Annotated in this window: 56 protein-coding genes and 2 pseudogenes; 13 read left to right on the top strand and 45 right to left on the bottom strand. The window is 44.1% G+C overall.

Annotated features, from left to right (window positions below):
• Positions 1 to 203: 203 nt before the first annotated feature.
• On the top strand, positions 204 to 812 hold the full coding sequence (locus GCA01S_RS12790; protein WP_042410502.1) for a transglutaminase-like domain-containing protein: 609 nt from the start codon (positions 204 to 206) through the stop codon (positions 810 to 812).
• Positions 813 to 974: 162 nt separating this feature from the next.
• Here the strand turns inward: GCA01S_RS12790 and GCA01S_RS12785 are convergent, their stop codons facing one another.
• From GCA01S_RS12785 to GCA01S_RS12765, 5 genes are all read right to left on the bottom strand, one after another.
• Entirely contained in the window at positions 975 to 1,970 is a 996-nt protein-coding gene (locus GCA01S_RS12785; RefSeq protein ID WP_042410499.1) for a FecCD family ABC transporter permease, read from the bottom strand.
• A complete protein-coding gene (locus tag GCA01S_RS12780) occupies positions 1,967 to 3,004 on the bottom strand; it encodes a FecCD family ABC transporter permease (RefSeq protein ID WP_042410497.1) in 1,038 nt (345 codons plus the stop codon). The genes GCA01S_RS12785 and GCA01S_RS12780 overlap by 4 nt, the downstream gene beginning before the upstream one ends.
• 27 nt (positions 3,005 to 3,031) lie before the next feature.
• Positions 3,032 to 4,003, bottom strand: a complete 972-nt coding sequence (locus GCA01S_RS12775; protein WP_042410496.1) for an iron-hydroxamate ABC transporter substrate-binding protein — start codon at positions 4,001 to 4,003, stop codon at positions 3,032 to 3,034.
• Between the two features lie 121 nt (positions 4,004 to 4,124).
• A complete protein-coding gene (locus tag GCA01S_RS12770) occupies positions 4,125 to 4,664 on the bottom strand; it encodes a hypothetical protein (protein ID WP_042410493.1) in 540 nt (179 codons plus the stop codon).
• 124 nt (positions 4,665 to 4,788) lie between these two features.
• On the bottom strand, positions 4,789 to 6,777 hold the full coding sequence (locus GCA01S_RS12765; RefSeq protein ID WP_042410491.1) for an acetoacetate--CoA ligase: 1,989 nt from the start codon (positions 6,775 to 6,777) through the stop codon (positions 4,789 to 4,791).
• A 278-nt stretch (positions 6,778 to 7,055) separates the two neighbouring features.
• Between GCA01S_RS12765 and GCA01S_RS12760 the strand changes: the two genes are divergently transcribed.
• From GCA01S_RS12760 to GCA01S_RS12750, 3 genes are read left to right on the top strand one after another with little or no spacing between them, the layout of a single operon-like run.
• Positions 7,056 to 7,316 carry a FeoA family protein gene (locus GCA01S_RS12760; RefSeq protein ID WP_017437584.1) on the top strand — a complete coding sequence of 87 codons (261 nt, stop codon included), beginning with the start codon at positions 7,056 to 7,058 and terminating at the stop codon, positions 7,314 to 7,316.
• Positions 7,303 to 8,037 carry a FeoB small GTPase domain-containing protein gene (locus GCA01S_RS12755; RefSeq protein ID WP_042410490.1) on the top strand — a complete coding sequence of 245 codons (735 nt, stop codon included), beginning with the start codon at positions 7,303 to 7,305 and terminating at the stop codon, positions 8,035 to 8,037. Before GCA01S_RS12760 ends, GCA01S_RS12755 begins: the two co-directional genes overlap by 14 nt.
• Positions 8,006 to 9,400 carry a nucleoside recognition domain-containing protein gene (locus tag GCA01S_RS12750; protein ID WP_017437586.1) on the top strand — a complete coding sequence of 465 codons (1,395 nt, stop codon included), beginning with the start codon at positions 8,006 to 8,008 and terminating at the stop codon, positions 9,398 to 9,400. The genes GCA01S_RS12755 and GCA01S_RS12750 overlap by 32 nt, the downstream gene beginning before the upstream one ends.
• A gap of 160 nt (positions 9,401 to 9,560) precedes the next feature.
• Here the strand turns inward: GCA01S_RS12750 and GCA01S_RS12745 are convergent, their stop codons facing one another.
• The 17 genes and pseudogenes from GCA01S_RS12745 to GCA01S_RS12670 form a co-directional block, all read right to left on the bottom strand.
• The gene (locus GCA01S_RS12745) at positions 9,561 to 10,871 is read right to left on the bottom strand and encodes a diguanylate cyclase domain-containing protein (protein WP_042410488.1); all 1,311 of its coding nucleotides are present in this window, start codon (positions 10,869 to 10,871) and stop codon (positions 9,561 to 9,563) included.
• 121 nt (positions 10,872 to 10,992) lie between these two features.
• Positions 10,993 to 11,739, bottom strand: a complete 747-nt coding sequence (locus tag GCA01S_RS12740) for a LytR/AlgR family response regulator transcription factor (RefSeq protein ID WP_042410516.1) — start codon at positions 11,737 to 11,739, stop codon at positions 10,993 to 10,995.
• 44 nt (positions 11,740 to 11,783) lie between these two features.
• Positions 11,784 to 12,101 carry an STAS domain-containing protein gene (locus GCA01S_RS12735; protein ID WP_042410487.1) on the bottom strand — a complete coding sequence of 106 codons (318 nt, stop codon included), beginning with the start codon at positions 12,099 to 12,101 and terminating at the stop codon, positions 11,784 to 11,786.
• Positions 12,102 to 12,193: 92 nt separating this feature from the next.
• Positions 12,194 to 12,454 carry a 6-carboxytetrahydropterin synthase gene (locus tag GCA01S_RS21030; RefSeq protein ID WP_244380742.1) on the bottom strand — a complete coding sequence of 87 codons (261 nt, stop codon included), beginning with the start codon at positions 12,452 to 12,454 and terminating at the stop codon, positions 12,194 to 12,196.
• A 28-nt stretch (positions 12,455 to 12,482) separates the two neighbouring features.
• Complete coding sequence (locus GCA01S_RS12730; protein WP_042410483.1) at positions 12,483 to 12,680, bottom strand: hypothetical protein; 198 nt, start codon at positions 12,678 to 12,680, stop codon at positions 12,483 to 12,485.
• 442 nt (positions 12,681 to 13,122) lie between these two features.
• A complete protein-coding gene (locus GCA01S_RS19020; protein WP_052510044.1) occupies positions 13,123 to 13,407 on the bottom strand; it encodes a sensor histidine kinase in 285 nt (94 codons plus the stop codon).
• A gap of 61 nt (positions 13,408 to 13,468) precedes the next feature.
• Positions 13,469 to 13,648: a hypothetical protein gene (locus tag GCA01S_RS12720; RefSeq protein WP_042410481.1), complete on the bottom strand. Its 180-nt coding sequence runs from the start codon at positions 13,646 to 13,648 to the stop codon at positions 13,469 to 13,471.
• Between the two features lie 170 nt (positions 13,649 to 13,818).
• Entirely contained in the window at positions 13,819 to 14,442 is a 624-nt protein-coding gene (locus GCA01S_RS12715) for a histidine phosphatase family protein (protein ID WP_042410479.1), read from the bottom strand.
• A 200-nt stretch (positions 14,443 to 14,642) separates the two neighbouring features.
• Positions 14,643 to 14,738, bottom strand: a pseudogene (locus GCA01S_RS20165) (peptidase E); the annotation flags it as partial.
• A 1-nt stretch (position 14,739) separates the two neighbouring features.
• Positions 14,740 to 15,219: a GNAT family N-acetyltransferase gene (locus GCA01S_RS12705; protein ID WP_223845393.1), complete on the bottom strand. Its 480-nt coding sequence runs from the start codon at positions 15,217 to 15,219 to the stop codon at positions 14,740 to 14,742.
• Positions 15,220 to 15,318: 99 nt separating this feature from the next.
• Positions 15,319 to 15,624: a DUF5634 family protein gene (locus tag GCA01S_RS12700; RefSeq protein ID WP_017437605.1), complete on the bottom strand. Its 306-nt coding sequence runs from the start codon at positions 15,622 to 15,624 to the stop codon at positions 15,319 to 15,321.
• Positions 15,625 to 15,639: 15 nt separating this feature from the next.
• Positions 15,640 to 16,251, bottom strand: coding sequence for a sporulation-specific diadenylate cyclase CdaS (gene cdaS / locus GCA01S_RS12695; protein ID WP_017437606.1), 612 nt, complete (start codon positions 16,249 to 16,251; stop codon positions 15,640 to 15,642).
• A gap of 95 nt (positions 16,252 to 16,346) precedes the next feature.
• Positions 16,347 to 18,359, bottom strand: a complete 2,013-nt coding sequence (locus GCA01S_RS12690; protein WP_042410474.1) for a putative bifunctional diguanylate cyclase/phosphodiesterase — start codon at positions 18,357 to 18,359, stop codon at positions 16,347 to 16,349.
• 142 nt (positions 18,360 to 18,501) lie between these two features.
• A complete protein-coding gene (locus GCA01S_RS12685; RefSeq protein ID WP_042410471.1) occupies positions 18,502 to 19,248 on the bottom strand; it encodes an IucA/IucC family C-terminal-domain containing protein in 747 nt (248 codons plus the stop codon).
• Positions 19,245 to 20,060, bottom strand: a complete 816-nt coding sequence (locus GCA01S_RS12680; protein WP_042410469.1) for an ABC transporter ATP-binding protein — start codon at positions 20,058 to 20,060, stop codon at positions 19,245 to 19,247. Before GCA01S_RS12680 ends, GCA01S_RS12685 begins: the two co-directional genes overlap by 4 nt.
• A 15-nt stretch (positions 20,061 to 20,075) precedes the next feature.
• Positions 20,076 to 21,128, bottom strand: a complete 1,053-nt coding sequence (locus GCA01S_RS12675; protein WP_042410468.1) for a FecCD family ABC transporter permease — start codon at positions 21,126 to 21,128, stop codon at positions 20,076 to 20,078.
• A complete protein-coding gene (locus GCA01S_RS12670) occupies positions 21,125 to 22,126 on the bottom strand; it encodes a FecCD family ABC transporter permease (RefSeq protein ID WP_042410465.1) in 1,002 nt (333 codons plus the stop codon). The genes GCA01S_RS12675 and GCA01S_RS12670 overlap by 4 nt, the downstream gene beginning before the upstream one ends.
• Positions 22,127 to 22,317: 191 nt before the next feature.
• Here GCA01S_RS12670 and GCA01S_RS12665 point away from each other — a divergent pair, with 191 nt between their 5' ends.
• Together GCA01S_RS12665 and GCA01S_RS12660 are read left to right on the top strand one after the other, a co-directional pair.
• The gene (locus tag GCA01S_RS12665) at positions 22,318 to 23,289 is read left to right on the top strand and encodes an ABC transporter substrate-binding protein (protein WP_042410461.1); all 972 of its coding nucleotides are present in this window, start codon (positions 22,318 to 22,320) and stop codon (positions 23,287 to 23,289) included.
• Positions 23,290 to 23,435: 146 nt separating this feature from the next.
• Positions 23,436 to 23,930 carry a PCYCGC domain-containing protein gene (locus tag GCA01S_RS12660; RefSeq protein WP_017437614.1) on the top strand — a complete coding sequence of 165 codons (495 nt, stop codon included), beginning with the start codon at positions 23,436 to 23,438 and terminating at the stop codon, positions 23,928 to 23,930.
• 37 nt (positions 23,931 to 23,967) lie between these two features.
• Here the strand turns inward: GCA01S_RS12660 and GCA01S_RS12655 are convergent, their stop codons facing one another.
• From GCA01S_RS12655 to GCA01S_RS12630, 6 genes are all read right to left on the bottom strand, one after another.
• Positions 23,968 to 24,696, bottom strand: a complete 729-nt coding sequence (locus GCA01S_RS12655) for an exonuclease domain-containing protein (RefSeq protein ID WP_042410458.1) — start codon at positions 24,694 to 24,696, stop codon at positions 23,968 to 23,970.
• Positions 24,693 to 25,739: a DUF294 nucleotidyltransferase-like domain-containing protein gene (locus GCA01S_RS12650; RefSeq protein WP_017437616.1), complete on the bottom strand. Its 1,047-nt coding sequence runs from the start codon at positions 25,737 to 25,739 to the stop codon at positions 24,693 to 24,695. Before GCA01S_RS12650 ends, GCA01S_RS12655 begins: the two co-directional genes overlap by 4 nt.
• Before the next feature lie 21 nt (positions 25,740 to 25,760).
• A complete protein-coding gene (locus tag GCA01S_RS12645) occupies positions 25,761 to 27,062 on the bottom strand; it encodes an ammonium transporter (RefSeq protein WP_017437617.1) in 1,302 nt (433 codons plus the stop codon).
• Between the two features lie 186 nt (positions 27,063 to 27,248).
• Positions 27,249 to 27,656, bottom strand: a complete 408-nt coding sequence (locus tag GCA01S_RS12640; protein WP_026078681.1) for a VWA-like domain-containing protein — start codon at positions 27,654 to 27,656, stop codon at positions 27,249 to 27,251.
• A gap of 94 nt (positions 27,657 to 27,750) precedes the next feature.
• The gene (locus GCA01S_RS12635) at positions 27,751 to 28,584 is read right to left on the bottom strand and encodes a DMT family transporter (protein ID WP_017437619.1); all 834 of its coding nucleotides are present in this window, start codon (positions 28,582 to 28,584) and stop codon (positions 27,751 to 27,753) included.
• A gap of 98 nt (positions 28,585 to 28,682) precedes the next feature.
• A complete protein-coding gene (locus GCA01S_RS12630) occupies positions 28,683 to 28,880 on the bottom strand; it encodes a YozQ family protein (protein ID WP_017437620.1) in 198 nt (65 codons plus the stop codon).
• A 152-nt stretch (positions 28,881 to 29,032) separates the two neighbouring features.
• Between GCA01S_RS12630 and GCA01S_RS21025 the strand changes: the two genes are divergently transcribed.
• Entirely contained in the window at positions 29,033 to 29,161 is a 129-nt protein-coding gene (locus tag GCA01S_RS21025; RefSeq protein ID WP_017437621.1) for a hypothetical protein, read from the top strand.
• A 27-nt stretch (positions 29,162 to 29,188) separates the two neighbouring features.
• Positions 29,189 to 29,650 carry a YndM family protein gene (locus GCA01S_RS12625; RefSeq protein WP_042410456.1) on the top strand — a complete coding sequence of 154 codons (462 nt, stop codon included), beginning with the start codon at positions 29,189 to 29,191 and terminating at the stop codon, positions 29,648 to 29,650.
• 30 nt (positions 29,651 to 29,680) lie between these two features.
• On the opposite strand, the gene GCA01S_RS12620 is transcribed toward GCA01S_RS12625, so the two are convergent.
• On the bottom strand, positions 29,681 to 30,871 hold the full coding sequence (locus GCA01S_RS12620; protein WP_017437623.1) for a toxic anion resistance protein: 1,191 nt from the start codon (positions 30,869 to 30,871) through the stop codon (positions 29,681 to 29,683).
• Complete coding sequence (locus GCA01S_RS12615) at positions 30,855 to 31,520, bottom strand: 5-bromo-4-chloroindolyl phosphate hydrolysis family protein (RefSeq protein WP_017437624.1); 666 nt, start codon at positions 31,518 to 31,520, stop codon at positions 30,855 to 30,857. The genes GCA01S_RS12620 and GCA01S_RS12615 overlap by 17 nt, the downstream gene beginning before the upstream one ends.
• Before the next feature lie 186 nt (positions 31,521 to 31,706).
• Between GCA01S_RS12615 and GCA01S_RS21020 the strand changes: the two genes are divergently transcribed.
• Both GCA01S_RS21020 and GCA01S_RS12610 read left to right on the top strand, forming a co-directional pair.
• Positions 31,707 to 31,838: a hypothetical protein gene (locus tag GCA01S_RS21020; RefSeq protein ID WP_017437625.1), complete on the top strand. Its 132-nt coding sequence runs from the start codon at positions 31,707 to 31,709 to the stop codon at positions 31,836 to 31,838.
• Positions 31,839 to 31,859: 21 nt separating this feature from the next.
• On the top strand, positions 31,860 to 32,522 hold the full coding sequence (locus GCA01S_RS12610; RefSeq protein WP_042410453.1) for an SIMPL domain-containing protein: 663 nt from the start codon (positions 31,860 to 31,862) through the stop codon (positions 32,520 to 32,522).
• 30 nt (positions 32,523 to 32,552) lie between these two features.
• Here the strand turns inward: GCA01S_RS12610 and GCA01S_RS12605 are convergent, their stop codons facing one another.
• The 5 genes from GCA01S_RS12605 to GCA01S_RS12585 all read right to left on the bottom strand — a co-directional run bounded on the left by GCA01S_RS12605 (position 32,553) and on the right by GCA01S_RS12585 (position 40,681).
• Positions 32,553 to 33,323 (bottom strand): zinc ribbon domain-containing protein, encoded by a 771-nt coding sequence (locus tag GCA01S_RS12605; RefSeq protein WP_017437627.1) that lies wholly within the window; start codon positions 33,321 to 33,323, stop codon positions 32,553 to 32,555.
• A 201-nt stretch (positions 33,324 to 33,524) separates the two neighbouring features.
• The gene (locus GCA01S_RS12600) at positions 33,525 to 34,805 is read right to left on the bottom strand and encodes an MDR family MFS transporter (RefSeq protein ID WP_042410451.1); all 1,281 of its coding nucleotides are present in this window, start codon (positions 34,803 to 34,805) and stop codon (positions 33,525 to 33,527) included.
• A 470-nt stretch (positions 34,806 to 35,275) separates the two neighbouring features.
• Positions 35,276 to 37,906, bottom strand: a complete 2,631-nt coding sequence (gene mngB / locus GCA01S_RS12595) for a mannosylglycerate hydrolase (protein WP_244380739.1) — start codon at positions 37,904 to 37,906, stop codon at positions 35,276 to 35,278.
• A gap of 4 nt (positions 37,907 to 37,910) precedes the next feature.
• Positions 37,911 to 39,821, bottom strand: coding sequence for a PTS 2-O-a-mannosyl-D-glycerate transporter subunit IIABC (gene mngA, locus GCA01S_RS12590; RefSeq protein WP_017437631.1), 1,911 nt, complete (start codon positions 39,819 to 39,821; stop codon positions 37,911 to 37,913).
• Between the two features lie 131 nt (positions 39,822 to 39,952).
• A complete protein-coding gene (locus GCA01S_RS12585; protein WP_017437632.1) occupies positions 39,953 to 40,681 on the bottom strand; it encodes a MurR/RpiR family transcriptional regulator in 729 nt (242 codons plus the stop codon).
• Positions 40,682 to 40,833: 152 nt separating this feature from the next.
• On the opposite strand from GCA01S_RS12585, the gene GCA01S_RS21245 reads away from it, so the two are divergent.
• Positions 40,834 to 41,283, top strand: a complete 450-nt coding sequence (locus tag GCA01S_RS21245) for a CBO0543 family protein (RefSeq protein WP_369492346.1) — start codon at positions 40,834 to 40,836, stop codon at positions 41,281 to 41,283.
• On the opposite strand, the gene GCA01S_RS12575 is transcribed toward GCA01S_RS21245, so the two are convergent.
• From GCA01S_RS12575 to GCA01S_RS12540, 8 genes are all read right to left on the bottom strand, one after another.
• A complete protein-coding gene (locus tag GCA01S_RS12575) occupies positions 41,261 to 42,004 on the bottom strand; it encodes an SIS domain-containing protein (protein ID WP_017437634.1) in 744 nt (247 codons plus the stop codon). The genes GCA01S_RS21245 and GCA01S_RS12575 overlap by 23 nt on opposite strands.
• Positions 42,001 to 42,729: a KDGP aldolase gene (locus GCA01S_RS12570; protein ID WP_042410448.1), complete on the bottom strand. Its 729-nt coding sequence runs from the start codon at positions 42,727 to 42,729 to the stop codon at positions 42,001 to 42,003. The genes GCA01S_RS12575 and GCA01S_RS12570 overlap by 4 nt, the downstream gene beginning before the upstream one ends.
• Positions 42,716 to 43,447 (bottom strand): creatininase family protein, encoded by a 732-nt coding sequence (locus GCA01S_RS12565; RefSeq protein ID WP_042410446.1) that lies wholly within the window; start codon positions 43,445 to 43,447, stop codon positions 42,716 to 42,718. The genes GCA01S_RS12570 and GCA01S_RS12565 overlap by 14 nt, the downstream gene beginning before the upstream one ends.
• Before the next feature lie 9 nt (positions 43,448 to 43,456).
• Entirely contained in the window at positions 43,457 to 44,449 is a 993-nt protein-coding gene (locus GCA01S_RS12560; RefSeq protein ID WP_017437637.1) for a phosphotriesterase family protein, read from the bottom strand.
• 100 nt (positions 44,450 to 44,549) lie between these two features.
• Positions 44,550 to 45,845, bottom strand: a complete 1,296-nt coding sequence (locus GCA01S_RS12555; protein WP_042410443.1) for a PTS ascorbate transporter subunit IIC — start codon at positions 45,843 to 45,845, stop codon at positions 44,550 to 44,552.
• Between the two features lie 27 nt (positions 45,846 to 45,872).
• Complete coding sequence (locus GCA01S_RS12550; protein ID WP_017437639.1) at positions 45,873 to 46,139, bottom strand: PTS sugar transporter subunit IIB; 267 nt, start codon at positions 46,137 to 46,139, stop codon at positions 45,873 to 45,875.
• Entirely contained in the window at positions 46,136 to 46,579 is a 444-nt protein-coding gene (locus GCA01S_RS12545; RefSeq protein ID WP_017437640.1) for a PTS sugar transporter subunit IIA, read from the bottom strand. Before GCA01S_RS12545 ends, GCA01S_RS12550 begins: the two co-directional genes overlap by 4 nt.
• Positions 46,580 to 46,581: 2 nt before the next feature.
• Positions 46,582 to 48,726 carry a BglG family transcription antiterminator gene (locus tag GCA01S_RS12540; protein WP_017437641.1) on the bottom strand — a complete coding sequence of 715 codons (2,145 nt, stop codon included), beginning with the start codon at positions 48,724 to 48,726 and terminating at the stop codon, positions 46,582 to 46,584.
• Between the two features lie 285 nt (positions 48,727 to 49,011).
• On the opposite strand from GCA01S_RS12540, the pseudogene GCA01S_RS19460 reads away from it, so the two are divergent.
• Positions 49,012 to 49,191: pseudogene (locus GCA01S_RS19460) on the top strand (IS3 family transposase); the annotation flags it as partial.
• Between the two features lie 20 nt (positions 49,192 to 49,211).
• Here GCA01S_RS19460 and GCA01S_RS12535 read toward each other — a convergent pair.
• Positions 49,212 to 50,654, bottom strand: a complete 1,443-nt coding sequence (locus tag GCA01S_RS12535; RefSeq protein ID WP_017437642.1) for an NAD-dependent malic enzyme — start codon at positions 50,652 to 50,654, stop codon at positions 49,212 to 49,214.
• A gap of 117 nt (positions 50,655 to 50,771) precedes the next feature.
• Complete coding sequence (locus GCA01S_RS12530; protein WP_042410439.1) at positions 50,772 to 51,422, bottom strand: DsbA family oxidoreductase; 651 nt, start codon at positions 51,420 to 51,422, stop codon at positions 50,772 to 50,774.
• Between the two features lie 259 nt (positions 51,423 to 51,681).
• Between GCA01S_RS12530 and GCA01S_RS12525 the strand changes: the two genes are divergently transcribed.
• Complete coding sequence (locus tag GCA01S_RS12525; protein WP_042410438.1) at positions 51,682 to 52,578, top strand: DMT family transporter; 897 nt, start codon at positions 51,682 to 51,684, stop codon at positions 52,576 to 52,578.
• Positions 52,579 to 52,598: the final 20 nt, after the last annotated feature.

The following is a 52,598-nucleotide window of genomic DNA, read 5'->3' as shown; positions in this document are numbered from 1 at the left end:
ACACTTATACTGAACATAATATCCTCTAATCATTATAGTATAGTTAACAAAAGATCGATGAAGCCATTAAAAACTTATACAAGCCAATATGAACTTTCAATTAACAGTCAGTATAGCTGAAGTAATCTAAGTCAATTATGATTGCATATTTATTTTAATATTTTTATAATTATGTAAAATATATTCGATATGGGGGAACTAAAATGGAACTGATTCCTGAGTCCGCTAATTTCATGGACTATCTGGAAGAATTAGATGTGATCGATTTTTCCCATCCTTTCATCCAGAAAAAAATAAATGAATTGTTTCATGAAGGGCAGTCAGAAATCGAAAAGGCTAAAATAGCGTTTGAATTTGTAAGAGATGAGATTTCGCACTCGTGGGATATACAAAGCTCAAGAGTTACATGTAAAGCTTCTGAGGTACTTTACTATAAAGAAGGAATTTGTTATGCCAAAGCGAACCTATTAGCAGCTTTATTAAGGTCTCAAGGAATCCCGACAGGTTTTTGTTATCAACGGCTCATGCTATTCGATACACCTGACAAGGGTTATTCCCTTCATGCGCTGAATGGCGTTTTTCTTAAATCTTTAAATCGTTGGATTCGTTTAGATGCCCGTGGAAACAAACCAGGAGTACAGGCGGAATTTTCTATAGATAAAGAAATATTAGCTTTTCCAGTCCAAGAAGAGTTTGACGAAAAAGATTTTCCAATCATTTATACTAAACCGAGCCCAAAAACCATTTCCGTTTTAAAGGAACACATAGATGCATTAGAAATGTATAAATATTATTTGCCTGACAATTTATAAAGATTCACCTCTTTCATATATATACTTTTTTTAATTAATAGTCGCATTAGTTCGTGAGAAATAAAAAAAGGTAAGCAAACATATTATACATGACTAATGGTGCTTACCTTTATTTTTTAAGGATTTTTAGATTTTAGATCTCGATATAATAAAAACCTGCCTTCAGCGGGCGGAACGCGCCAGTACGTATAAAAAGTACGGCGCGCCGACAATAGCAACGACAATGCCGGCGTGAATTTCCGATGGCTGCAGCACCGCGCGGCCAACCGTATCTGCCCCTAATAACAGACACGCCCCAAGTAATGCCGACGCCGGCACGACATGCGCATGATGCGCGCCAACAAGCCGCCGCGCCAGATGAGGGGCGATGAGTCCGACAAACCCGATCCCGCCGCTTACCGATACAGAAGAAGCAGCTAGGGCAACGGCGGCCGCCAGCAACTGCAGCTGCTCTTTTGCCACCGCCACCCCAAGTCCCGTGGCGATCGTTTCGCCAAACGATAGCGCGTCCAGCACACGGGCTTTGTAAGATACGAAAAGAAACAGCCCCATCACCCACGGCAACAGCGCCCACACATAGTCCCACGTCGCTCCCCAAATGCTTCCCGTCAGCCAAACCGCCGCAAATTGATACAGCTCTCTGCTCAACCGCAGCGACAGCACCGTCATGAGCGCGCTTAACCCCGCGGCGACCGCCACACCTGTCAAAACGATGCGCCCGGGAAGCAGTCCTTGCTGTCGCTCGTACGACAACGCAAACACGAGAGCGGCCGCCAGCGCGCCGCCGATAAACGCAAGAAACGGGAGAAAGAGCGCAGGCGCGTCCGCACCGGTCGGGAACAAGGAAAGATACAGCACCACCATCACTCCCGCGCCGGTGGAAATTCCTAACAGACCTGGGTCGGCAAGCGGGTTGCGCGATATCGTTTGAATGATGCATCCGGACAGCGCCAGCCCGGCGCCTGCGAATATCGCAATCAACATGCGCGGCAGACGAAACTCAAATAAAATAAGCTCCTGCTTTGCCGTTCCCATGCCAACGAGCGTTTTTACCACTTCCATCGGATTCATGCGGCTTACCCCTGTATTAAGACTGATGGCAACGATCGCAAGCAGACAAAGGAAAAGAAGCGGAATCACCATACGACGGCGGCTCATGCAAATTCCCCCTTCCGTTTGCGGGAGACATACAGGAAAAACGGTACGCCGATTAACGCAAACAGCACACCGATCGGCGTTTCATACGGCGGGTTAATCATCCGCGCGCCAATGTCCGCCCAAATCATCAATAACCCGCCAAGCACCGCGGAACACGGAATGACATAGCGATAATCGACCCCGACCAAAAAACGTGCCAAATGCGGAACAATAAGGCCGACAAAGCCGATCGGGCCGACCGCCGACACCGCTCCGCCGGCAAGCACCAGCACCACAATCGCTCCCGCTAACTTCACCATTTTCGTTTTTTGCCCTAATCCGACCGCTACTTCCTCTCCAAAACTGAGAAGCGTTATCGACCGCCCCAATAATAAGGCGAAAACTAAAGCGGAAACAAGCCATGGCGCTAGCAGTTTCAGTTGGCTCCATTTCACTCCTGCCACACCGCCGGCAAACCAAAACGCCAATTCCTGGCTTAGCTGAAAATGGATCGCGATTCCTTCGCTAAGCGAGGTAAACAAGGCGCTGACCGCGGCTCCCGCCAGCACAAGGCGAATCGGCGTCATCCCGCCTCTAGAAAGCGCGCTGACCCCATACACGAGCGCCGCGGCAACCGCGGCGCCGCAAAACGACCAAAGGATAAGCGCTTGATACGAAAGACCGGAAAAAAACGCAAAACAGACCGCCACCGCTAATGTCGAACCCGCATTGAGCCCAAGCAGCCCGGCATCAGCAAGCGGATTTCGCGTCATTCCTTGCATGATCGCACCCGCAACGGCAAAACCCGCACCGACAAGCACATCGGCAAGAGTGCGGGGCAAGCGCAAATCGCGGATCACGGCGTGGGCGGTTTGCCGCGCATCGTAATGGAAAAGCGCATTCCACACGGTCGCTAAGCCGATATCCGCCGCGCCGACTGATATCGATACAGCGATGCTAAAAAGAATGGCGCTCAGTCCAACGACCAGCACCAGCGCCGCCGCCCACGGGCGTGACGGCGATTTTCGATCTTTTTCTCGTATTCCTATTTTCATTCTCTCTCTCCTTGCTAGCAGCGCATCCTATTTTTGTTTAGCGGAAAGAAGCGTATCGACGACAAGATCGAGCTGATGTTCAAGTGAAATCGCATCCGAAAACCAAATGTCTTCGATCTTCATTTCATAAACATGATGGTTTTTAACCGCGTTTAAGTTTTTCCAAATCGCACTGTTTTTCAGCTCTTTTTCCGCCTGTTCGGTTCCGTCCATTTTATATACCGTCCAAAACATATGATCAGCGGCATAGTCAGGCAATGCTTCTAGCGAAATCAATTTCCATTGCGGGCCTTGAATCACTTCTTGCTTAATTTTTTCTGGTGGTGTCAGCTGCAGAGCATTGTAAATAATTTGACCGGCGTGGCCAAAATTGTCGCCGATGACATAAAAATCTTTTCCTTGCAGTTTATAAATACCAACGGTTTCATTTTTACCAATGACACCTTTAATTTTTTCACGGGCGGCTGCCGCTTTCTCCTCAAATTGTTGAATCCATTGCTCCGCTTCCTTTTGCTTGCCGAGAAGCTCGCCAAATACGCGCATTTCTTCCTGAATGTCTTTATAATGGCCGAATGGAATGAAAACAGTTGGAGCGATTTTCGATAGCTGTTTGTATTGGTCTTCTAAATATACAATAATCAAATCAGGCTTTAATTCTGCGACTTTTTCTAGGGAAATCGGGTTACCGACGTTTTCAATCTCTTTTGCTTGTTCTTTTATGTACGGGTTCTCCATGACTGCCTGCGTGACGCCGACTGGTTTTACCCCGAGCGCCAGCGCGTTTCCTAAAAATTCATACGGCATCACCACCCGCTTTGGATGAACGGGAATTTCTACTTTTTTGCCGTTCGCCATCGTAAATGTCTTCATTGCTTTCTCTTCTGTTTTTGCCTGCTTTTCCGTGGCCGCATTATTTTTCTCGTTTCCGCAGGCGGCTGTGAATACAAGAATAAGAACCACCATTATCATCCATGCTATATTTCTTTTTTTCTTCCACATCTTCTTGATCCCCCTCTAAACGATAATGAAAACCACAACTAATAGAAATGATAATCATTTTCATTAAATTTGTCAATAAAAAAATGGGGAAGCTAACCCTTATAGGAACTAGCTTCCCCATCTAATTAAAATGGATATGTTCTCTTCTTTGTTTGATTTCTTTTTTCCTGGCCACCGTAATCGCAAGGGCGACATCTTCGCCAAAATCGTCAAAAAGCTGCTTTGCCTCAGCGAGCAAAGATACATGGCGTTGAAAACCAATCATGCAAATGCCGTATTCGCTTTCCTCATCTTTAATTGGGACACTAAACCATGTCGTGATATCATTCCTTCTTAATAAATCAATTAATGGGCACGTGTCGTTGCCTTCCATCTCCTGAAACGTTACACTTCCTTCAAACAATCGGGGCGAGCAGCTGGCAATCTCAATAGGAGGATATGTCGTTCCGTATAGAAAGTCGCCCTGATACAATGTAGGGACTACATCATTTCCTTCTTTTAATACAATGGCAATTAAATCGCATTCGAGCTCCGCCCGAAACGAATTGACCAAGTATTGCAACGCTTCTCCTTCCGTATCAAACTTCACTAATTTTCTCGCCGTCGTCCGCAAATGGTTTTCAATTTTTTTCATTAGCTTTTGCCGCTTGCTTGGCTCCATGCCCCGTTTCTCCTTTATTTGTAATCAAATCTCATCGTCGACATGCATTGAGGTTGTTATTAAGCGGCGGCACTTAATAACAACCTCTCGTTTATCCTCCCCATGAAGGAGGAGATCTGATCCGTCAGCTCGTATGCGCCTTCGTTTCGATCGTCTTTGCCAGCTCAATGAAGAAGTCAAGCGCCTCCGGATTCGCCATCGATCCTGGATTGACCGCTTTTTCGAGCGGGAAGCCGAGAAGCAGTTTGCGGATTGGGATTTCCATTTTCTTTCCGTTTAATGTTTTTGGAATTTGCTTCACTTCGTAAATTTCATCCGGGACAAAGCGCGGCGACACGTTTTGCCGGATGGCTTGCTTGATTTTCTCTTTTAACGCCTCATCGAGCACCGCTCCCGGCTTCAATACGACAAAAAGCGGCATAAACGAGGTTCTGCCCATCATTTCCAAATCGATGATCAGGCTTTCGAGCACTTCGTCGACCGCTTCCACGGCGCGGTAAATCTCGCTTGTGCCCATGCGGACGCCAGCACGGTTAATGGTGGAATCAGAGCGTCCGTAAATGACGCAGCCGCCTTCCTCATCGATTTTAATCCAGTCGCCATGCTTCCAAACCCCTGGATACGTATCGAAATAGCTGCTGATATAGCGCTCATGATTGCTGTCGTTCCAGAAAAACAGCGGCATCGACGGCATCGGTTCGGTAATCACGAGCTCCCCGACTTCATTAATTAATGGCTTGCCATTTTCATCAAATGCCTGCACATTTACTCCTAACGCGCGGCAGGAAATGATGCCGGCGCGAACCGGCAAAATCGGCGAGCCGCCGACAAAAGCGGTGCATACATCCGTCCCCCCGCTGCAGGAGGCTAAATTAATATCTTCCTTGACGTTTTCGTATACCCAGGCAAATCCTTCGACAGTGAGTGGAGACCCGGTAGAAAGAACCGTCTGCAAATGGGACAAGTCGTACGATTCTTTCGGCTTCAGTCCAAGTTTCATGCATATGTTGATAAACGCTGCGCTCGTGCCAAAATGGGTAATCTTCGCTTTTTCGGCCAGATCCCATAATACGTTTCCGTCCGGATAGGTTGGACTGCCGTCATAAAGCACCACTGTTGTCCCGGCCAGCAAGCCGCCGATGAGAAAATTCCACATCATCCATCCCGTTGTCGTAAACCAGAAAAACGTGCTCTCCTTTGTCATATTTTCCGCAATCATGAACATCTTTAAATGCTCCAGCAAAATGCCGCCATGCCCTTGGACAATTGGTTTTGGCAGTCCGGTTGTGCCTGAAGAGTATAAAATCCAGAGCGGATGGTCAAACGGCACATATTCGTAGAAAAGCTCTCCTTTTTCCTGAATAATATCCTCCCATAATAACACGGAATCATCCGGCGCTTGCACCTGTTCGCGCCAATACGGAAGCAAAATCGTCTTTTTCAGCGATGGCAGTTTTTCGCGTAATTCATGGACAATCGGCATCTTATCAAATTCTTTGCCGTTATATTGGCAGCCGTCGATCGCAAACAGCACGGTCGGCTCGATTTGCTGGAAGCGGTCAATGACGCTGCCCGCGCCAAAATCCGGCGAACAGCACGACCAAATTGCGCCAATGCTGGCGCACGCCAAAAAGGCGATTACCGTTTCCGGAATGTTCGGCATATACCCAACAACGCGGTCTCCCGGCTTGACGCCGATTTTTTTGAGAGCGTTTGCCACAGCCGCCGTTTTTTCCTTTAATTCCTGCCAAGATACTTCCCGATAAGGGATGCGCTCCGAACGGAAAATAAGCGCCGGGCGGTCATCGCGTACATGTCGGAATACATGCTCCGCATAATTTAACGTTGCCCCCGGGAACCATTTTGCGCCAGGCATTTTGTGTTCTTCCAGCACACATTGATATGGAGTCGCTGATTTGACGCCGCAATATTCCCACACCGTTTCCCAAAAGTCTTCTAGCTGCTCGACTGACCATGTCCATAATTGCCGATATGTTTCAAAAGAAAGCCCCTTTTTTTCTTTGAGCCAGTCCATATAACGTTGAATGTTGGATTTCTCTATTTGCTCTTTTGTCGGTTTCCAAAGCACTGTTCCTTCCGTAATCGCTTTCATGATGATCTGCGTTTCAAAACGCAGACGTCACCACCTTTCCTTAGACTTTTGGCGTTTATGATACAGAATTATTAGACTATTTATATAATACCATCTCTTCTTACTATTGAGAATATAATTTGTGAATGATAAGAAACTTATCTACATAGGGAAATTCGTCATAAAACGGCGAAACAAAATGATTGACAAAAATTCAAGGCAGGAATAAGATAAAATAAAAGTTGGTCTAGGTAAAAAAAATAATACAAAGGAAACTTATTAACGGGAGGGAAATTATTGTGGTACGAGCAAAAATTTCTCGCTTATCCGACTCTGAACCGGGAGAACGTTTCCGCATTGCGAAACTGGATATAAATGATGACATCATGAAGCGAAGATTGCTAGATTTAGGATTTGTGCCCGGCTGTGAAGTCGCAGTGCTGCAAAAAAGCCCGCTGGGAGACCCGACCGCATATCGTGTATGCAATACGACGATTGCGTTGCGGAAAGAAGAAAGTGACCATATTTATGGGGAGAGAATATATGATGGCAATGAATGAATATACCATTGCGCTTGCCGGAAATCCAAACACCGGAAAAAGCACATTGTTTAATGTTCTGACTGGATTGCGCCAGCATACCGGAAATTGGCCAGGAAAAACGGTCGTTCATGCGGAAGGATTTTTTACGTACAATAACAACCGCTACAGAATGATCGATTTGCCCGGAACTTATTCGCTTTATTCAAATTCAGCGGATGAAGAAGTGGCGCGGGATTTTATTATTTTTGAAAAACCCGATATTACGATAGTAGTACTCGATGCTACCGCTTTGGAACGGAATTTAAATCTCGCCTTGCAAGTGTTGGAGATGACAAGCAACGTCATCGTCTGTGTGAACTTAATGGACGAAGCCAAAAAGAAAGGGATCCGCATCGATACCAAGAAACTAGCGGCAACATTAGGAGTGCCGGTCATCCCGATTTCCGCGCGCAATAAAGAAGGAATCGACACGTTATTAAAGACAATCGATTCCATGGTGCTCGGAAAAATCAAAACAAACCCGATTACCGTCCGGTACAGTCCAGAAATTGAACAATGTATTGAAAAGCTCATTCCACGAGTGAAAGAAGTCATTGGCGATGCGTACCCTGCCCGCTGGGTCGCGCTTCGATTGCTTGACGGAGATATGTCTTTGCTTCGCGCTTTCCAGCAGCAACCACTTCCATCTGTAAAGGAGGTGTCTATATATGCATGCCACGGTCCCGCAAAATCGATTTGAAGAGCTGATGAACGAAGCGCGAGCGCTAACGCCTGCGGATACGCGCGAACAAATCGTAGCGGCGATTTTTCGCACCTCCCAAGCAATCTGCAATGAAACGGTTACCTATACAAATCAAGCAAAACAATATGAAACGGAGAAGTTAGACCGCATTTTTACTTCAAAATTATGGGGATTTCCAATCATGCTCGTGATGCTGGCCGTCGTCATCTATATCACCGTTGCCGGCGCGAATATTCCGTCGAGTATGTTAGCAAGCTTTTTCGGTTGGGTGGAAGGCTATTTAACGCTGTTCTTTCAAGCGATCCATGCGCCTGACTGGCTATACGGACTGCTTGTGTTAGGCTTATACCGGGGCACAGCCTGGGTGGTGAGTGTCATGCTGCCGCCGATGGCGATCTTCTTTCCAATTTTCGCGCTGCTTGAAAATTACGGCTATCTGCCGCGTGTCGCTTTCAATATGGACCGCTTGTTTAAAAAGGCAGGCGCACATGGAAAACAATCGCTCACGATGGCAATGGGATTCGGCTGCAACGCCGCTGCCGTTATGTCGACTCGCATCATCGAATCGCCGCGCGAGCGAATGCTGGCGATTTTAACGAACAATTTCGTCCCTTGCAACGGACGCTGGCCGACATTGATCCTACTATCTTCTCTATTTATGGCGGCAAGCTACACAGGCGGATGGAAAACATTCGTCACCGCTAGTGTTGTCGTCGCAATGGTGCTGTTTGGCATCGTCGTTACGCTGACGGTTTCATGGGTGCTGTCAAAAACGGCATTGCGCGGCATCCCGACCCATTACACATTAGAACTGCCGCCGTACCGGCGCCCGAAAATATGGGATACCATTCTTCGTGCTACATTGGACAAATCCATTTATGTGCTAAAACGAGCCATTGTGGTTGCCGCTCCGGCTGGGGTCATCACATGGGTGCTCGGAAATATTCATATCGGCGACACGACGATTCTCGCTTATTTGGCAAACTGGCTCGATCCTTTTGCCAAAGCGCTTGGACTTGATGGCTATATTTTAATGGCGTTTATTTTAGGGCTGCCTGCGAATGAAATCGTCCTGCCGATTTTATTAATGGGCTATTTATCCACCGGTTCCTTGACGGAAGTCGATGGCCTCCGCTCGCTCAAACAAATTTTCGTCGACCACGGCTGGACGTGGCTGACCGCGCTCAATATGATGCTGTTTTCCTTGCTTCATTATCCGTGCGGCACCACGCTCGTTAATATTTATAAAGAGACCAAAAGCAAAAAATGGACGTTTGTTGCGTTTGCCCTTCCGACAAGCATCGCTATTGCTGTCACATTTTTCACAGCGCAACTTGCCAAATGGTTTGGCATTGTATGAAAAATCCCCGTTTCCTTGTTTTTAGGGAACGGGGGTTTTAGCGTGTTGCTGTCATTCCAGTTGATTTGCCCATCGTTCTGTCAAAAATGACGGTAAAAACGGCCGGGTTATCTTCCCGCCATTTCCCTCGTGGGGCAGCATATTCCGCAAAGCCAAAAAATCATTGTATATAAAATCTATAACTATTTCTTTCTATTTTCGCTTCATAAAGGGCTTGATCGGCGCGCCGGATTAATTCTTTCGGGGTAGTGCCGTCAGCCGGATAAACCGCAATCCCAATGCTTATGGTAACTTTAATTTCGTGCTCTTTAATTTTATAAGGTTCCTGAATGTTTTTATATAACCTCCTGACTAGCTTTTCAATATCCGCCCGTTTTTTTATATCTTTGAACAGCACTAAAAACTCATCTCCGCCAATGCGGCAAGGAACGGCATTCGTGCCAATATTCTCCTTTAATCTTTTGGCGAAGCGTTTTAGAAGCTGGTCGCCAATATCGTGGCCGAGCGTATCATTCACATCCTTAAAATGATCCATATCTAAATACATAACGGCCAGTCCTTTTTTTGTCTGCTTCGCTTCTTCTATGGATTGGCTAACAATATCTAGAAATAATCTTCTATTTGGCAAACCTGTCAAAGGATCATGAAACGCTAAAAATTCCAGTTGCCTTTCATAATTAATTCTTTCCGTGACATCGCGAAAAATCCCTTGAATCGCCGGTTCTCCCCCATACTCAATGGAAGACAGCAAAACTTCTGAATAAATCATTTTTCCATCAAGCCTGAGGAGCTCTTCTATAAAAGGGGACTGAACGCCTAACGCTTTCTGCCAATGTTGCCTCATTTTCTTCGGCGCTTGTGCTTTATTATACAAAAATTTCCATATAAAATTCCCAACAATATCTTTTTTCTGTTTTGCCCCAAGCAATTTTACCGCTGCTATATTTACGTAAATAATTCTCCCCTCGCGATTAAATACGATAATCGCTTCCAGCAAAAATTCTACCAGTTTCCGATAGCGTTCTTCGCTCGCCTTTAGCCGCTGCTTCATTTTTTGCAGTTCGTGTTCCCTCTTTTTTCGTTCTGTTATATCCCTCATAACCGCAACAATGATGCGGCATGGTTCATTTTCAGCACAGACGGGGGTAAGGACCGTCTCACATACGATCGTGCCGTCAGGAGTTGTAATCATATCTTCGTAAACGACAACACTTTTCGTTTCCGCAGCCTGTTGATATTTTGGCTTTATACTTGATACTTGTTCGGGAGATAAAACATCTTCGAGGCGTTTTCCGTAAATCGTTTCACCTCCCCCTACTGCTTTGCATGCCGCTTCGTTGGCCAGTATATAACGAAAGGAATCCCCATCGACTTCCGTGACAAAAATCATATCCCTTATGGCATTAAATACGTTGCTTAAAATATCTAAACGGCGAAACGACTCATCTGATAACGATTGATTTTGATTCATATTTTCCTCCGTAATAATTATTAATGATAAACTCAAAAAAACGATCCGTGGACAACTTTTCTGCCGGAACCAACGAAGCCCTGCCTGCGCTTGCTATTTCCAGCCCGTGCAACGAGTAACATTAAAGATGAAATTCATGAATATGAAGGATTTTCTTTTGCACTTCATGGATTTTTAATTTAGAGATATAGGCAACTTTATGGCTATTGATAAAATGGGCTAAATACGTTTCCCCCGCCGGTTCAATTTTCACTATTTTTTTCAAATTTACGATATACGAACGATGGGTTTTAAAAAAATAATCATCTAATTTATTTTCCATTTTGTTCAATGGCTCTGTTGTTTCATATCGTTCGTTTGCAGTATGAATGACCGTTTTTCTGCTTTCTTTTTCTACAAACAAAATGTCTTCCATTGGGAGAAAAAGAATGGAATTGTGCGATTTGATGCCGAGTCTTTTGTTTTTCGTTTTTATGGATAAATGGTCTTGTCTAGACAACTCGATGAGTTTGCGGGCTTTTTCTAGTGCGTGAAAAAGGCGCGTTCGTTCGATGGGCTTCACAATATAATCTGTCGCAGCAATCTCAAAGGCCTTTACTGCAAATTCATCATATCCGGTTGTAAAAATAACCTGCAGGGCAGGAAGCGATTGTTTGCATATTTTCACCGCTTCCATCCCATCTAAATCAGGCATCTTTATGTCCACTAAGGCAATATCAGGTTTTTCCTCCAACACGAGCCGTACAAATTCTTCTCCGCTTATTGCTTCTCCAACGACTTTATATTGCGGCAAAAAACGGATGAAGTGGCGTAAGAGGATTCTTGAAGATGCATCGTCATCCGCAACAACAATTTTCAGAATATCCATTTGTTGATTCTTCCTTTCATCCAGTTCCCCCTCCCACTCCATCATTATTTGGTTTTAACAAATATTTCTTCCCCTAATATTTCTTTCAATTGAATAATGTCAAATACTTCCTCCACTTCTGGCTGCATATCGGAAATCATCACTTGTTTGTTTTCGCGCTTCAATGTATCTACTAAATGAATGAGCAAACCAATCCCAGTAGAATCTACAAAAGGGACTTCTGCCAGGTTTATTCGAATGACTTCAAAGGCTCTTAACTCCTGCAAAATTTCTTCCATTATTTCCGTCACTTCAATATCCAAATCCCCTTTAAAGTAAACGATGACGCTCTGTCCATCTTGAGCCAGTTCATATAAGAACATATTGCATCCCCTCAATTTCTAATCAAAAATAATTTGTTCTTTTTCATCTAATGCAACTTCAACGTAGCGATGTTCTTCTTGAAAAGTATATGTTACCTTACCAATTTGAATAATGGTTCCCTCTCTAGCGAGTTCGAGTTTGATCGTTTGATCGAATGGAACGATAATGCGGGTTGGAACCCCAGCCTCAGAGCCGGCCTCTTTAATGACCTAACCTCTAAGCAGTAATTATGGCCGTGGCCGTACAGATTATTGCATTTTCCAAACAGCTTTTTATTTTCTTCGTCTGTTAAATGATGGCTGTGCAGCCGGTGTGCACTGCTAAAATGATATTTCCTTGTTAGCTGGACCAACTCCCCTTCCTCCTTGACCGAATAAAGGTTACCATTCTCTTGCAACTTTATTTTGTGAAATTTGAAACAAATGTTCTATATTGTGTATGCTGCCGCCGTTTACTATACGGATCAACGACTCATAGCCAAATATCTTCCAATTCGATAAATCCCAAAGCGGCCGATAAACGTGTTCAAATTGCCGTTTCTCTATTAACTCTTTAATAGAAGTATTGCAAGTATTCATTATTCTCCCCCAATTAGATTCTAGCAGCTCTATTACATTAAAATATGCCATATTGCCTATTGGTACATATTGTCCATGTAGTACAACCTAATATAATTTTTCCAAAATATGTCTATCATTATAGTCGCATACAAGACAAAAATCCCGTCTGATTAGAACATCAAAAAGGCATATTAGGTATTTTTTTCGACTTTTTACAACTTTTCTCGACATAAAATTACAAAAAAGAGAATTGTTCCTATTATATAAGGAATCAATTCTCTTTAAATTATCCATATTCTTCAACGTAAATTTTTTCTCCCTATTTTCGATAATCTCTCTTCGTTCAAATCAATGCTGTTTGACCGGCTGCCAACATGACGATCTCCCTTCATAACCGGAAGACTAACCCAAAAATCGCTTCCTTCCCCTAATTTGCTTTCTACTCCAATTGTCCCTCCCATCAATGAACAAGCTGCTTGACAAATACTAACCCGATGCCGGTACCGTCGACTTCCGTCCCTTCTACTCGATAAAACGGCTCAAAAATTTTTTCCCGCTCCTCTTCGGGAATGCCTAACCCGCTGTCTTTTACATGTATATTTATTTTTCCTCCCTCATTGCTTCCCGCAATAATCACGTTTCCATTGTCGCGATTGTACCTTACAGCGTTATCCAACAGATTTAATAAAATTTGTCTGAATCTCATCGGATCTGTATACAAACAGCCATGTTCATCAAGACGCACCTGATTCTCTATTTTTATCTTTCTTTTGCTGGCTAAGGGCGCGATTAGCTTAATGCTTTCGTTAATGCATAAGCCAAATCCCTAAACCGATTGTCACTGCCCCTGTTAATATCCAACCTATTCTTTCTCTTTCGTTTTGCATAGCTCTCAACGATGCATGAAGAAATAGATAAGAAGAAACAACGGCAATGACAATGAAAAGGATTACTACCCTGAGATCATGGCATCCTGTAACTTCCATAATTTCCTCCTTATGATCATTTGATAAAGGACACCATAATCATATTAGAATTTATACAAGTAAACAATTTATACATTTTCACATAAGTTCCATCATAGAAGCTTATGCATTATCTTCCACCTACGCCCTATTTAGAATTCGGAGACTTCTTAAGAAATGGTTGCATCCATTTATCTCCTTATTACTTCTTTCAAATGCGCCACGTCTCCTTCGGCAACCACTTCAAACGTTCCGCGGTCCGCCCGTACGATTGTGATGCTCGCTCCATGCATATATGGACCATCCCAAAGCTCTCGCAGCGAAGCATTTTTGAAACGAGCAAGAAGCGTTTTTAACACGACGCCGTGCGTTACAACCAAAATGTTTCCCTCCTGATGGCGCTTAACGATCTTCTCGATAGCGGCAAACGCCCGATTTTGGACATCGATGAACCGCTCGCCGCGCCGCGGTGTGTATAAATGCGGATGATTCCAAAAGTGATCAAACGCAATAGGATCCAATTCTTTAATTTCCTCATGGGTCTTTCCTTCCCAATCGCCAAGGTGAATCTCCCGAAGCTGTTCCGCTGTATAAATCGGAATCAGCCGCTCGCCTCGAATCAACTGGGCGGTTTCGAGCGCGCGTCCGCTCGTGCTGGTGTAAATCGCGGTCAAATCGACCGCTTCTAGCCGTTTTCCAAGCCGCATCGCGTCTTGCCGCCCCTTTTCCGTGAGCGGCGAGTCTTGCCACCCTTGCATCCGCTTTTCAACGTTCCACTCGGTTTCTCCGTGTCTTGTTAAATATAACGTTACCATTCTCATTCCCCCGTTCCTGTTGTTTCCTATTGTTCCACCGCCAGTTCAATTTTTGTTTTTTTCACTATCAGATACTCACTCATACTAGTTCTCCTTCTCCTAAATACATCGTTTCCATTCGATTTCTTCCACTCCTTGTTCGTTTTGCGCAAGCGGTACGCTTTCGCATTGGTTCGAGAGCTGGCAGCTACATTGTTTGGCTTTCTTTTTTCTTGTCTCAAAATATACAAATCTAACAGCGGATTTTCCGGCTTCATGGAAAATCCGCCGCCTCCAAGCGCGATGATTTTCCTCATATCAGCTCAGCCACTTTACGAGCTTGGTCATCCAAATCCCTTCTGGCATCCTTATTTGTTCGATTTCGCGGAAACCGTGGCGTTCATATAGGCGAAGCGCCGGCATATTCGTACTTCCTGTCATCACGATGATTTCGTTCGCATCTTGTTCTTTATCGCATACAAATTCGATCAAGGCGCTTGCGATCCCTTGCCGAAAAAAGTCGGGATCCACCATCAAGCGGCAAATGTGCACGGTCTCTTTTGTCCGCTCATAGGAAATCGCTCCTGCCAGTTGTCCCTGCTTCATATATCCAAAAAACCGTTCCCCGCACCGCTGTAACGTTGCGGCTGTATCTTGCAATGGCGGAAGGTCCGCAAATCCCATCAGCCGCGCCTCGACAGCGTAAGAGCGCAATTGAAGGCGCAGCACTGCTTCCACCCATTCTCTTGCCGCTATGTCTATCTCCTGAATCATGCGTTTCTTTCCTTTCTGTTTCATCATGCGCTATCCATTTTTACTTCTCGATGATCGTTTCGTTTTCCTTTTTTCTTCACAAAAAAAGAAGACGATCTCGGCATGAAGCATAAACCGTCTTCTTTATCGTCTATTCGTAATTTCGTCCATCGCTTCTTGCAGAAATTGATACCCTTTTTGTTCCCGCCCATCTTTCCGAATCGTCCATTCTTGTTTTTCCAGCGCCAGCTCACCGCGTTCATTTTTGACAAATGGCATATGAAGAACAATCATTTCATCATCTTTATTGATTGTATAGCCGATGTAATACTTGTTCCCTTCGCCTTCTTCTTCGAAAATTCCGACTTGATCCAAGTGATAAACATCCATCAACGGCTGCAGCGTGTCAATAAACTCATTGATAATCACGCTTCTTGGCGCAAATTCCATTTTTCTCCCTCCTCCTCATGGACGCAATACGTGTAATTGTCCGTTAATGGCAAACGAAATGGTACCGGTTTCTTCGGAGACGACGATCACCAGCGCATCACTTCGCTCCGTTAATCCAATCGCTGCGCGATGGCGGGTGCCTAATTTTTTCTTCGTCGTCACACGCTCCGCAAGCGGTAGAATATTGCCTGCGGAGACAATTTCGTCGTAACGGATGAGCGTCCCTCCGTCATGCAGCGGATTGCCTGGATAAAAAATCGTTTCTAGCAGCATATGGGACACTTTCGCGCCGACCGGAATACCGTGATGCAATAAACCATCGAGCGGGTCGTTCCGCTCAATGACAATAAGCGCGCCATGACGGCGTTCCGCTAAATGCTTCGCGGCAAGAGATAAGTCAGTATAATGCGGTGTATATGCGGATAGATATGATTTCAAATAAAACGAAGCCGCCGTCGTTTGCACATCTAAAATGCGTTTTTGCAACGCTTCTAACCGCGACAATATGCAACAGTCTTCCGTTGCTAACGTGTGGCGGATCGCCTCGACCTCTGCCGTGATCTCATATAAAGAGCGAAGAATTTGCTCCTTCATCGGTTGGTCAAGCGGTAATGACTCCTGAAACATGAAATTCCCCCATCACTATTGGTTACTTATTAGTGTGTGGCATTTCCGGAAAAAAACAAATGGAAATAAAAAGAAATCCCTTCTAATAGTAGGCATTAGAAGGGATCATCACGTTCACACACCGATCGGTTGTATTCTTCGAGCCATTGTTGCAGTTTTTCTGCCTCCAATGACTTGCTAAAGTAAAACCCTTGCGCAAAATCGCAGTGCATTTGCTCTAACAACGCTACTTGCGGATAAGTTTCCACTCCTTCCGCCAACACCTGAATGTCTAGGCTTTTGGCCAAATGGATAATCGTATCGACAATCGTCGCGTCTTTCGAGTTTTCTGCGATTCCTTGAATAAAGCTGCGGTCAATTTTTAGCAATGACACTGGCAGGTTGCGAATATATGCTAGTGAAGAAAAGCCGGTACCAAAATCATCGATAGCGACTTGAATCCCTATCTTTTCTAATTCTGTTAAAATATTCTTACCCGTTTCAATATTTTCCATTAAACCGCTCTCGGTTACTTCCAAAATTAAATGTTCCGGGGCAAAATTTGTCGCATGTAAAATATGTTTCACATGATGAATCAATTCCGGCCGATTTAACAAAAACGGTGATAAGTTGACCGCCAGCTTCAATCCTGGACATTTCATCTGCCATTCTTTTACTTGCCGGCAGGCATGCTCTAGCACCCATAACGTAATTTCAAAAATAAACCCGCTCGCTTCCGCCAGCGGAATAAACTCCAGCGGCGGAATCTCACCAAGAGACGGGTGGCGCCAGCGCAGCAGTGTTTCCACTCCCATTGCCGCGCCGCTGCCAAGCTTGATCTTCGGCTGGTAACATAAATAAAATTGCTCGCACATAATCGCAAACGGCAAATCTTGCTCAATCACCGCCTTCCGATTTTCGGTCGGGCGATAAAATGCATAACCATTTCTTCCCTGCTCTTTGACGTTGTACAGCGCCTGGTCCGCATATTTCATCACTTGTTCGATGCGATCGCTGTCTTTTGGGAAAAACGCGATTCCCATCGACAGCGTCGACTGAATGAGCTGTTTTTCGTAGTAAAATGGCTGATGAAACGCGGTCACCAGTTTATCAGCAAGTTTGGCCATTTCCTCTTTTGTCACATTAGGAAGCAACAAGACAAATTCGTCCCCGCCAATGCGGGCAAAAAAGTCTTCGGCTCTGAGCACGCTTTGCACGCGCTTTACCGCTTCTTGCAAAAAGTAATCGCCCGCCTGGTGGGAAAAATGATCATTGATCCATTTAAACTTGTCAAAATCCAAATAGCACAAGGCAAATGCGGTTTGGCTTTCGACCAGCTGTTTTATGTACCGTTCAAAATGGCTGCGGTTCGCAATTCCCGTCAATGAATCAAAATAAGCGAGCTGGCGCAGTTTTTCTTCGTATCGCTTCCGTTCGCCGATATTTTTGATCGTTACAATGACATAATCAAGCTCATTTTGTTCATTCACAATCGCTTTCCCATGAGCTTCCATCCATATCCAATTTCCTCTCCGGTCGCGCTTGCGAAACTCGGCGATTTGCGCCTTATATGTATGATACAGCTCATCGAACTTTTGCCTAATGATCGGCAAATCATCAGGATGGATAAACTGAAAAATATCTTCATATGAACAAGGATAACTTGCCATTTCTTCTTTCTTCCATAAAGAAGGTATGTATATGAGCTCACGCTGATTAGAAAAAATGAGAATATAATCGGTAGAATGCTCCACAACTAGTTGCAGGCGTTGCTGCGTTTCTTCCAACATCTGTTTGAGTTTCTTTTCTTTCGTCACATCGCGGCATACACATAAAAACGCATCGACTTCCCCCTGTTCGTTGACAATGGGCGAAAATGAAGCGCGAACTAGGATTATATCGTCAGCAGAGGTTCTGATCGTCCATTCAATATGATCAATTGATTCGCCGTTTTTGACTGCTTGCAGCAACGGTATTTCCGCCATCAATGCCAGTGCTTGATCATCATATTCATTGGCGCTAAACAGCGCCTGAAACACAGGGTTCCTATATAACATATCCCCTTCAGTGCTAAAAATGGCCACTGCTTCGGCAAAATGGTGGAAATAAGCAGCATACTTACTGGTCATACAACAATTACCTCGCCATAATCATTTTTCAGCAAAGCTGCCTTCTATACTTTCATTTTCACGAAAATATCGATAAAAATCAACAAATTTCGCGAAAAATTTTGGTAAAAAAAAGAAACGGCACCGTAAAATAGGTGCTGTTTCAACTCGTTTTCGGATAACGCTCGCGGAGGATGCACGGGCATGTCTGGCAGTGCATTCCTTCTTCTGTTTGGTAGTAAAGGCAGCATGTGGTCCGCTGCTTCACACCCGCATTTCCTTTCCAAAACCGTTTTAACGGATTTTGTCGAAAAGTGCCGAATAACGCTCCATCAGCGTCGTGAACAAGGAAATGAAAGTCGTTGTAAAGTTGTTCGCGAATGTAGGCAAGCGAATCATCTTTGCCTAACGTCTCATACAACCAATAAATATAAATAGCAATATTTTCCCATAATATATGGACAGATATTTTCGTTATGCTTCGTAGCTTTTCTATTAATGGAGAGAAATGTCCAGCAAATAACTGGCGTACCGTCTCTTCTCGCCATTGGTCGCGGCAGCCTGTGCATATTTCTGCCTTGAGCTCTTCAAAGCGAAAAGTCGGCAGCCACATATCATCATTATCATCCGTTTCCATCCAAATCCGCTCTGGTGACAGCACAAGCCGTTTATTCCAAACGGACATCGCATATAACGACATCGCTGCAAGAAAGCTATAGCGTTTGATCAACATGGATGCCGCCACCACTTTATTGGCGGCACCTAGCTTTTGACGAACTTTTTCTAAATAATCGACAAGAACATTCTCCTTATGCAACTGATCAATGCGAATCGATAGCGGCGAGTTTATCCGCACCACTGAAAGCCGATACGTTTCTAATACCTTTATTTCCTCCGTGGAAAGAATCATGATGAAACGCCTTCTTTCTGCAAAATACATCTTCCTTTTCCATACGGAATGCAAAGCGGAGTGCCAAATAATGGATCATATGTCACTTGACAATCCATTTGAAATACGTCTTTCACCAGTTGGCAGGAAATGATTTCTTCCGGTTTTCCTTGCGCATATATTTTTTTATCGCGAATCGCAACAATATGATGCGCATAGCGGCACGCCAAGTTGAGGTCATGAAGCACCATGACAATCGTGCGCTTTTCTTTCTCGTTTAGTTCAAACAATAAATCAAGAATTTCAATCTGGTGCGTCATATCCAAGTAGGTTGTCGGTTCGTCCAATAAAATAATGTCCGTATCTTGCGCTAATGTCATCGCGATCCAAGCGCGCTGCCGCTGTCCTCCTGAGAGCGAATCGACCGGACGCTCCGCCAATTCTGTCATTCTCGTCGCCTCGAGCGCACGCCGCACCGCTTGCTCGTCTTCGTCACTCCATTGCTTCAGCCATGTCTGATACGGATACCGCCCCTGTTTAACAAGCTGCAGTACCGTCAATCCTTCCGGTGCCGTCGGCGATTGCGGTAAAATCGCCAGTTTTTTCGCCACCTCTTTTGTCGGCAATTTTGCGATTTCTTTTCCTTCTAGTAAAACCAAACCGCCTTTCGGCTTCAAAAGCCGCGCCAAAGCGCGAAGCAGCGTCGATTTCCCGCAGCCGTTCCCCCCGATAAATACGGTAATTTCTCCTTTTGGAATCATTAAATCCAGCTCATCAATAATAATCGTATTTCCATATGATAATGTTAGCTCTTTTGCTTGTAAGGCGTTCATATTCTTCCACCCCTTTTATGCATATCGGCTTTTATATAATAGGTAAATAAAATACGGCGCCCCAACTGCCGCTGTAAATACCCCGGCTGGAATTTCCATTGGGGCAAACAGCATGCGTCCGGCAAGGTCAGCCGCCATCACGAAAATAGCTCCTAATAACGCGGATGCAGGAAGAAGTGCGCCAAACGAAGAACCGACAAGCCTTCTTGCCATATGCGGCGCCATCAACCCGACAAAGCCAATGCCTCCCGCAAAAGCGACCGCTCCTCCGGTTAAGGCAGTGCTTAATAAAAGAAGGAAAAAACGTTGCTTTTGCAAGGAAACTCCCGCTCCGATTGCCAATTCATCGCCTAATTCTTGAATGTTCATCTTCCGTGCTGATAGCCAGCTAGCCGCAAGCAAAATCAAAGCCCATGGCGCAAGCAGTGTGACATGCTTCCACGAAGCGCCGTAGACGCTTCCAGTAATCCAAACGTTCGCCTGGCTCGCCCGGTAAATCGGGCCGGTAATCATTAATAACGTTGTGAGCGCCTGCATCAGTGCGGATATTGCAATCCCTATTAATACAAGCCTCAGCGGTGCCATGCCGTTTTTCCAAGCCAGCATATACACGAGCAAGGCAGTTACCGTCGCACCGACAAACGCGCCGAGCGGCAGCCAATGGATGCTGATGGTTAAGGAATTATTTTTGTCGCTAAACAACGTCAAAAACGTGACGACCGCTGCAGCGGCCCCGCCCGTAATGCCGAGCACGTCCGGCGAGGCGAGCGGATTGCGGATCATTCCTTGCAAAATCGCCCCTGCTACGGCAAGAGACATCCCCGCTAACAATGCGACAAGAATGCGCGGCAAGCGAAACGTATAAATCACGATTTCGTTCATGTCCGAACCATTTCCAAACAGCGTTTTCGCCACTTCCAACGGGGAAATATACATTTCGCCGCTGCCCGCACTGACAAGAAATATGACCACGCTAACAGCTAATAAAATCAAACTAATGGTTATCGCTTTTTTATCGACCAAAAACGAGATCGATTTCCCGACTCGCAGCGATGCATACTTCTTCATTTTGCTAAAATCCCCCTACGGGCAATATAAATAAAAAACGGAACACCAAGAAACGCTGTCACAATTCCGACCGGAACTTCGCGCGGCATTAAAATATAGCGCGCCCCAATATCAGCCGCAATCAATAAAATCGCTCCGATCAAGGCACAATACGGCAAGACCCAGCGATGGTCCACGCCAACTAGCGCACGCGCAATATGTGGAACGATGATGCCGATAAATCCAATCGGTCCGGCAACGGCGACCGAACTGCCGGCAAGTAATACGACAAGAAGCGCTACTCCTACTTTCACCGCATTCGTGCGCTGCCCTAAACCTTTCGCCACATCATCACCCATCATTAAAATGTTCACTTTTTGCGCGAGCAGCAGTGATCCAATCCAGCCAACGATAAAGTATGGAAGAACGGCTATTAACATTTCCAGCTTCCGTCCGGCTATCGAACCGGCTAGCCAAAATAACACTTCTTCCAGCGCCTTTTCATTTGCGGCTAACATTCCTTGTGTTAACGAAGCAAACAAGGCGGCGACCGCCGTGCCGGCAAGCGTTAATTTCAAGGGGGTTGCTCCGTCTTTTCCGACTGCGCTAATGATAAACACGATTGCCGCTGCCAGCGCAGCACCGCTAAAAGCTAGCCATGTAAATATTTGCAGCGAATGTACTTGGAAAAAGGTCACAAATAGAACAATAAAAAAGCCAGCCCCCGCATTAATGCCAAAAATCCCCGGAGAAGCAAGCGGGTTTTTCGTCAACGCCTGCATGAGCGCCCCCGCCATCGCTAAACTTGCCCCCACCGCTGCGGCAATCAACGCCCGCGGCAGGCGGACCGTTTCAATAATGATATGGGCATTCGAACCGTTATTGTTCGTGAACGCCTCTATCGCATTTTTCCAATTTGTATCGGTATAGCCGTAAATGATGCTCATCCAAATGGTTGTCATGAACAACAAGCATAGGATAAACAAACCAATCGATCTCTTCCGGTTTGTAGCTAACATCGTAAATCTCCCTTATATATCTATCTCTATCGATAAGTCTATTTGATAATGACTCTCAATGTCAATGGTTTTTTATTTTATTTTCAACCATTTCTCATCATTTTTTCATTTTCTATTGACAATGATTATCGTCTTCATTTATCATTTCTCTTGTAAATGAAAATCATTATCAAAATTAAGGGGGATACATAATGTTCAAATCTAAATTCTCTTTTCTCCTCGCCGCTGCTCTCTCTCTTCTTGTCATTCTCGCTGGCTGCAGTAAAAACGAGGAGGCAGAGCCAAAAAACAATGGAAATGAAAAACAAAAAGAAATAAGCTATACCGTTGAACACGCCATGGACACCACAGAAATAAAAGGAACTCCAAAACGCGTCGTCATTTTAACGAATGAAGGAACGGAAGCGCTATTAGCGTTAGGTGTTAAACCGGTCGGCGCCGTCAAATCATGGACGGGTGACCCTTGGTACGATCACATTAAAGATAAAATGAAGGGCGTCAAGGAGCTGGGAACGGAAGCAGAACCAAGCCTAGAAGCGATCGCCGCATTAAAACCGGATCTAATTATCGGCAATAAACTGCGCCATGAAAAAATTTACGAGCAGCTATCCAAAATCGCTCCTACTGTTTTTTCGGAAACGCTCCGTGGCAACTGGAAAGACAATTTTATGCTCTATGCCAAAGCAGTAAATAAAGAAGAAAAAGGAAAAGAAGTCATCGCCGAATATGACAAGCGTATTGAAGAATTAAAAGCAAAATTAGGCGACAAATTGAAGATGAAAGTATCCATCGTTCGCTTTATGCCAGGAGATGTCCGCATTTATCATAAAGACTCGTTCTCCGGCGTCATTTTAGACCAGCTAGGATTTGCCCGTCCGGAATCGCAAAATGTCAATGACTTTGCGGAAACGGGTGTAACGAAAGAACGCATCCCAGCGATGGACGGCGATATCCTCTTCTACTTCACCTATGAAACAGGAGACGGAGAAGCAAACAAACTAGAAAAAGAATGGATTAACGACCCGCTCTTTAAAAGCTTAAACGTTGCAAAACAAGGAAAAGTATACAAAGTAAGCGACACGATTTGGAACACGGCAGGCGGTGTGCTCGCTGCCCATTTAATGCTTGATGACATCGAAAAATATTTCGTGCAACAACCATAAACGGAAAAAAGCTGCCCTCTTCTGCAGGGCAGCTTTTTTATGCAGGCACCTGCAATCGATAGCGCTGTCGATGGAAAAAAGTTGTCGCTTCTACGATACTATGTTAAATTCAAAGTACAAACCTATATGGAAAGGATGACGATGGCATGAAGCGAACCGCCATCATGGCAGCATGTCTGCTTTCATTTGGCATCATCATGGGCGCTTGTTCCGATGACAAAACAAGCGAAGCGAAGCATGACCATTCCATGACATATACAACCAATTCCGGCGATATCCGCGAAACGACGAAATCGATCGACCATCTTCCAACCTTTCTAAGCAATTTTGAAGAAGATATGGCCGTCCTGTATCAGCAAGCCGCCAAGCATAAAGACTTGCTCGAACATATTCCTTGCTACTGCGGCTGCGGTGAAGCGGCCGGACATAAAAATAACTACGATTGTTTCGTTTATGAGACGCGAAAAAACGGCTCCGTTGTTTGGGATGACCATGCGACCAAATGCGGCGTCTGCCTCGATATTGCCGCTGAATCCATCGCCGCCTATGAACATGGAAAATCCATCAAGGAAATTCGCCAAATGATTGATGAAAAATATAAAGAAGGCTACGCGGAACCGACACCAACGAAATCATTATAATGGAAAGGCTATCTCCCTCTTGCCGGAGATAGCCTTTTTACCGCATACTTAACGCCGCATACAAATCACGCAACGTTTCAATGTTGCGTTGCTTTAATTCCTCCAATAACACCTTCCATAGCTTTGCCATCGCCTCAACATCGCCGTCAGCCGTATGCCGCTTTTGGCATAAAATTTCGTAATATTGCAGCGCTTCATCGAACGTAGGGCACGAACAGCGCAAAATCATTTCCACCATCGGCTGCATATCGAAAAAGTGCGCGGCCCATTTGGTCCGATAATACTTCCAGAGAAAGTGGCGGAGAAACGATAAATCATGGCCAATGTGATAGCCGATCATTACTCCGCCATGAATAAACGATAAAAATGAACGGAGCGCCTCCCGCAGGCGCGGGGCATGCAGGACGTCTTTCGCCTGAATTCCCGTCAATGCGGAAATATGCGGCGGAATCGCTTTTTCCGGACAAACGAGCGTAAAATATCTCTCTTTTACGATTCCGTTTAACGTTTTCGCCGCCGCCATCGCCAAAATTTCGTCGCCCTGCTGCGGAGAAAACCCCGTCGTTTCCATGTCAATAATTACAAAGGGCACTTCCGCTAAAGGAATAGTTATATCGATTTGCTGCTTTTCTTTCCGCAGCGATCGCAGCCACATTTCCTGATGCAGCGAATGCTCCCCGTCTAGGAAGGCAGACAATGCTTCGCGCGGTATTTCCAGCGACAGCAAGCGAAGCGCCCGCTGCCAAAAACGATGCCGCTCCCTCACCTAATACCACCTGCCCGCCGCAGGACAAGCCGCTGCAGCTTTTTTGCGGTCTTCATCGCTTTTTTCAGCCGTGTTCGTTCGTTTGTTTCCAGTGCGCGCCATAATACATAGTCCCGCTCGTTTGCCGCTTCCGTTGCATACTTTATCCGAATATAGTAATACGTCAAGAGCGCATCCCTCACTTCCTCCGCCAACGGCAGCGGAAGCAGCTTCTTGTTTGTGATCTCGCGCCACCGTTCCCATGTCGTCGCCGCGGAAATATTGGCAGCACACGCCAGCCACTTTAGCGCGTTGACGATTTGCACATACCCGCTATGTTTCATATGAATCGCTCCACTGTGGGGTCCCCACCGTTCCATTTGCACGTTGCCTATCCAGCCTAAAGGGACGCTAGGAAACATCACATGCTCCCCCATTTGCCGCAATAGCTGCGCCTTCTCGTTCGTCGAACGAAACAGCGTCCGCCTGCTGTCGGCAACCAGCTCGCTATCCCCATAAATCGGCCGCATATCCATGGCGATAAACAAAAAGCGGATATCATTAGGAAGACAGCCGCTTATATACATCTTGATCTGTTGCTTCCAATCGCAAAGCGACTGCCCCCACCGTTTGTTTGTCGCCATTACGTAGCCGGAACAATACGGGTAGCCAATTTCGTGCAAATAATTCGTTCCTACAGCGGCCATATGGCGGATGAATTCATAACATTGTTGCTCTTCCTGCTCCGCGCAGGCAAACAAAATACCATGATCTTGGTCCGTCCATACCGTCGGCTCCCGCCTCCCGATGCTTCCCATCGCATACCAGCACCAGCTGCGCGGACGGACGCCGGCTATCGCGCGCAATGTTTCCTGTTCGGCCAAGCAAAATACCCGCCTCATCATCGCATCATGCGCATCAGCGACGATTTCAGAAATCGCCTCAAGTTCCTCCCAGCGCAGCTGATAACGCAACCGTCTGGCGAGCTCATCATGATACAGTCGGAGCTCCCCGATCGTTTGCGCCTCTTCCAATTGCTTCACCCATTCATATAACGATTCCATGATCGTTCACCTTAAACAAGATTACTGCTGCACCATCGGCTTTGGCTGGTAGGCAGGATCCAACTGCTCCGGATAACCGTATGAACCGTGTTCGCTAATATCCAATCCGGAAATTTCCTGTTCTGCCGTCACGCGCAATCCAATCGTTTTCTTTAATACAAACAAGACGACAAAGGAGACGATCGCTACATAAACCGATGCGCCGAGCACGCCGGCCGTCTGCACGATCAATTGATGAAATCCGCCGCCATACACAAGGCCCGCTTTGCCGATCCCGGTTATTTCGACTAATCGCGGCGAAGCGAAAAATCCAGTCGAAATCGTACCAATGATGCCGGCAATGCCGTGCACGGAAAACGCGTAAATCGGGTCATCGATCCCTTTTCGCTCAAAATAAATCGACGTCCAAAATGTCAATGAGCCGGCAGCCGCGCCGATTACTACCGCCGCCCATGGCTCCACGAAAGCGCACGCCGCTGTAATCGCTACAAGCGCGGCAAGCACCCCGTTGACCATCGCTGGAATATCCGCTTTTCCAACCATGATTTTCGCCGTGACAAGGGCGGCAACCGCTCCCGCCGCAGCCGCTAAATTCGTCGTTAACGCCACATAACCGAAAAAGCCATCGCCTACCGCCATCGTGCTCCCCGCATTAAACCCAAACCAGCCGATCCATAAAATCAATCCGCCGATGACGGTATACACTTGGTTGTGTCCCGGAATGACGTTCGGCGTTTTATCTTTATTGAACTTGCCGATGCGCGGTCCAAGCAAAACCGTCGCGACCAACGCGGCGATCGCCCCTTGCAAATGAACGACCGTAGAGCCGGCAAAATCTTGCATGCCTATTTCGCCAAGCCATCCGCCGCCCCATACCCAATGGCCAATGACCGGATATATGGCGATCGTAAAAATCGTTCCAAACAGAAAATAGACCGATAACTTGGCGCGCTCGGCAAATCCTCCCCAGGCAATCGCGAGCGACACCCCGGCAAAACCGAGCTGAAACAAAAATTTCAACGCTAGCGGAACATTCGCCCATGACAACGAAGCAAACGTCTTTTCATCCCCTTTTAAAAACCATCCATCCGTTCCCATTAGGCGATTTCCCTCTCCAAACGCAATCGCGAAGCCAAATGCCCAAAACGCCAGCGAGGCGATCGCAAAGCTGAGAATCTGTTTTCCGGCGACATGACCCGAATTTTTCATTCTCGTCGACCCCGCTTCTAAAAGCGCGAACCCAGCCTGCATTCCGATTACCAGCACCGCGCTCACCATTACCCATAATGCGTCAAGACCCGCAGCTAGCATTTTGCCATCCATTCACTTCTCCCCCTTAATGTAATTTTTCATAACTTTATATGTAATAATATATAACAAATAAAACCAAATTTCAATATTAACTTCTTTTTGTAACCGGTTACTTAATAGATTTTGTTATGTTTTATAACATTGATTTTATCAAAATCGCAAAGAAAAAACGGAATGCCTTAAGGCATTCCGTACATTTTACGCGACGCGAATCGGCTTTCCGAACGGCACGCGCGGCATATAGTCGTCCGGTACAAGCCAAAATACTTCATAGTCGACTTGCAATTCTTCATAAAAATAGCCAGTGACATCGGTGATGTAAAAAAGCGTATCGATTTTTTGCTCCGCTGCCCATTCCAACACTTCTGTATACGATGATTTTCCATGTTTAAAATACTTAATGGTGGCAACACCGACCGGAGATACGTCGCGAATTTTAAAATCCGCTTGCACGAGCAGCGTATCCGGCCGTACTTTTTCAAACAGCTTGACAATGTTTTGAATGAGCACGGGACGTGATGGGCGGGTGGACGTATCAATCGCCAAGGCAATGGAATGATCTTTTCGTTCTTTTAGTAATGCCAAAATTGCTCGTTGCCATTTCACAATCATCAGCCCCCCTAATATAGTATGGCAATGTACAGTACTAGTATGAACGGGAAGGAAGCTGAGTACGAACTGTTTTTCTTTCCTCTTTCTCCTACAATTTTGTCAAAATTAATCCGCATAAGGCAGTCGCAATGCCGATAAGCTGGTACGCTTTTAGTCTTTCCTTGAATAAGTAACAACCTAAAAAAACGACAATGAGGCAGTTTAAGCTGACAACAGGAAAAACGATGGATGCAACGCCTGTCGTAAGCGCATAAAAATAGCAGCTAAAGCCGATGACGCTGAAAAAAGCCACCGTCGCGCCTACCCGAAACTCCCGTTTATGGACAATCGTTTTGCGGCAGCTCCAATATAAATACAGCCCGCCGCCGCCATACATCGCCGTCAGCAAGTCGAGCGAACCGATGCCGATGACCGAACACCACTTCATTAAAATTCCTACTATTCCAAACGAAACGATCGCCATGGCGATATGAAACAGCCAAGGTATGTATTCATGATTTCCTTTCTCCACTTTCGGAGTATATTGAATGATCGCAGCGGAACATAACATACATAAAATGCCGATCCAGTGTAAAAGCGGAATATGTTCGCCAAATATCATCCCCGCTGCCAGCACCGGAAAAATCGCATTTACTGCCACCAGCGGAGCCGTCAAACTGGCCGGCCCTTTCTCAAACGCCCCCGACATTTGCATGTTTCCCGTCGCATTGCAAATCCCGATCAACGCTCCGAGCATCATCGATGTCGCGCTTGGATGGAGCGATTTTGTCATCCATCCATACAGCGCCATAATGCCAAACGCCACCATATAAAAATAAAACTGGATATGTTGTTTCGACATCGAATGGCGCGTGCTCCATTTAAACAGCGTATTGTTAATGCCGAAACAAACCGCGGTCATCACAGCAGCAGCCAACCACACGTCTGTCCCTCTCCCTGTTGAATAAATTGTACAATCTCTATTATAAATCGAAAAAACGTAAAAACGTCAAGGCTTTTTCCCGCCTTGACGCTCCGCTGTTACTGTTTTCGTTCTCGGGAAAGAGGGATGTCTTTTCCCTCCACGTTATCGATGACGGCTTCCACTGTCCCTTCCGCATATACATCGCTTACCTGCTCATGCGTTTGTGCCAACGCGGAAGCGGAAAAAGACGACGCTTCCTCATCGGATGGCTCGTACTGTCTTCCCGCAATTTGCAGTTGTTCGTTCTTTTCCATGGATCAGATTCCTCCTTGTTCATTTCCGCTCACTATTAATGTGGAACAACAAGGCAAAATAAAAAGAGGAAGTTTATGGGTATTGCATGCATACATTCGCATCAAAACGGCAAACTAATGGTAAACCATTCATGGAAGAGAGGATGAACATCATGAAACAAGCAAAGCAAAACAACAACGTCGAACAACAGCAAAAAAAACAACAACCGGAAAAAGATACCGAAAAACAGCCTGGATATGGAGACAAAAAATTGGAAGGACCAAATTTCCCGGCCGAATAATGTTCGGTTAAAGGATGGCGTTTAAAAATGAAACATTTAATCGCACTTGTATTAAAGTACGTGCTGCTGGCTACGGTCTTTTTTGCGATCGTCCCGTTATTTTTGCGCGTCTCCTCGGCGGAACTGTTATGGTTCAGCCTGTGGATGACCATCGTTGCTTATGCGCTCGGCGATTTGTACCTTCTCCCGCGCTTTGGGAATCTATCAGCGGCGATTGCGGACTTTGGCCTCGCTTTTGTCGGCGTCTGGATCGGCATCGGTGCTTTTTACGATGGCAACGGTACTGCGGTTTTAAACGCTACGTTCTTTTCCGCGCTGCTTGTCGCGCTTGGCGAAGTGTTGTTCCATGCTTATGTTCATCGCTTCATCCTTCACGGCCAAGAAGAAGAAAAAGTGCCTTTGCTAGGGCGTGAATGGCAAACGGAGATGGCGGAAGAATTCGACGTCCGCCGTGAAGCAGATCATGATGACCAAAAACAGAAAAGCTGACCTCATCTAGATGAGAGGTCAGCTTTTTCTTTATCGATCGTTGCGTTTCAATGACAATAACGTCTGTTTCAGCTGTTCTTCCATCGTCACGAGCTCCCGTTCGACCTGCTGCCGTTTGCGGCGGCCTTCTTCCTGAATTTTCAACGTTTCCTCTAAGGTAGCCACCAAATTTTCCTGCGTTTTTTTCAACGTTTCAATATCAATAAGCCCGCGCTCATTTTCCTTTGCGACTTCTATGCTGTTTGTTTTCAGCATTTCCGAATTGCGAAGCAGCAAGTTATTCGTCGTTTCCGCCACTTGCTTTTGCGCCTCAACCGCTTTTTGCTGGCGGAATAAGGTCAAGGCGATCACGACTTGGTTTTTCCATAGCGGGATCGCCGTTAAAATCGACGATTGAATGCGTTCGACAAGCGTTTGGTTCATATGCTGAATCATACGGATTTGCGGAGCTGTTTGAATCGTTACTTGCCGGCTTAATTTTAAATCATGGATCCGCTTTTCCAAACGATCGGCAAACTGCAGCAAATCGTTGACTTCCTGCATTTCCATTTGGTTTCCTGACCGTTCTGCCTGGGCGCGTTTTTCCGGAATCACTTTTGTCCGCAACTCTTCCAATTTATATTCCGCCGCGGCGATATAAATATTTAGCGCATCAAAGTATTCTTTATTTTTCTCATACAGCGTCTCTAGCATCATAATGTCGCGAAACAGCATCTGCCGATGTTTCTCGAGCTGATCAGCGATTTTATCAATTTCGACGCCGATTTTTTGGTACTTGGCGACAAGTCCTTGCAGCGATTTCGACACCGTGCCAAATAGCCGCGAAAGCAGCCCTTTTTTCGCCGGAAGCAAATCATCCGGATTTACCTCTTTAATTTTCGTCATCAAATCGCTGATCACTTCGCCAACGGGACCCACATCTTTTGTCTGCACATGATGAAGAATCGTATGAGAAAACTTGGACAGCTCCGCTTGCGCCGCCACCCCGTATTGGATGATTGCCTGCTGATTGCGCGGATCGATTTGTTTCGCCAGCTGAAGCGCTTTATCGCGATGTTCCGGCTTTAACGTATCAAGAAGCTTTGTCGGCTGCGGTTGCTCCACAGCAGTTTCGTGTTGCTCGCTCGGCAAGGAAAACGGGTTTTCCAAGAGCGAGTCAAGCGAGCTTGTCCACTCTGGATATTGCAGATCGCCACCTGGCGTCTTATCGGACGGTTTCATAGTCGTTCTCCTTTCTCCACTGCATCGTTTCCGAAAGCTTTTGCTGCTCTAGCGATTGCTCGAGCATTTTCGCCTCGACTTGTAAATCAAACACGTCATTTGAAAGTATTTCCAGAAGCCGTTTTTCTGCCGTCCCCGCCAGTTCATCGAGAAGCCGTTCCGTTTTCCAAAGCACTTCTTTCATCTCCTGGCTGCGCACAGGCTGATTGGTTAAATACACATATTTTTCGATCATTGTCGCCGCCATTGGCAATTCATTTAAGAAAAACGGCTGGGCGATGCGAAATTGATGCGGATGTTGCTCCACCGCACGAATCATTTTGTCGACGATCATGCACATACGCGAAATTTTTTGCCACATCACCAGCGAGCGGAGGCGGTAACGGGCGCGACGCATTTGTTTCCACTGTTTCCGCGCTTCATGGAGCTGGGAGCGAATATACGCTTTTTCCTCTTTAAACATCTCTTGCGCCGTAATGCGATGATCTCGTTTTTTCATCACCATGGATGTAACGAACATCGCTCCCATTCCCGATAAAAAGGAAGGAAGGACGTGAAAATCGGCGAGAAAAAACACGATGATGGCCACCACAACTCCTATATTCCATGAAACAAACCAGCGCCATAACGTCTTCAACAGCTGTTTCATCGTTCATCCCTTTCTCCCTACACTTTATTACTTCCATTATAACATGTCCTCTTTCTTTCATACGTATAAATGACGATTTTGTTTCATCTCCATCTTGACTTTTTGTCTCGATGGAAGGCACTAAGCATAGGACAACGCCGCGGACGAATATGCTTTAACAAAAGGATTGGCAAAGGAGAGAAACGGATGAAACAGATTGATTGGCAAATGGTATATTTTGTCGGAGTGACATTATTAAAAGAATATTGGTGCTATATTGGGCTGCCGCGTGTCTACTACTGGCGCATCCATGATCATGATGACCGCAAGGCGGCATAACCGGGGAGGGAGAGAAAGGACATGCAAGAATGGTATATGCCGATGCAGCGAAACAAACTAATGGCGCAAACGATTACCGTGACAGGGCGGGGAACGGTCACGGCAAAGCCCGATACGGTCATCATCACCCTTGGAGTGCGAACCGAACACGCCAACGTCCAAGAAGCGCTCGCGGAAAATGCGAAACGCGCCAATGCCGTTATCCATGCGCTAAAAGCAATCGGGGTCAGTGATGAGGACATCGACACCGCCTCGTTTTCTATTTATCCGAAATATAATTACTCTAATGGAACAAACACCTTGACCGGCTATGAAGTCGAGCATATTTTCGACATCATCGTCAAAGACACAAAAAAAGTCGGCAACATTTACGACACCACCGTCACCAGCGGCGCAAACATCGCCCGTCATATCCAATTCCGCCTTGCCAACGAACAACCTTATTACCAGCAGGCGCTGATGCTGGCGGTGAAAAACGCCAAAGAAAAAGCGATCGTCATCGCCCGCACCCTCGGCCTGCCAATGCAAGACATCCCCCTTCAAATCAAAGAAGAAAGCAGAGCTGCCTCTTTTCCGCCGGCACCTTATTCGATGACCACGCTAGCGGAATCATCAACCGCTCCGCCGATTCAGACGCAAGATATCACCATCACCGCCACCGTTCAGGCAGTCTTTTCCTACTAAAAAAAGATCCTTCCATTTGCTGAAGGATCTTTATTCTTTCGCTAAATCCACTTCATACACACGCGCACCGCCGAATAAATGCACTTGTTTTGTTTCTTTTTTTCGTTTTTCCCCATCTGTCTTTACGACCGTAACCGTATATACCCCAGGCAAATACGGACCGACTTTTTTCACAAATGGATCTTTTGTTGGTTCCCCTTCTACTTTCTCGCCGTTAATCATAATTTCATCATCCGGCTCGTTCAAACGAATGTTCATAGAGTATAAGGTTGGTTCAAACACATAGCGGTCCCCGAACACTTTGATGGTGAAAATGGGCGGTTTCGACGTTAATCCTTTTATATATACATGCTTCATGTCGTTCTGTCTGTCAAAATCACGTTCGAGCGTTTCATATGCATTTGGATGCGCGTCTAAGTATGAAAACAACGGCGCAAGCGTCTTTTCATTGACCGGGATCGTCTCGTCCGGCACACGAAGATACGTTTGCAGCGCGGCAACATCTTTATCTTTGAGCGCATCCTCAAGGCGCATCACAGCGATTTCCCTGCTGGCAGCGTTTTTCAACATGCTGTATCCTTTCCATAAAAGCGCGCCAATGATCCACACCGCTGCTACGACCAAAGCCGTACGTAAGAAGATGCGATAGTACTTTTTCCGCCGCTCCCGCATAAAAAGACGCGCTTGCTTCCGCTGTTCATAGCGCGCCAACGCCGCCGCACCGCTTCCCACATCTTTTATTTCTCTTTCTTGGTGATTGTCCCCCTGTATCGTTTTCTCTAAAGACACACGCTGTTCCACCGAACTTCCCCTCTCCTGTCTGTATTCTAGTTCATCTTTATGCCAGAATCAGGGAATCTATGTTACAGAAACAACAGTGTGCTTTTATTATAAAACGGAGGTGGGAAGAGGGGGTAATGGTTTGCACATCACGATGCAGTTTAATCCTATCTTTTTCCCTCAATGTCGTTCCAATAAGACTTTTCTCCGGCTTTCATCGCCTTATGAAGAAGCCGAAGCGACCATCTTCGTCCGCTTCTTTTCAAACTGTTGAAACACAAACATATATAAAACCGCGCTGATAAAGGAAAGCACACTCAGTAGGAAAAACGTCCATTGATAGCCAAGCCATATCGTTGCCGTGATCGAAAGCGGGGCAATCATCCGCCCGATCGTAAAGCGCAGGCTCGCAGCCGCAAAATATTGCCCGCGCATTTCTTCAGGAGCCAATTTAGAAATAAATGTTTGCTGAATTCCTGCTGTCATCAATTCACCAAACGTAAACAACGCCATCACAAAAATAAGCCCCCAAATCGATGTGGTTTGGCCGAATAGAAAAATTGCCACTCCATAAACAATGGAAGAGCCAATAAAAGCCGTGCGCTCATGATAGCGCGACATCCATTTCGTCACCAGTACCGTAAACAGCGCGACAAGAAAGCCGTTTTCAGAGATAAGAAGGCCAAACGCTTTCTCTCCGCTAAGGGTAAACGACCAATCGCCAAATGAAAATAGTGTTTGTCTCCCCACACTATCTTTCGTATACACAGGAATCAATAAATCCAACTGCATAAACGTTTGCCCGGCAAGAATGCCGGCAATGATAAACAATAGGAATATTCGGTCGCGTACAATCACACTATATTGCTGGACTTGTTGCCGTAAAAACTCATGCCACTTCCCGTGTGCCACCCCTGCATTTCCCTGTACCGGAACTGTTTCGCGGAGCCATTTGGAAAGGAGCATAGCGAGCAGCAAACACGAAAACGCTGTAGCGAGCAATAGTTCAAAGCGATAGTTTTCGTAAAAAATTCCGCCAATCATCGGACCGATCACCACCGCAATGTTGATGGACGTATAAAACACGGCAAATACGCTGCTTCGGTCCTTTTCCGGAACGACATCCGCCACCATCGCCTGGCTTGCTGGCCAATAAAATGATCCGCAAATTCCTGCGATCGTAAAACAAATAAAACCAACCAGCGGCGAAGTAAACCATGGCGAACTTGCAAGCGCAAAAAAGAAAAACGCTGCCCCTTGCCCATAGGCCGACAGCACCATCATTCGTTTACGTCCAAATGCATCCGCACAGTATCCTCCCATTAAATTAGCAATCACGGAAAAAAGCTGCGAGATGATTAACAACATTCCCGCCTTATCTTTCCCGAACGATTCAGTAAAATAAATGGACATAAACGGAAAAAACATCCAAAAAGTAATATTGATGAGCGCCTCACCAAATAGGCGCACTTTCAAATTCCGATCCCAGTCGCGTATCCTCATAAATAACCTCCGTTTATTTCTTTGTATACTGCAAAAACTATTATTGCAATTCCTCGGAAATTATACCATTATTTTACCTTTTTGTCTTTTTAGAAAAATATTTTCCCAATAAAAAACAGCCCCGCCACACTCGGGACTATTTTTTCAAGAAATCGTTTGCTCTGCTGATGTACTTTCTGCTAAACTGCCATCCGTCCAATACGCCAACAGAGAGAGGCGAAATGTCGAAAACCATTCATCAAACTTTTTGCAGAAGTTTTCTCCTTGCAACGGATCTGGTCTCCAGCCGGCATGGTTAAAGCGGCTGAAAATATTCTTTTCAAATTAGTGTTTTCTAAATACAAGCGTTTCCCCTTGACCAACGAATTCAGGAATAGGGAAAGATGGGTCAGATGATTCCTTATAAGGCAAAAAAGAATGCGGCCCAAAAGCCGAAACCAGCTATTGAACCGCCTTTTATATCGTTTAGATTATATAATCAAAACAGTTTGCACTTGATTTTGTTTTACTGTTACTTCAAACCGGCCGCGTGAATCATACGCAATGGCGTCGATCGGCTTTTCATTTAAATTGGTGCGGTGAATATGGGAGAGTGCATGATTCCACTGAAATTGCGCCATTTTCTCCCCTTGTGCAGGATTATAAAAACGAATGATAATGCCGCTGTTATCTTCACTTCGCTTTACTGTACTTAAAACGATGTCCGAATCCGTTTGCGCAAATAGGCTGTAATGATATGGCACATGGAAATCAACCGGATTTAATTTCATCGCATCATACGGCATTTTATTATACGTATACAATGGTGTTAAAAATTGCTTAGCGATTTTTGCCACGTTCGCCTGTTCGGTCGTTCCTTTATGCGTTGTCAGTGCGATATGCACACGATTTGTTCCGATCATTTGTGAATCAGGAGTTTCCAGCTTAATTCCCGAAGGACGCCCCGGCCTTCTGACTAGCTCTTCTTTTCCAAGATATCCTACGCTTCGGAACAGCGTCACCGCAATCGTGTCATAGTGTTCTCCAACAATTTCATATTCCCTTGTGCTGTTGGTTAATACGGCTACGCCGCCATCCTCGTTGGATAACCCGACATAGGTTAACATTGGATAAATGGCATCCGGCCGCTCATCCCATTGCTCTTTCTCCCATACTTCTATGGCTGGATCGACGACCGGTCTTTTGATCGTGCCAAATTGGTTATCCGCGATAGAATGGGTCGATGGAATTCCGGTTGGAACGTACACTCTTACTCTATGATCTTTCGCCGCATTCTCTACTTCTATTTGAATATCAATACGCGGCTGGTTCATCGGAATCGTCAAATGGATCGCAACATCGATAAAGCTGTCGCAGCGTTTTGCCTTGCGGCTCTCGATGTCCGCCGGCACCGGCAGGCGGTATTCGATATCAGCGTAGGCGAAATATTGATTTTGTCTTAACGAGTACTTTGCTTTTACATCTTTGCTATGCACGACGAAATCGTCTAATAAAGGAGAATAATCGTATTCATCGCCGTCATCCGCCATATCTTCTATTAACAACACGTCGCTGAAGGTTCGATGTAATTGTTTATCATAAATATTCAGCGTGCCGTTTTCGTTTACCGTGATCGTATAAAAATTCGTATCAATTTGCGGCACTGATTCAGGATGTTTCTCTATCATGATGTGATCTGTTTCTTGAACGAAATACGCTTTATATCCCATTGCCGGAATGCGGTCTTGAAACTGAATGGTATAGCGGACAAACGGATCATAGTTTCCGTAATGGACAATTTGGCGATCAATTAAGCCCGGATCCACTATTTTTTTATCCACTACTTCAAAATAAATTTCTTTTCCCGTTTCATCGACTAGCGTAAAGTTCTTCCATTTTGTCGTAATTTCTGCTTGAATTGGCTCATTTCTTTCATAAGGAAGCAAATTGTATACCACCAGCTTGTCAATTGATCGATCGGATGGCATCGCATCGGCGATTTTTCTCATATAGAAGGAAATCAAACGATCTGTCTTCTCCTCCGCGATGAAAAATCTCGCCATAATTTCGCGGTGGACTTTATCGGAACAGCAGCACCCGATGCTATCGTGCGCATGGTTTTTCATCATTTCCTTCCAAATGAGTTCGATCAATTGATGATGATAAGGAAATCCTAGCGTCGATGCGATCGCTGCCAACGGCTCTAAAATATTGGTTATCTTATTTTCTATTCTTGCGTTTGCTGCTTTAATATCCATACGTGTCGAGTAAATGCTGCGGTGTACGCGCATATATTTGCCATCTAAAAATTCTCCTTTAATTGTTGCGAGGCCTTCCTGTTTTTCTAGCTCCTCAAAAACATGCTCATAGCGGCTTAAGAAAAATTTTCTTTCCGGATACAACTTGCACAGCTGTTCGATAACTTCGAAAATATTTTTTTGAATCGGCATTTGGTCGTGCCCGTTTGGAATAATAATATGGTCGGTTGTCGCTCTCTTATCTAATACGGAAAAATATTTATCCATCCGTTCCTTTAATGTTGCTTCATCAGTCGGGAGATACTTCCCGATGGCATAGCCTAATGGAAATACTTGCACAAGCACTTTGGAGCCGTCGTCACTCATCCAATAAAACTCTGTCCGGTCTGTGCCGTGTCGTTCGGAAATTCCCCGCCAGAAGATGGCCCGATGAATGCCAAAGCCGTTGAGTATTTGCGGGAGCTGGGCAGACTGCCCAAACGAATCCGGAAGATAGCCGATTTTCATCGGCTCACCGAACTCTTGGCAATCTTTCAATCCATATAACAAGTTACGGACAATCGATTCTCCGCCGACGACCATTTCATCCGTCTGCGTATACCAAGGACCGATGATTAGCTTTCCTTGCTGGACTAAACTGCGGATTCGTTCCTTATATTCCGGTTTTACCGCAAGATAATCTTCTAAAACCACTGTCTGCCCATCCAAGACGTAATACGGATAATCTGGATTCGTTTCGAGCATCTCTAATATTTCTTCCATATTATTGACAAGCAGAATGCGCGACTCCTCTGTGGAAAAGTACCATTCGCGGTCCCAATGCATGTGAGGGACAATGTGAACATATTGTTTCAATCTATCCACCTCTCTAACTTAACCCTTGTTGCTTCTTTAATTTATGAATACGAGTAACCACTAAAAGTATCATGGAAATAAATGCGCCGATAAGCGCTGCGCCTAGCCAAATCATTCCGGCTTTCCATAAAGGTGCACCTTGCAGCACAAACAAGGAGAAAATTCCTGCTCCCGGAACGTTTAGACCGATATGAGACGCGGTTACGATCGCTCCTGTAATAGCAGAACCAATGCAAAGGGATGGGATCACCCGGATAGGATCGTTAATCATAAACGGAATGGCACCTTCGGTAATACCGGCCAAACCAAGAATCCAAGTTGATTTACCAACTTCGCGCTCGTACTCTTCAAAATAACGTTTAAATAACAATGTGGCTGCTGTTACGGAGAAAGCAGAAACCATTTTTACCGAGGCAAAAGCGGCGTACGGAATAAAATTGCCGCTGGCCATCGCACCGATGCAGAACGTATAGGCGGCCTTATTGACAGGCCCCCCTAAATCGAAGGAAACCATGATTCCTAAAATCGCGCCAAGAATAATGGCATTGCTTCCTGAAAGATTGTCTAGCCAATGCAGCAATAAATTGTTTAACCCCGCAACCGGTTTTCCAATCACAAACAGCATCAATATTCCAACAACAAGTGAGCCTACAACTGGATACACCCAAAAGCTGATAAATCCGGAAAACGCTCCTTTCGGCGGCAACTGTTTCTTCAACAGTTTCATAAAGTAACCTGCCAAAAATCCGCCGAGCATTCCTCCCAAAAATCCACTGTTAATCATACTTGCGGCAATCCCTGCGGCAAAACCTGGACCTAATGCCGGTTTATCGGCGATAGCGTAAGCCATGTACGCAGATAAGACAGGGATCATCAGCGTTCCAAGCATATTTCCGCCTAATTTCCGAAGCATCCATAACCATGAATTTTCTGTATCATACAACTGTTGCAAATGGAACGCCTGTGCTACCAAAACGGTAAAAGCTAAAATCATTCCTCCCGCCACAATGATCGGGATAATGTGAGAAATACCTGTTAAAATAGAATTTTTTACCTCGGTTTTCCATGATACAGTTTCCGATTGACGTTCTCTTTTTTGCGGCTTGTATTCTGTTTTCTCCTTCGTTTTTGCTGCTTCTAGCGCCTTTTGAATCACTTCTTTTGCATCTTTTAACGGTGCAGCCACCGTCGTGCGGTAGATTGGAAGATGGGAGAACCTCTCCTCATTTTTTACCGCTACATCCGCGGCGAAAATGGCTGCATCTGCTTTTTGCAGCTGTTCATCCGTGTGGCGGTCTTCAATGCCATTTGCTCCCTGCTTTTCAACATAAACAGTAACACCAAGTTCTTGCCCCGCTTTTTGCAATGCCTCGGCTGCCATATACGTGTGGGCAATGCCTGCCGGACACGCCGTCACCGCAACGATGGTTTGGGCAGATGGCACCATTTCGTTCTCGTTTTTCTCCTCTACATCATCTAACGCATCATATAGTTCTTCGGCGCTTGCACAATTTTGTAACCGCTTTCGATATTCGGCATGAGAAAGCCTTTTTGCCAGCTCCGCAAGCAGCTCAATGTGGGTCGATCCCGCTTCTTCTTCTGGAATCGCTAACAAAAAGACAAGACTGACTTTATTGTGTTCAACGATGCTCTCCCAGTTTTCAATTGGCTTCTTCAACTTGGCAACAGCAAAGGAAGCGGATTTCACTGCACGCGACTTTCCGTGTGGAATCGCCAGTCCTGCTTCCAGTCCGGTTGGAGATAACGCTTCGCGTTTTAATACATCTTGGTAAAACTCTTCTGCAGAATGTAATTTCCCTTCCTGCGCTAACTTCTCAGTCAAATACCAAATTACTTCTTCCTTTGTCGATAACGCTACACCGACATCAATTAAATGAACATTCGTCAACTTCCTCAGTTCCATTCCCTTCACACCCTTTCCTAATCCCCCTTATCGGCTTTTATTATAAAATAAAAAAAATAAGAAGACGGAAATCTTCTTACTTTTTCACAACATTGCCTACGGAAACCATACTGTTTGTGTATTTATACACATCATCCATACATTTGCCAATAACGTTCGCTTATTTTTCTTAACATAATCAATAATGAAGTTCGATCCGTAATATCATACTTATTCAAAAACTGTTTAGGAGCCCAACAATAAAGACGCAGATCGGCCAAATTGGCAAGCGAATTTTCGCTTAAATGCGTCATGCTGATGATAAAAACTCCTCTTTGTTTCGCAATTGTCACCGCTTCCAGCACTTGTTTTGTTTCTCCGGATAAACTAATAACAAAAAGAAGATCTTTCTGGTCGCAGCGGTCCGCACTATAAATCATGTCATGCCGCTGTGTAAAAAATTCCGCCTGTTTGCCGACACATCGTAAATTTTTTGCCATCATTTCACAAAAATATGCCGAGTCTCCTATTCCGTAGAATAAAACTCGCTTAGATTCATGCATTTTCCGCACTGCCACATCTATCGTATCGATGTCCATCATCTCATATGTTTTCAATATATGTAACGGCACTTCCGTCATCTGCACCATTTCCGCCTGATTTTCTAATACTAACGCCGCTTTTAATTCTGAAAACCCTTTATATCCTAGTTTTTTTGCCAAGCGGACAATCGTATTAGGGACCGTATACAAATTTTCTGCTAATTTCTGAATGGACATGTTAGTGACTTCGTGACGGTGTTGCAAAATATACTCGACAATTTGATCTTCTGTATCATTTAGCTTATCGGCATAAAATTGCACTTTTTCTTCAAACTTCATTATCCTTATCCCCCATTGCCATAATCTCTCCATTAACGTATTTAACAACAATATAGGCAATATATGCAAAGAAAAATTAGAGATGGTTCCCTCATCACACAGCAAATGTCTAGAGATTACTTTTAAGCAAATCTCAAAGCGGCCAATATTCAATATTCCATAGCAAATTCCAGCTCTTCCCTCCTATTTTCACGTCGGAAGCGATCCAAACTTCTTTTCATAGTGACTTAACATTAACAACGGAAATCTTCACCTTAATCGGCCTTCCGCTCTTTGTCACTTTTTTTCTTTATGTAATGGCAAGGTTTCATCCATGGCAACGAGGAGGTTTTCTCATCACAATGGGCCTGCTAATGACATGGATCGAAAAACAGGCAGAGACAATAGGATGGTTTGTCCACAGCTTCGAATGGAAGCATATATATTCATTTGTTGGGTATTCGCTGTTTATAGCGATGGTCTGGAGGTTTTATCGCTGGATGTGGTTTGCTCTAGAAGCAATGGATATTAAAAAGGATTGCCGCATCTTCAACGGCAATCCTTTGCTAAGGAAAAAACGAGACATTTTAAACTATACTGTTAACTTGCCCCTACTAAAATAGGAATTCTTTCTTTGTATTTTGCAATTAATCTGTTGTTATGTTCATCCGCTCCTTCCATATTACCACTTAAAAAGATCGGTGGTTCCAAACCGTTTTCCGCCATTAAGACAATAGTTTCAGCAAAGATAGCATTTAAAATCGCGCTTCCTACAACAGTAGAGGTAGGAGAAAACGGAACGGAAACACTTTCGTGGGATAAAATTGCGTCACCTTTCACGGAATAATTATTAATAACAAGATCCACTACCTCGTATAACAACTTACCACTTTTATGCCGTGAGGGCTGGCACTTTGAATATTCCAAGGATGTAATGGCTATCGTATAAGCCCCCTTCTCTTTAGCCGTCAGCGCAACATCAATCGGAACTGGGTTACGCCCCGATGTGGACAAAACAAAAAACACGTCTTCAGGACGGATATCCTCAGAATCTATAAAATTCTTTGCGAAATCATTCATTCTCTCCAACATGGACGAACGGACCGCCCCCTCATGAAGCATAAGGGGTTCAAAAAATATTGGTTTAATTGGTACAAGTCCTCCAGCACGGTAAAAAACTTCTTCCGTTAAAATGTGGGAGTGACCACATCCGAACAGTTGAATAATTCCACCTTTCTGAACGGCTTCACTTACTACATAAGCAGCTTTTTTTAGATTGTCCTTTTCATGTTTTAAAACGAGTCCCAAACGTTCGTTGACCTTTTGAAAATAACGTTCGATCACGAGCTGATCACTCCTTTTAGTTGTAGAAAAATTTCTTTGACCCTACTTGGATTCGATTCTCCCTTGCCTTGTAATACATCTCCAAATACGTGCGGCATAAATAATTCAATATTTATTTTTCTTATCTCTTTGTATAAAACAGGAAGATGGTGAACTTTAATACCGCCCGCTGGCTCAATGGCTCTTATTCCTCTTTTGGCTGCTTCTTTGGCAATGAAAAGAAGTTCTTCTAGGTGATCGAGCCCTTTCATTGGCATGACTTTTATGGATTCAACCCCGCAGGCAGCAGCCAATTCTAATAATGGCTCTACTTTTATCTTTTTTCCTGTTGGTATTTTTACAAAACCAACCTCCCCAGATGGAGAGATAAGAGCAGTAATAATAGGAAAATATTGCTTTGCTGCTAAAAACCCCTTGGCAAAAAGGGCTCTTTCCAATGGCTGATTGATATGTTCCGGATTGCTCCTAACAGCTATATCAACAACTCGTTTCCATTCATCAAACTTTCCTCCACCACCAAGACCGATACTGACAACTGGCGATGATTGTTTAATACTTTTCACCGTCTCAACGGCTTCCTCAATTGTAGCAAAATCCGCTGCTGCAATCCCTGGTACACAAAAGCCATCTGATGCTTCCAAAAGATCGGCAGCGTTTTTTCCGTCCTTCGCTAAAACATTGAGCAGCAGCTGATCTTGAAACCGCTTTATATTAAATAGCCTCATTTTGTGCTCTCCTTAACATATATGCCATTTTGTTCAAAGCTGTTTCTACAATTATTTTTCCTTTTTCTTTTGTTGCTTTCGTTGCATCCCCTAACACCGCTGTTTGAGTAAATGTTTTCCATGGCGTTGGACTCACGTCCGCTTCCTCATCTATATTCGGAATATCACAAATGGCTCTACTCATGTCTACATATTCTTCAGCTAAATAAAGCATAATCGATGTTTCAATTTCACAAGCATGAAAATAGACGGAATGAATCGTCTCCGTTTCCCGTATTTCATTGACAACTTTGTTCATACCGGGATAGAAAAAATAAAAGATTTTAAAATCAGGAAATTGATCATATAATATTCTTGCTGCTTCTTTTAACGCTATTTGATTGCCAAGATGACCGTTGACCATCGCCCAAATCCGAAATCCTTGTTTATATAAACTCGTTCCAATTTCGACCAATAAACGAATCAACGTCTCATTGGAAATAGATATACTACCAGGAAAATCGCGTAAACTCCATACCTGTCCGTATGAAATGGCAGGGAGGACAAATCCTGCAACCTTTTCTGCCAACCGACAGGCAAGACGTTCTGCCAAAATGGTATCGGTACATAACGGAAGATGTGGGCCATGGGCTTCTACTGCACCTATAGGCATGATAACAATGCTTGATTTCGTAATTTTGTTACCTATCTCGAATGAATTTTCTAAAGCGAAGTTCATCGATTTCACCTACTTTTTAAATGTAAAGCAACGGGAAGGGTTTTCTACAAAAAATAGATAAATTAGTTTTTCACCGTCAAAGCCTGCACGATTAGCTTCATCGACAAATCTTGGAACCCATTTAGAAATGATATACTCTAAACCAAGTCCGTAATCATAATGTTTATAATATGATTTTCTTGCCGTATCTCCACTCACTAGTATTTGTTTTTCGTATCCTTTGCGGACAAGTTCTAAAATGCAATGGATTCTTGTACTTTCCGGAGCATACTTTATCTTTCCAATACCATCAAAACAGAGATAAGCACCAGTTTTAGCTATTTGTTCATGGTAATAAGGATCGGGATTTCGGTCCATATGACCGAAGCTTACATTAGACAAATCAACCCCTTCGCTTCGCAAAATTTCGATTTGTTCGAGGGCCATCGTACCTGCTTCCGTATGGGAATGAATCGGTGCTTTTGTTGCGTGATGTGCTCTGGCGACGGCACGTATTGTTTTTTCTTCTAAAGGAGTGATTCGGTTGTAACCTGTTCCGAATTTCACTTGTCCACCTTTATAAGATGTTCCTTCAAGCCCTTCCTCTACTTCTTGGATGACAAATTCCGCCAGTTCATTTACAGTTGCTGTTTCAATCCACTCATAGTAGGTAGCATAAGGACCGACTACTTTTTGTATTTTTTCTTCCAGTTTAGCTCCCCATAAAAAGCTTTTATTAAAACCTGCTGTCCCAATAATGTGGATTTTCGCTTTTTTTGCAATATCTGCAACAGCTTCTACATCTCTTCCATAATCTACTGCAGTAGCATCCACAAGCGCATTACCGCCATGTTTAGCAAAGTCTAAAACGTCTTTCAATGATTTTTCCTTATCATCCAGCAATAAATCGTCTTCTCCTTTTTCTTGCCAATATGGCGGGCGACAAACAATGTGCTCATGAGAATAAGTAAATCCTAACTGCTCAGGATGAATATCTCCATGCAATGTACGAATAAAACTCATTTTTAAACACCTCCAGCACAAATCACCCTGTTACAGCAGATAAAACTAGATTCTATCACTTTGAACGTAGTTTTGCTCAGCCCACCTTCCTTAACAAAATCTAGAAGAATAATTGGGCAAGTATTTTAATAATAGGCCCGAGAATAAACATATCCGAGTCAGCTGCCCACATAGCGGTGTCAGGAATTGTACTCGATATTAAAAATTTCACCATAATATACTGTCCCCATGCCACCACTGTTGCGGTCATAAATCCGCCTAACAAAGCTCCTCTCACACCACCTGTCGCATTGCCAAACACTCCCGCTGTCGCAGCATGGAAGAATAGAACAATCATCGTTGGTACAAATACGTAACCAACAGTACTTCCGATAATAACAAGCCAAATTAATGCCCCTATGAACGCACCTAAAAATCCTAATATTACCGCGTTTGGAGCATAAGGAAAAACAATCGGACAATCGAGAGCTGGCTTCGCTCCTGGCACAAGCTTGGTTGCAATACCGTTAAAAGCTGGAACAATTTCGCCAATAAACATCCGAACTCCCATTAGTACAACAGCAATCCCTGCGGCAAACGTAAAGGATTGGACAATCGAATAGATAATAAAGTTTTGACTTCCTGCTTTCTTTATTAATTCCTCTGCTCCTGAAGTTCCTTTTAGAGAAACAATAATTGCACCTACTAAAAATAACGTTCCCATCGTTAGTGCAGTAATGACATTAGAATCTCTTAAAAACTCCAATCCTTTTGGAAGTTTGATCTTTTCTGAATCATTCTCTTTGTTCCCAAGTACTTTACCGGACAGTGCTCCCATCAACGCAACAGATGCAGAGGTATGCCCTAAAGCAATATTATCGTTTCCCGTAATTTTCCGCATAAATGGTTGTGTAAGCGCTGGCTGTAATGTCCAATAAAGACCCATAATAATAGATAGAAAGATAACAAGTTTCCAAAATGACACATCTCCGACGGTATGAATAACAATACCGGCAAAGACGGTCGTTGTCCAAAACATCATATGTCCAGTCAGATAAATGTATTTAAATTTGGTCAATCTGGCTAGGAAAACGTTAATTAAAAACCCTATTGTCATAGCTAAAGTTACCGCACTACCGTATTTCGCGTTAAATCCTTCCTGCCCTATAAACTTACCTAAAGATTCCGACTTTAAATTAAATACTTCTTTCCACATAGGTTCAAAAACGGTCAAAGAATCTACTATAACGCCAGCACCAGCACCAATAATTAGGAATCCGATGATCGCCTTAAATGTGCCGCTGATAATTTGATTGGTTTTTTTCTTCTGCAACAGTAAACCAATAAATACAATGAAACCGAGCAATATAGACGGCGTTCCAAACACATTGTCAGCAATCCACTTAATGATTTCCATTGGCCATCTCTCCTAATATGAAGATTATTATTTTAAATTCTCCACTAAGGCATTTTTAATTTCCACTCGATCAAAATAGTTATTCACAATAATGATTTTCGCGTTTACACCAGCTAAAGAATCAGCCAATTCCCTGTTGGTCACGATAAAATCCGCATCCATGCTTGATGCACTAGAAACATCTGTATGTTCTACATCTGCCGCAATTCCTAGTTCAGACAAAACTTGTTCCACATTCATTCTTAAAATTAAACTCGTCCCCTGTCCGAGGCCACAAACACATAACAACTTCATGCTTCCACTCCTCTAATAAAAATTTCAATTTCCTCATATGTCTTTGCATTGATCATCTTTTCAATTGCCTCTTTATTTCCTAACAATACCATTAACTTTCTTAAAATTTCCAAGTGTTCATTATTATTAGAAGCTCCAAGAGCTAACACAAGCTTGACAGGATCGTTTGGTTTATTTCCGAATTCGATCGGTTCTGCTAACTGTACAAGCGATACTGACGCTTCTTTTACTCCATCTTCCGGTCTTGCATGCGGCAAAGCTACTTGCGGTGCTAAAACAAAATATGGTCCATTATTTTTATACGATTCCACCATCGCCTCTATATAAGAATGATCGACATGATTTTGATCAGCAAGTAATTGTCCCGCTCTCCTAATAGCTTCTTCAGGTGTATTAGCTTTTACATTCAATGCTACTAGGTTTGGTTCTAAAAACTTCATGACTAATCTCCTTTTTGCTTTTTGTTATCCTCGCTAATTTTCTTTTTTAAATACGACCATATTTCTACAGGCGTATCACATCGAATTAACTCTTCGACAAATTCAGATGACTGAAAGCACTCTGACAATGTTGATAATGCATGAAGATGAATTTCTGGATCTACTGATGCCAAAACAAAGATTAATTGAACATCATGTTCTTTTTTTTTCGAAAAAGAAACCGGCTCTTTTAGCACCAACAAACTAATTCCTGGCTTTTTTACCCCTTCGTCCGGCTTTCCATGAGGAAGTGCCACTTTCGGCGCGATGATAATATATGGTCCCAAGTTTTTAATATGATTGATCATCGCAACAACATATTGCCTCGTTATTCTACCGGTTCGTAAAAGCGGTTTAGAGGCGAGCTCTATTGCATGCTCCCAACTTTCCACTTTCGCCGCAATTTGAATATATTCTAGTGAAAGTAGATCAAGTAAACCCGGTTTTCTCGTCCAATTTTTTGGAATAAAAGGTTTATAAAAGTATTCCTTTAATGCGGTCAAAAGTGCTTGTTCATCTTTTATATCAGCGTATTGTTTAACGATTCCTAAAATCGCTTCCGGGGAGTATTTTGTGTTCTGTGATGCGCTTTCTCCAAATAAAGCATGAACCTTTTTCAATAGCGTTTCTTTTTCTTGATCTGTTAAAATCGGATTAACAACAAATACAGGGTGCTTTTTCTTAGAAACTGGAACAGTCGAGACAGCAAAATCAATGTCATGAAAATCCCTTTGCTCGTAATCCCTTACAGAAATGGTCTCCACAAAGTCAACGGTTGAAAATAATCCTTCCAACTGTTTTCGTAAAATAGTTGAAGTACCGATGCCGCTTGCGCAAATAAGAATGGCGCGTTTCCGCTCTTTTGGCTCAATTCCTTCTTTACGCAACCATCCTCCAAAATGTATAGCAATTAACGCTATCTCCTCATCACTAACTTTCTTGCCGATAGCGGTTTCAAAATGATGAATCACCTTTTTTGTAATTAAGAAAAGATCTTTATATTTTGTCTTAATTAACTCAATCATCGGATTTTCCACTTGTAAGCCATATTTAATCCTGTAATAAGCAGGCTTTAAATGTAAAAGCAAGTTTTCTTCTACTGCTTTCCTGTTCGGAAACGTAATACATGTGAAGGCTTGAAATTCTGTAACCATTTTTTGCACAATATTTTGTAGATTCTTATAATCATCATGACTTTGCAGATAATTTCCAGAATATTGGACTTTGCTACTTAATAAATGAGTAGCTAAATAATAAACTTCATCATCCGGAATAGAAGTTTGAAAGATGGATTCCAACTTGCTTCTTGCTGTTTGTGCTGCTTTAAATTCTTTCGTTTGTTGGATCACTTCTTTTTCCACCGGATCAAAGTCAATTTTTTTACCTTGAACGATTCGCTTTCCAAATAGCCAAAAGCGTAGAGCTAAGTGGTACAAAACATCATCCGCAAATTGTATATTTAAATGCTTTTCACATTCATTTAAGACATCGAGTATACTTCTTAACTCACTTAAAACTATAGTTGACTCATCCTCATCATGGATCAACAGACGTTTTAAATTAGCCAAAACCGTTTGCCAATCTTGCTGGTGTGGGACAACAAGGGATAAGTAATATACGATCGCTCTTCGTTTATCTTCTTCCTTGCCCTTTATTACATAGCCAGTGTAGCGGGTAAAACAAAGGGTTAATTGGAAACTATTCAACTGTACACGTAATTTCTTTAAATCTTTAATGGTGGTATTTCTACTCACTTTTGTTTTTTCTGATAAATCCTTCAGGAAAAGAGGTGGTTCCTCTACTAATAAATGGATTGCAAGCCATGCTATCCTTTCTTTCTCGGAATATGCGTAATTCCATACCTCTAAATTTTTTAATTTTTCGGGAATAGCTTGTTTCGTCCGTTCTGTTACATAAAAGCCTGAAGTCCGAACATATTTCACCCCATCAAGATGATTGCTCTTTAACCAATAGTTAATCTTTTCTATATCGTAATAAACCGTTCGTCTGGATATATTAAACCTTTTGATCAACTCCTTTACTGATAAATAACCATCGCGCCTTACCAACTCATGTAGTATCGCAGTACTGCGTTCATCAAGCGACATTGTCAGACCCCCCTGCACAATTGTGCAAAATCGGATTGGTCCTAAAAATATTTAACAATTGCTTAATTTCATTTTATTAGAAAGCGCTCTCACTTATAAGACCAAATTCCCCACACTATGTTTGTGCAAAACTGTACGAAAAGTACCCTAATCCCATTGTCATCATTCTGTAAAAAAACTCTTCCGCAATGAAGGAAGAGTAATAATGGGTTTAATGTTAATTTTTGATATTAGGCGGATTTTCTAATAATAAATGCTTCCTGCACCAAATACGAATAAAGTTACAAGACTGCGAAGTTGTACTTCGCGGACCTAAAAACGATGGAACAGGTTTATCAGATGATTGAAGAGTATATTCATTTTTACAACCACAGTTGCTTTCAAGAAAAATGGAACGGCCTTTCCTCGATGGAATATCGAGAAAAGGCCGCGAATGGATATACTCCTCTTTTATTGTGCAATTGAGAGAGCAATGTGCACTTATTTTATTTTTGCTCCCCTGTATATCCCCCTAAAGGAATATTATCTTTTCGCGCCACGCCGGTCCGGTACGCCGCTTCGATGACCGCTTGCCGCACCCGTTCGACTACTTTGCTGTTAAATACGCTTGGAATGATATAAGTTTCATTGAGTTCGTCTTCCGTGACGACGGAAGCGATCGCTTTTGCGGCGGCAAGCTTCATTTCTTCGTTGATTTCTTTGGCGCGGCAATCAAGCGCACCGCGGAAAATGCCAGGGAAGCATAGCACGTTGTTAATTTGGTTCGGATAATCCGAGCGCCCTGTCGCCATCACGCGGACATACGGTTCGGCGAGTTCTGGATCGATTTCCGGCACTGGGTTGGCCATGGCAAACACAATTGGGTCGCGCGCCATTTTTTTCACGTCTTCCACCTTCAAAATGCCTGGAGCAGAAACACCGATAAACACGTCCGCACCGGCGATGACATCGGACAAGCTTCCTTTTTCGTTGTCCGGGTTAGTGATTTGCGCATATTCCTGCCAATACGGATTATCATATTTTTCGTCGCGATGGATGGCGCCGTGACGGTCGACACCGACGATATTGCGCACGCCAGCCGCCAGCAAGATTTTCGTACAGGCAATTCCAGCGGCGCCGATTCCTGTCAATACGACTTTAATATCTTCTAATTTTTTGTCGACGATTTTGAGCGCGTTTAACAAACCGGCAAGCAGCACCACCGCTGTACCATGCTGGTCATCATGAAACACTGGGATATCAAGCTCTTCTTTTAACCGTTTTTCAATTTCAAAGCAGCGCGGTGCGGAAATGTCCTCGAGGTTAATGCCGCCAAACGCTGGCGCAATCGCTTTGACAATTTGAATGATTTCTTCCGTATCTTTCGTATCCAAACAAATTGGAAACGCATCAACCCCGGCAAACTGTTTAAACAGCATCGCTTTTCCTTCCATCACCGGCATCGCCGCGTAAGGGCCGATATCGCCTAACCCCAATACCGCCGTGCCGTCCGAAACGACCGCGACGGTATTGCGCTTAATCGTCAGCGAATACGCTTTTCTCGGGTCTTCTGCAATCGCCGTGCACACCCGCGCCACTCCCGGCGTATAAACCCGCGATAAGTCATCGCGCGTTTTGACCGGGATTTTTGATTTCGTTTCAATTTTTCCGCCGATATGCATTAAAAACGTCCGGTCCGACACGTTAATAATTTTGACACCTTGAATTTTTTTAAGCGCTTCAATAATAAGATCACATTGTTTTGTATCCAACGCACTGACGGTAATGTCGCGTACGGTATGTACTTTGCTTGAGGAAATGACGTCAATCCCAACGATGTCTCCGCCCGCTTTTCCGATCGCAGCGGCGATATCGCTAAACGGAACACGGTCCTTTTCAAATTGAAGACGAATCGTAATGTTCATCGTTGCGCCACTTGGTAATGCCATCACAATCTACCTTTCTTTTACATTTTTATCCATCTCAAAATCTTCTACGGTACACATGTTATCTCATTAAAGGAAAAAAGACAACCCTTATTCTTATTAGGATAAAAAAATGGAAATTTACTCACAGCCGTCGATTCCGCAAGCCATCCCTTCTCCAAAATCACGAAATGATTGTTTTCTCATTTCTTCTTTAATGATTTTTTCTAACGTTTCTTTCGAACGTACTCCGGTAAGAACCGTATCCCCGATGACAAACGTCGGAACAGCGGTGATGTTCGCTTCTTCATATGCATGCTTCAACGCACGCTGATGTGCTTCTTTATATTTCCGAGTCACAAGCGCCTCACGAAACTCTTTCTCGTCCAAGCCTACTTCCCCAGCCAGCCTTGTTAACACATCGATATCGCCAATGTCCTGTTCTTCTTGAAAAAAAGCAGTAAACATACGGTGGTTGTATTCATTGGCTTTCCCTTTTTCTTTTGCGTACTGATACCCCTCAAAAGCAAGGTGAGTGTACGGCTGCGGCGAAACTCTCGGCAGTACGATCGGAATTCCCATTTGTTCCGCCATGGGATATACATACTGCTTCCACGTTTTTTGCAAATAGTCGCCTTCCGGGCGCAGCGTTTCGTTTGGGTATGGACGCAGTTCAAACGGCATCCACTCAATTTGCACATCTTTTCCCGCAGTTGCTTCTTGTAACGGTTTTTCCGCTAAAAAACAGAATGGACATACATAATCCGAATAAACTTTTATCGTTAATGTCATCGTCATCACTTCCTTTTATTTCATCTACTAAAGTACCGATTGCATTTATCTTATCACATCTGTTTTGTATTATTATATAAAAAAGCTCACATTACACACTTCTAAATCTTTTTTACCATTAATTCAGAAAAAAACAACCCAACTAGATATGCGTGCAGAAAAGAAAGAAACAGAATAAAGAAGCAACAAGAAGGATATTCAACACATTGTGAAGTAGATTTATAAGAGATATCAAGAGAGGAGACAGGAGCGAAGTTAGATGAGAGAAAAAATCTTTTTAGTGTTAGCTAACTTATTTTGGGCAGGTAATTACCTATTTGGAAAATATGTCGTCGCAGAAATCGGCCCTTTATGGCTTACGTTCATCCGCTGGATCGTTGCTTTTTTATTTCTTCTTCCCATCTCCTATTTTTTGGAACGACCGCGCTACGGAGAAATCATGAAGCAATTTTGGCTGCCATTAAGCATCACTGGTATTTTGGGCATTATTGGTTATAACTTGCTTCTTTACGGAGCATTGGAATATACATCACCGATGAATGCAGCGATTGTGAACGCATTGAACCCAGCCATTATCGTGATTTTGTCGTATTTTCTTTTAAAAGAACGTATGGCGTTTGTCAATGTGATCGGTTTTATTATTTCGCTAGCCGGCGTATTGTTTATTTTAACCAACGGACATCTACAGTGGATTTTCCAAACGAGCTATAACCACGGCGATTTGATGATGCTGCTGGCAGGCGTCGTGTGGGCGCTTTATTCGATCATCGGGAAAAAATTAGCCGTCCCTCCCATTACCGCGACTACTTGTTCTGTGTTTTACAGCATCCTTTTGTTGTTTCCGTTTCTGTTCTTGCAGCCGTTTCCGCTCGCCGAGTTAAGTGGAAAAGAATGGATTGGCATCAGCTATATTTGTTTGTTTCCATCCGTTTTTTCGTTTTTGTTTTGGAACCTGTCTGTAAAAAAGGTTGGACCAAGCTACGCAGGCATTTATTTAAACTTAATAGCGGTATTTACCGCAATGATCACGTTTTTGCTAGGAGGAAAAATTTCCGCGTCACAACTGATTGGCGGGGCTTTCGTGTTGATAGGAGTTTATTTGGCAACCAACGTTCGAAAAACGGAAGCATCTCTGGCAAAAGACACGAGCGTGTAAATAAAGATCCCCTCAAGCCG

The organism is Parageobacillus caldoxylosilyticus NBRC 107762 (genome assembly GCF_000632715.1).
GTDB lineage: Bacteria > Bacillota > Bacilli > Bacillales > Anoxybacillaceae > Saccharococcus > Saccharococcus caldoxylosilyticus.
The sequence above is the reverse complement of the archived record's forward strand: the minus strand, read 5'-3'. Positions and strand labels throughout refer to the sequence as shown.

What these genes read in the sequence shown, in the direction of transcription:
- GCA01S_RS12790 (WP_042410502.1), top strand. Translation starts at nt 204, where the DNA reads ATGGAACTGATTCCTGAGTCCGCTAATTTCATGGACTATCTGGAAGAA.
- GCA01S_RS12785 (WP_042410499.1), bottom strand. Translation starts at nt 1,970, where the DNA reads ATGAGCCGCCGTCGTATGGTGATTCCGCTTCTTTTCCTTTGTCTGCTT.
- GCA01S_RS12780 (WP_042410497.1), bottom strand. Translation starts at nt 3,004, where the DNA reads ATGAAAATAGGAATACGAGAAAAAGATCGAAAATCGCCGTCACGCCCG.
- GCA01S_RS12775 (WP_042410496.1), bottom strand. Translation starts at nt 4,003, where the DNA reads ATGTGGAAGAAAAAAAGAAATATAGCATGGATGATAATGGTGGTTCTT.
- GCA01S_RS12770 (WP_042410493.1), bottom strand. Translation starts at nt 4,664, where the DNA reads ATGGAGCCAAGCAAGCGGCAAAAGCTAATGAAAAAAATTGAAAACCAT.
- GCA01S_RS12765 (WP_042410491.1), bottom strand. Translation starts at nt 6,777, where the DNA reads ATGAAAGCGATTACGGAAGGAACAGTGCTTTGGAAACCGACAAAAGAG.
- GCA01S_RS12755 (WP_042410490.1), top strand. Translation starts at nt 7,303, where the DNA reads ATGGCAATGAATGAATATACCATTGCGCTTGCCGGAAATCCAAACACC.
- GCA01S_RS12750 (WP_017437586.1), top strand. Translation starts at nt 8,006, where the DNA reads ATGCATGCCACGGTCCCGCAAAATCGATTTGAAGAGCTGATGAACGAA.
- GCA01S_RS12745 (WP_042410488.1), bottom strand. Translation starts at nt 10,871, where the DNA reads ATGAATCAAAATCAATCGTTATCAGATGAGTCGTTTCGCCGTTTAGAT.
- GCA01S_RS12740 (WP_042410516.1), bottom strand. Translation starts at nt 11,739, where the DNA reads ATGGATATTCTGAAAATTGTTGTTGCGGATGACGATGCATCTTCAAGA.
- GCA01S_RS12735 (WP_042410487.1), bottom strand. Translation starts at nt 12,101, where the DNA reads ATGTTCTTATATGAACTGGCTCAAGATGGACAGAGCGTCATCGTTTAC.
- GCA01S_RS12730 (WP_042410483.1), bottom strand. Translation starts at nt 12,680, where the DNA reads ATGAATACTTGCAATACTTCTATTAAAGAGTTAATAGAGAAACGGCAA.
- GCA01S_RS12720 (WP_042410481.1), bottom strand. Translation starts at nt 13,648, where the DNA reads ATGGAAGTTACAGGATGCCATGATCTCAGGGTAGTAATCCTTTTCATT.
- GCA01S_RS12715 (WP_042410479.1), bottom strand. Translation starts at nt 14,442, where the DNA reads ATGGTAACGTTATATTTAACAAGACACGGAGAAACCGAGTGGAACGTT.
- GCA01S_RS12705 (WP_223845393.1), bottom strand. Translation starts at nt 15,219, where the DNA reads ATGAAACAGAAAGGAAAGAAACGCATGATTCAGGAGATAGACATAGCG.
- GCA01S_RS12700 (WP_017437605.1), bottom strand. Translation starts at nt 15,624, where the DNA reads ATGGAATTTGCGCCAAGAAGCGTGATTATCAATGAGTTTATTGACACG.
- cdaS (WP_017437606.1), bottom strand. Translation starts at nt 16,251, where the DNA reads ATGTTTCAGGAGTCATTACCGCTTGACCAACCGATGAAGGAGCAAATT.
- GCA01S_RS12690 (WP_042410474.1), bottom strand. Translation starts at nt 18,359, where the DNA reads ATGACCAGTAAGTATGCTGCTTATTTCCACCATTTTGCCGAAGCAGTG.
- GCA01S_RS12685 (WP_042410471.1), bottom strand. Translation starts at nt 19,248, where the DNA reads ATGATTCTTTCCACGGAGGAAATAAAGGTATTAGAAACGTATCGGCTT.
- GCA01S_RS12680 (WP_042410469.1), bottom strand. Translation starts at nt 20,060, where the DNA reads ATGAACGCCTTACAAGCAAAAGAGCTAACATTATCATATGGAAATACG.
- GCA01S_RS12675 (WP_042410468.1), bottom strand. Translation starts at nt 21,128, where the DNA reads ATGAAGAAGTATGCATCGCTGCGAGTCGGGAAATCGATCTCGTTTTTG.
- GCA01S_RS12670 (WP_042410465.1), bottom strand. Translation starts at nt 22,126, where the DNA reads ATGTTAGCTACAAACCGGAAGAGATCGATTGGTTTGTTTATCCTATGC.
- GCA01S_RS12665 (WP_042410461.1), top strand. Translation starts at nt 22,318, where the DNA reads ATGTTCAAATCTAAATTCTCTTTTCTCCTCGCCGCTGCTCTCTCTCTT.
- GCA01S_RS12660 (WP_017437614.1), top strand. Translation starts at nt 23,436, where the DNA reads ATGAAGCGAACCGCCATCATGGCAGCATGTCTGCTTTCATTTGGCATC.
- GCA01S_RS12650 (WP_017437616.1), bottom strand. Translation starts at nt 25,739, where the DNA reads ATGGAATCGTTATATGAATGGGTGAAGCAATTGGAAGAGGCGCAAACG.
- GCA01S_RS12645 (WP_017437617.1), bottom strand. Translation starts at nt 27,062, where the DNA reads ATGGATGGCAAAATGCTAGCTGCGGGTCTTGACGCATTATGGGTAATG.
- GCA01S_RS12630 (WP_017437620.1), bottom strand. Translation starts at nt 28,880, where the DNA reads ATGGAAAAGAACGAACAACTGCAAATTGCGGGAAGACAGTACGAGCCA.
- GCA01S_RS21025 (WP_017437621.1), top strand. Translation starts at nt 29,033, where the DNA reads ATGAAACAAGCAAAGCAAAACAACAACGTCGAACAACAGCAAAAAAAA.
- GCA01S_RS12625 (WP_042410456.1), top strand. Translation starts at nt 29,189, where the DNA reads ATGAAACATTTAATCGCACTTGTATTAAAGTACGTGCTGCTGGCTACG.
- GCA01S_RS12620 (WP_017437623.1), bottom strand. Translation starts at nt 30,871, where the DNA reads ATGAAACCGTCCGATAAGACGCCAGGTGGCGATCTGCAATATCCAGAG.
- GCA01S_RS12615 (WP_017437624.1), bottom strand. Translation starts at nt 31,520, where the DNA reads ATGAAACAGCTGTTGAAGACGTTATGGCGCTGGTTTGTTTCATGGAAT.
- GCA01S_RS21020 (WP_017437625.1), top strand. Translation starts at nt 31,707, where the DNA reads ATGAAACAGATTGATTGGCAAATGGTATATTTTGTCGGAGTGACATTA.
- GCA01S_RS12610 (WP_042410453.1), top strand. Translation starts at nt 31,860, where the DNA reads ATGCAAGAATGGTATATGCCGATGCAGCGAAACAAACTAATGGCGCAA.
- GCA01S_RS12600 (WP_042410451.1), bottom strand. Translation starts at nt 34,805, where the DNA reads ATGAGGATACGCGACTGGGATCGGAATTTGAAAGTGCGCCTATTTGGT.
- mngA (WP_017437631.1), bottom strand. Translation starts at nt 39,821, where the DNA reads ATGGAACTGAGGAAGTTGACGAATGTTCATTTAATTGATGTCGGTGTA.
- GCA01S_RS12585 (WP_017437632.1), bottom strand. Translation starts at nt 40,681, where the DNA reads ATGAAGTTTGAAGAAAAAGTGCAATTTTATGCCGATAAGCTAAATGAT.
- GCA01S_RS12570 (WP_042410448.1), bottom strand. Translation starts at nt 42,729, where the DNA reads ATGAGGCTATTTAATATAAAGCGGTTTCAAGATCAGCTGCTGCTCAAT.
- GCA01S_RS12565 (WP_042410446.1), bottom strand. Translation starts at nt 43,447, where the DNA reads ATGAACTTCGCTTTAGAAAATTCATTCGAGATAGGTAACAAAATTACG.
- GCA01S_RS12560 (WP_017437637.1), bottom strand. Translation starts at nt 44,449, where the DNA reads ATGAGTTTTATTCGTACATTGCATGGAGATATTCATCCTGAGCAGTTA.
- GCA01S_RS12555 (WP_042410443.1), bottom strand. Translation starts at nt 45,845, where the DNA reads ATGGAAATCATTAAGTGGATTGCTGACAATGTGTTTGGAACGCCGTCT.
- GCA01S_RS12550 (WP_017437639.1), bottom strand. Translation starts at nt 46,139, where the DNA reads ATGAAGTTGTTATGTGTTTGTGGCCTCGGACAGGGGACGAGTTTAATT.
- GCA01S_RS12545 (WP_017437640.1), bottom strand. Translation starts at nt 46,579, where the DNA reads ATGAAGTTTTTAGAACCAAACCTAGTAGCATTGAATGTAAAAGCTAAT.
- GCA01S_RS12540 (WP_017437641.1), bottom strand. Translation starts at nt 48,726, where the DNA reads ATGTCGCTTGATGAACGCAGTACTGCGATACTACATGAGTTGGTAAGG.
- GCA01S_RS12535 (WP_017437642.1), bottom strand. Translation starts at nt 50,654, where the DNA reads ATGGCATTACCAAGTGGCGCAACGATGAACATTACGATTCGTCTTCAA.
- GCA01S_RS12530 (WP_042410439.1), bottom strand. Translation starts at nt 51,422, where the DNA reads ATGACATTAACGATAAAAGTTTATTCGGATTATGTATGTCCATTCTGT.
- GCA01S_RS12525 (WP_042410438.1), top strand. Translation starts at nt 51,682, where the DNA reads ATGAGAGAAAAAATCTTTTTAGTGTTAGCTAACTTATTTTGGGCAGGT.